The sequence below is a fragment of the Microcoleus sp. Pol12B5 genome (assembly GCF_036701335.1).
GTDB lineage: Bacteria > Cyanobacteriota > Cyanobacteriia > Cyanobacteriales > Microcoleaceae > Microcoleus.
In genome coordinates this window covers 9,046-52,654 of record NZ_JAUBQQ010000036.1, presented here as the reverse complement: position 1 = coordinate 52,654, position 43,609 = coordinate 9,046, and the positions used below count along the sequence as shown (strand labels likewise).

The window sequence follows — 43,609 nt, the reverse complement described above, 5'->3', positions numbered from 1 at the left end:
ATGTGTGTTCTCTGTTTGACCCTCATGAATGAGTGTCAGTAACATCATACCTCATCTTTCTGAGAAAGGCTATAAATTCTAATGCTTCGAGCAATTCTACCAAACTATAGATTTCAGAACCCGCACTTTCAGCAAGCATCTTGTCGAGTTTTTCGTGATGCTGTTTTGCTGACTCCGAAAGAGCATTCATCCTCATCCGAGCCTCTATCACCTGTCGGATGGCATTTCTCAAAAGTGCTGGTTCAGGGTCTTTTTCTTCCCAGATAGCCCCGATAAAACCAGCAGCGTGTTCGGCATCTTTGAGAGATTCAATTAGGGACTCGTGGTAGCTATCGCTGGTAGGCATTTTCATTGAATTTCCGTGGTTGTACTTCCATAATTTTATCGCAGTCGATCGGCAATTTCTCTCGTAAGTGCGATCGACAGTCCATTCAACAAGCAAATCATACTTAAGATAGAGGTATTCCAGCGACAAAATAGTAAACCTTGTTTGAGGAAACAAAGTTTAAATCAAACAGGGCATTGTGAATGAATTTTAAATCGATCGCAAAAACCAATCTACTATTCGGCAGCCTGATAATTAGCCTCGGATTGCAATCACTTCCAGCCACAGCGCAAGCAGTCACCGACGCGCAAGTTTCCGCCCTCGTAGAAGCGCTGCGACAAGCCGCCCCGCCTCAAACTGCAAATGACGGAATGTACAGTCAGTGGCAAGTTTTACCCAATAATATTTCCCGCTGGGCAAAATTCTGTACCAAACAAGATTTAACACCGCAACAATTTGAGGCAGACGCGACAAAAGCCAAATCAATTGTTACCTGTATCGTGGGCGATTTGCTGCGCGACGAATACAAAGCTAGCAGCAACAATGAATTAACCGCTGTACGCCGCGCCGCTTGCTGGTGGATGACTGGGGAATCGGCAGCTTGCAAAAGTGGGGCAACTGCTACTTTTGCCGAGAAAGTTGTCAGCGTTTACCAGCAGCAGCGGCCTAAAAAGTAAAGTTTGTGCTGGCGGAATTTAGATTTTGTTGACCGCAGCCCCTAGGTTTTAGGGAATACCGGAACTCGGAGCAGTAAGTTAAATACGGGCGCAAATAACGGCTGACAAATTGCAGCATCGGTGCATTCTCAATCGTTATTTTGATGCACGGCTGATTGATTGAATAGAGTTGTCCTTTGATGCACTTTGGTTGTATTAGTGGACGTGTTTTGAGATTCTCTGCCCTCTTCTCAATGGCGCGATTGCCACTAGGTATATATCGATGAGAATCGATTGTTAAAAACGCTTGATTCCAGCGGCGATTCCGGTATTAGGTTTAAGGCAGCCTATCCGAGGAAAAGGCAAGCTCTGGGTTCGCCTGAGCTGCCTTGATTTCATCTCACTTTCACCTGGTTTGAGCTTTTCATGAGAGATGTTTTGCCTTGAATTGAGCGACTCTTTAGTCGAGACAAAAAGTAGCGCGGGGACGGGTCAGCCACAAGCACTGCTGACCCGTCGCACTCAGCCAGTGCGCGGTTCTAGATTGCGACGAAAGTCGAGGCAGTCAGAGTATTAGTATTCACCCCAGTCAGGACGGCTAAAACCTCACTACCCATAAGAATCTGATTCCCGGAGAACGACAGATTCCCAAACGTTAAACCCCCAGTCAGACCGATTTTGTCGGTACCCAACTTGAAGTCACTAATCGTATCGATGCCCTCGATGGCGGCAAACACGAAGATATCCTTGCCGTTGCCACCGGTCAAGGTGTCGGTACCCAGTCCACCCCTCAAGGTGTCATCGCCATGGTCACCATTGAGTAAGTCGTTGCCCGCACTCCCGACTAGGAAGTCAGTGCCATTGCCACCAATCAAGGTGTCGTTTCCGGCGTTACCGATGAGGCTGTCGTTACCGTTGCCGCCGTTGAGCGAGTCGTTCCCTGCTGTACCCGTGAGAGTGTCCTTGCCGCTGCCACCCATTTGAGTACCGCCGACGGCGACACTGACAGTAGCGCTGCTGGTGCCGCCCTTGCCATCGCTGATGCTGTAATTAAAACTGGCGTTACCCGTGAAGTTATTGCTGGGGGTGAAGATGACATTACCACCAGAGAAGGTAACGCTGCCATTGAAAGCATTACTGACCCCCGTCAGGCTGAGGATATCGCCATTGGCATCGGTGTCGTTGGCTAACAGAGTTGAAGCCGCAAGGGTGACGGCAGTATTTTGAGCCGTGGTAGCGCTGTCGGTGTTAGCCACGGGGGGTTGATTGGTGGGAGTCGTTCCCTGACCAAACACCACATAACTTTGCCCTGCAGCATCGATGCCGTTGGGGTCGGCACCGTTTGCCCCGATAATCAGGTCATCAAAGCCATCGCCGTTGACGTCCCCGGCGCTGCTGACCGACGAGCCTGATCCGTCATACGCTGCGATGCCGTTAATAGCAAAGCCGTTGCTGCCGTTGAGCGTTGACAGGTCCAGGCCCGCAGCAAAGCCACTGTTGCTGCCAAACACCACATAACTCTGCCCCGAATTGATGCCGTTGCCGTCGGCATATCTTGCCCCGATAATCAGGTCATCAAAGCCATCGCCGTTGACGTCCCCGGCGCTGCTGACCGACCAGCCTGAGAAGTCAACGGCCGCGATGCCGTTAATCGCAAAGCCTTTGCTGCCGTTGAGCGTTGACAGGTCCAGGTTCGCAGCAAAGCCACTGTTGCTGCCAAACACCACATAACTTTGCCCTGCAAAATTGATGCCGTTGCCGTCGGCATCTCTTGCCCCGATAATCAGGTCATCAAAGCCATCGCCGTTGATGTCCCCGGCGCTGCTGACCGACCAGCCTGATTGGTCAAACAGCCGGATGCCGTTAATAGCAAAGCCGTTGCTGCCGTTGAGATCGGACAGGTTGAGGCCCGCACCAAAGCCACTGTTGCTGCCAAACACTACATAACTTTGCCCTGCATTGGGGATGCCGTTGGGGGAGGCAAAGGCTGCCCCGATAATCAGGTCATCAAAGCCATCGCCGTTGACGTCCCCGGCGCTGCTGACCGACCAGCCTGATCCGTCATACGTCGCGATGCCGTTCATAGCAAAGCCGTTGCTGCCGTTGAGCTCGGACAGGTTGAGGCTGGCACTAAAGCTACTGTTGCTGCCAAACACTACATGACTTTGCCCTGCCTTGGTGATGCCGTTGGGGGTGGCATTTACTGCCCCGATAATCAGGTCATCAAAGCCATCGCCGTTGACGTCCCCGGCGCTGCTGACCGACCAGCCCGATCTGTCATACGTCGCGATTCCGTTAATAGCAAAGCCGTTGCTGCCGTTGAGATCGGACAGGTTGAGACCCGCACCAAAGCCACTGTTACTGCCAAACACCACATAACTTTGCCCTGCACCAGCGATGCCGTTGGGGTCGGCACCGTTTGCCCCGATAATCAGGTCATCAAAGCCATCGCCGTTGACGTCCCCGGCGCTGCTGACCAACCGACCTGAGTAGTCAGAGACCGCGATGCCGTTAATCGCAAAGCCGTTGCTGCCGTTGAGCGTGGACAGGTTGAGACCCGCACCAAAGCCACTGTTGCTGCCAAACACTACATAACTTTGCCCTGCAAGATTGATGCCGTTGCCGTCGGCACGGTATGCCCCGATAATTAGGTCATCAAAGCCATCGCCGTTGACGTCCCCGGCGCTGCTGACCGAGTAGCCTGATTGGTCAGAGACCGCGATGCCGTTAAGGGCAAAGCCGTTGCTGCCGTTGAGGTCTGAGAGGTTGAAGGTTGGTTCAAACATAGTGTTAGTTCTTCCTTGTTAGGTTAGTTGAAAGTTTTCAGATCCCGACTTCTGTTGAGAAGTCGGTTTTCTTGCTTTAGCCGATCGAGATCACGCGGCGAATTTCGTCAGTTTTCAACCCGATCGCCATCGGTTGCCGCACTCCGGGCAAGACTTGCACGTCGTATAATTCCTCTACAACTCCTTCAATGCGTAACGAGTGGACGATATCCCCACTTCTGAGGTCAATCACCAGCAGTCCACATCGGGCTTGGGCCTGTTTTGTCTGCAACTGCTCGTCCAAGGCCAAACCGGAAAACGTCTTGTTGTGCCTGGGTTTGGATATCCCCACCACGGCAAAATCACCGCAGAAACTCAAACCCCGCAGATATCCCGGACAAAAGGCTACCGCTTCAAATACTCCCCGTTCCAGGTCTAGATAACCAAATTCCCCACGACCTGAATTGAGCAACCACAGTTTATCCTTGTACCAACGGGGTGAGTGAGGCATCGATAAGCCTGTGGCGATCGCCTGATTGGTGCTAATATCCATCACGCAGCCGCCATCTTTACGTTTATCCCGCCAGCCATCCGCCACATCCGACTGACTCACTGTCGTGACGTAACGGGGTTGACCATCTCGCATCGCCAAACCATTGAGATGGCATCGGTCTTCTGCGGCTAATTTGGAAATAAACGGCGGTTTCCACAAGGGGACAAAGCTTTTCGTTTCGCTAATTGTGGCAAGGCAGCTAAATAGGGTATTGACGAAGACTACGCCCCCTAACTCCCCGTTATTAAGGGAGGGAACTTGTGGTTCAACTTGTTGGTCCCCCCGAAGCTTGGGGGGCTGGGGGGGTTCAACCAGCACTAGATCATGAATATCTAAATCTCCCGTGATATACCCCACTTGCGGTACATAAACGGCATCGTAGCCATCCGCTATTTGTCTGGGTTCTAGGGCATTTTCAAGCCGCCACAGTTGATACAGCGAACTCATATACAGGCTGCTGTTGTGGGCATACAATCCCATACACCGTTCAAATGTCCGTTCAAATACCGACAGTTGCCCGTTTTGTCGTAATCCAATTAAAAAGACCTTCCCCGCCTGATAGGTGGTGAAAACTAAACTGAGATTTTGTGAACCTAACCAGGAAGTGAACTGCCGAGAGGCGTTGATTTCAAAAGCGGGTGTGGCGGTTGTACCTACTGCTTGTGGGAAATTACTAGACGAAGGTGCGGTAGATGGTGGAGTGCGATCGCTATCTGGCATTAATGACATAGTTCAATCTCTATGTGTACGTGGTTCATGGAGTCACGTAATGAGGCGCCTAAATTAGCGCTCCTGTCTTCAGGAATGCTTTGGACTGACTCATTGAGTCCCCCGACCGTGACTTTGATTGCCTCTTGAATTCGGTCTTAAGCTCGATCGGTGCTTTCTTTCACAAGCCGAGGTGAGCTTGGGGCAGCCAGGGCGATACCCTCAAAACAAGTCGCCTATCAATTGATTAATTCCATCTTGTGATCTGCCAAAAATATTATTTATTGCCTCAGTATAAAAAATATACCTGATCGCACTCCAAGCTGTAAATGTATAAAACTTCATCTGTTTTTCACGAGTTCACCTGAACAAATTCACTGACTTCATAAAAGACTTGCTGCCCAATATCAGCTTTTTGCGATCGATAAAACCGTGTGGCGATGCTTTCCCACGAACCATAACGTTCACCGCAGGTATCGCCACGGGGCAACAGTTCTGAGTATCCTGAGAATGCTGTTCACCACTTGTCGGTGGTCGCGATCGGGTTTACCTGTTCGGGGTTTCAGTGGTGGAAGTAGCGGTTTTAACGAATCGCACTGTTCGTTGCTGAAGTCTCCAAGGGTTAATGAGCGTTAACAGCTTGCTCGCCTATTTTCTAGGATACAACGAGGCAAGAAAACACGCCCTAGCCTATGCAGGCTGGTTCATTCGTCCCGCCGCAGGTTTCAATCTGTGACTGAATTATCCATTTTCTGCCTGACTTCTTATCAACTTTTGCACGCTGGCTAAAGCTCGATTTAATTCGTAACTCTTTATTTCTGAATTCTGCAAAAAAGCCTGCTGTTCTTCTTCAATCATTAACACATCCTGCCGCACCAAACCATCTAATAACTTTTGAGCAGCACCGAAACAACGATTTTTGATAAACCTGCGAAACCAAATCGGCAATTTGTGCAGCCGCCAAAACCCATTTAATGAGGTAAAATGAATTAAATAAGCGCGAGTTTCTGTCTCGCTCACCGGACAAACCAAGCAGTAAATCTTAAAATCGCTCCCCAAAGTTGAAACCCAGTGCGGGTAAACATAACTCACCTCCAGCGGTTCCGGGTGCAGTCGGCGCAGAGATTTAAAAAATAACTGAGAAATAGACCAAATTTTATCTATTTTGTAATAACTTTGTGCCTGATAGCGAGCAGTTACTTGATGCTCGTTTTCTTCTAAAGTATCTAACACTGGATTTGCCCAAGCTTGCCAATCATCGTGCAAGTGTCCGTGGTACATATCCATCAAGTTTTCAATTAAAAATGAATAGTGTGCCTGACAGTCGATGGCTGAAACTGTGGCAATATAATTGAGATGTTCCCACTCGGGCAAATCCAGTAAATCTATTTTTTCGGCTTGCATTTCTTCGCCGGGAAACAGCCAGATAAAACCGTTTTTTTCCTGCACTGGATAGGAGCGAATTTTGCAGTTAGGTAGCTTTTGATTTTCTGCTAAATAATCGACTTCGGCACATTCTCCCCTTGCATTTAACCGCCATCCGTGGTAAGCACACTCGATTAAATTGCCTTTAATTTTGCCATGGCTGAGTTTAACTTGTCGGTGCGGACATCTATCTTCTAAAGCGTTGATTTTGCCAGAACTGTCGCGGAAAAGTACGATCGCCCGATTCCAAATTTTCGCAGCTAGCGGCCCAGTTTGCACCTCGCTGCTGCGGGCGATCGCATACCAGCGATCGAGATTAATGCCCAACTCGCGGATATGAGTTTTTTGTCCCCTTACAGAACCCGATTTTATCACGTTGTTTTGCATTACAGATGTTCCCAGATTACGCCCATAAAACAACCCAATTTTACAAAATAACAGCCCGGAAAGCAACGACCGTAAATTTTTCTAAATCTCCGTTCTGACAAATATCTATCGCTAGCTAAATGCTTCAACCATCCAGGCGACAATCGAAATTTTAATAATCTTAAAGCATTGCGAAATCCGTAGTTGGAACAGTCGGGTCTAAAATCTCTGGCAGCACCTAATATGTAGCCTATTGTACCAGGTGTTTCCACTTCCGAAATTTTATCTAAAAAGACGATTTTTCCGTGCGGATTTAACATTTTTTTAATTGCATCGAGGGCGACTGGGAGGTTGGGCAGGTGGTGAAAAGTTGCAGAACTAACTATTAAATCAAATTGGCGATCTAGCGCTAATTGACTGGCATCCATTTGGATGTATTCGATATTGGGAGCGGAACGTTTTTGACTGGCGATTGCCAGCATCTTTGCTGACAAATCGACGGCGACAACATTATCGTAATACTGGGCTAATTCAAAAGCAAGAATTCCAGAACCGCAGCCAATATCTAATGCTGCACCTTTGCTGGTCGATAGGTTGTTAGTAAAGAAATCGTTCTGGTTTTGCAAGGTGGCGGCGAAATCGTATTCTGTTGCAAAAGCATCAAACATTACAGATTTTTTACCAATTTTGCAGTTACTATTCAGCATCTATTATTGCTTTATACTCATTCAATAATATTTTAACCGCATATCCACCCCGCTCAACGCAGATATTTTTTTTGTTCGCAAGCTCTGCCTTTTCCCCTCAGCTAAACCACACCCACAAACCGTAACTCATCTTAGAAAAAGAATGCAACTTTAGGAAACCTCTAAACCCTTAGATAATCAGTCATTCCCATTTTTTCAAATCTAAAATCTAAAATCTAAAATCGTATGACAGGGGGCGGATTTCACCGAGAATACCAGCCGATAATTGACGATTGACAAAACCCGCCCCCACTGCCAAGCTTAGATTTTTAACACGCCTTCGGGATTCACCGTCAAGAGCGATCGCCTCTGCAAACCCTCTTGATATAAAATAGCATTAGCGGCCAACAAACCGCTACTCACTGCTCTTTCCATTAAACCGCAAGGAAACGGCATTTTCACCCAATCTCCCGCAAACAAAAGATTAGGTACAGCGCAGCAAGTCTCCGGGCGTTCCGCATAACTACCGGGCGGATATCCAGAGAAATTCTTTTGATTTACCAATTCCCGGTGCAGCATATTTGCCTCTTTTAATTCCGGTACAATTTCGTACAATTCTTGCTCAAAAGTCGCCAGCAAAACTTCCTGATTCGGAAATTCCTTCTCCTTGTAACAATAAGCGTGTAATTCCACTACACTACCACCAGTTTTCTGATTCCACTCGATGAACTGATCCTGAATTCGGTGGTAAAGCGTAATGCTGTCAGTCAGTTTGTAGCCGGAAAGCGAACTGAAATTGCTGTGTTCCCACGGAAATTCGCGATCGAACCAAAAACGGCCCACCGCAAACGGATCTGCTATTTTTAAGCTCTCTATCCGGCTCTGCACCTGCGGATTTACCTCACCGCTGGCCAAACTAAACAAATGCTGCATCCCCGGAACATCGGCCGCAAAAACATAGTAATCAGCCTTCAATGTTTCCGCCAAATTTTGCGGCTGCGATTGCTTAACTACTGCTACTAACTGTATTTCATCTGCTTTTTCATCGACTACCTTAAATCGAGGCAAATCCCGCTGAGCAGGCCCACTGACAACTCGTCCTTCGGCATCAAAAACGGCCCCGTGACAAGGACAGTGAAATTGACCGTCGTTTTGTTTCTGAACTGTGCAGCCTTGGTGAGTGCAGCTCAGAGAAATTGCCTCTTTCCCCGACGGTGCGGCGGCAAATACGCTGTCCCCAGCGCCGAAATATTTGGTAGAGTTGCTGTCAGTTAATAGCGCGTTTCGCTTCACCCAAAAAGGTATTTTACTTTGCACGTCTCCAGACTGGTAACTCAGAGAATCAATCTTGCCGTTTTCCCAGCGAATCTCACTGACTGCGACATCTGTCAATACTTTGCCACCTTTGCTTTCAATGGCTTTGGCAATAGGCTGCACCAAACTCGTGCCCATATCTTGCCGCGTGCCGTTGAAGGCTAAACCCTCTGGATTCCCGAAAAAGTAAAAGTGGAAAAATTGCATTAATTCTCCCGCGCTCAATTCGTCGGGATCGTTGAGGCTGGATTTGGCAAAAGGCAGAAAATATAAGTCATAAAGTCCGCGCGGGAATTCACCTTTTACCCAGTCGGCAACGGATATATTGTCGAGGCGAGCGAAAGTTTTTTGAGTTTGAAAACCGCCTATTTCTCGAAAGACTTCCCAGTGAGCAGGTTTTGTCAGATTGATTCCCCACTTGAGCCGGTTGGGAGAAGATATCCCCAAATCAACTATATTCCAGGGAAAAGCTGAATGGTTGGGACGGAAAACTTCGGGTTTGTATTTGCCGTCTCGAAACACAACGGCGTAGGATTCTAAAGATACAAAATTATCGGTAATTTCTAGTTCTTCTACCACACTTTTGAGGTTGTAGTATTGCGGAAAAAAACCGTGGAAACCGTGTTCCATCATAAAAGTTTCGTTCCCGACTTGTATCTGCCAACTAGCAATTTTGCCGCCGAGTTGGGGCGATTTGTCGAGCAATGTTACGGCGAAACCCCGCTGGGAGAGCTCGTAAGCACAGGCGAGCCCGGCCAAGCCTGCCCCTACAACTGCAACGGTTTTGCGCTGATTCAGCATTCGCGGCAAGTCAAGAGAATCTTGCACAAAAACGGTGGGCTCTGGCTTGGAAAATCGAGAATAGCCCAGCAGCCCGCCGGCGGCACCGACTCCGAGGAATTTGAGGGCGGTTCTTCGAGAAAATGGTTGGGATAGCGGTGAATTGGTTGATTGACTCATCAGCGGTACGCGGTAACGGGCTTTAAACACAAATACGCCATAAGGCATATATCATAGACCGAAATCAGGATATGTGAAGAAATACTAAGACACATCCCCCAATTGGATCGCGATCGCACTTGGCGCGGTGCGATCGCACACAATGTATAGTGGAAGCAAAAAGGCTTCAGTTATCTAGGAGAGAAGCAAGAATCAACAAGGAAAAAGCGATCGACCGCATAGCGTAAAATCCTCTAAATAATTAAGTGTTTTTATTGATGTTGCTCAACTATTAGCATCCGCCGCCCATGATGTTAAAAAACTAGGAGATTTTCAGGCTAAATCTTAGGCCAAAAGCAGTTTCGGCGAAGTGTACGAAATAACGGGGCCGATATCCAAGGCAAAACAATTAACCAGTCGAACTTTAAGTAAGTTTGCCCGAAAAGACTTAACTCTTTTAAAGTAAGTAAATACAGAGAATATATCTACTGAGGTAACTAAATAGATCGGCGCTCGATTCAGGGGATTTTTCACTTAATACCAAGACCAAGCCCGATTCAACTTGTGAAGTGCAGAGGTGCCGCAAAAAGTCAAAGACGGCCCTAGAGGTAATGCCGGTTAAACTCAGATTTTGCATCATTTTTAAGAACGGCCAAGATGCCCGTTCCACAAGAGATAAATTTTTTGTGGAACAGGCCGGACAGCCTGTTCATAAAAAGATTATTGAGAATGGTGCAACATCTCGGTTAAATGCACCTGGCTGTTATGTAGAAAATAGGACTTACGTGAAGAAATCCGGTTTTTAAGTAAGTCCTGTTTATGCAAAACTTCTGCATAATTTACAAAATTTTACATAAATCGCGAATTTCTTGGTGCGGGGACTTTGTTGGTGCTGGTGTCCACACCCTAGGGCAGAGATTCGCGGTTGGCTTTGAATGCTATAATCGTGCCGCGATCGCCAGCACAGTCAAAATTCCCACCTACATCCAAACTTTTGCCAACTGCTGCCGCCAACGGCGCCCTTAACCGCCCCAAAATCATGCACTACCAATCCCAGCAGCAACGCCAAAAACACACTACTCAGAAAAAAATTAAAATAGCTATTTTTTACTGTTTGACAGCAATATTTTTCTGCTGGAGTACCGCGAACCTCGCTACAATTGCCCAAAACACAGGCCAGGGCGGGCTTAACGGGCAAGAAATGAGAAATTTGCTCGATCGGGGAAACCTCACCGAAGCCGTAACCAGAATCGAAGAAAACTGGGCAGAAGACTATCAAAAATACTTTGAACAAGACTTTGCAGCCCGTGCTAAAACCGCCGAAGCAATATCAAAAACTCTCTCCCGCCTAGCAGTTCAAACAAAGAAAAAACCAGCTTTAATTTACGCTATCCCGCGCACAGACCAACTAGAATTAATCTTAATATTGCCCGATCGCCCCCCCATTCTTCGCAGCGTCCCGTCAGCCAAACAACAGACACTGCTGTCAGTCGTCAAAGAATTCAGCAGCGAAATCACCAACCCCGTAAAACTCAACACCACTAGCTATCTAGAACCAGCCCAACAACTTTACAAATGGATAATTGCACCCTTAGAAACAGATTTGCAAACAACAAAAATTGAAACCTTGCTGTTCTGCGTCGGCCAAGGTTTGCGAACCGTACCGCTAGCAGCAATGCACGACGGAAAGCAATTTTTGATCCAAAAATACAGCCTCGCCCGCATCCCCGCGTTCAAACTCACAGACAGCAATTACACCGACCTCAGAAACGTGCAAGTCCTAGGAATGGGAGCATCAGATTTCCCAGAAACGGCGAAAAAAGAACCGCTGCCAGCAGTTCCATTAGAACTAGGCGCGATCGCCCAACAGTGGCCCGGTCAATCCTTTCTCAACCAAGACTTCACCCTAGTAAACTTGCAATCCCAGCGACTGCAACAAAAATACGGCATCATCCACCTTGCCACCCACGCAGAATTCCGACCCGGAACCCCAAATAACTCCTACATTCAATTTTGGGACACCCAACTGGACCTCGATCAAATGAGAGATTTAAAATGGAACAATCCGCCCCTTGAACTATTAGTATTAAGCGCCTGTAGAACCGCCTTGGGAGACAAAGAAGCAGAACTCGGATTTGCAGGTTTAGCGCTGCAATCAGGAGCCAAATCAGCCCTCGCCAGCCTGTGGTACGTCAGCGATGCGGGGACTCTCGCCCTGATGACAGAGTTTTACCAGCAGTTAAAAATCCGCAGGCCAAACGACCCTCCAATCATTAAAGCTGAAGCTCTCAGGCAAGCACAAATTGCCGCGATCGAAGGCAAAGTGACGATCGAAGGCGGTCAACTGCGAAGTGCCCGAGGCGACATTCCCTTGCCCCCGTCCATCCCCAAACTCGACAGCAAAGATTTATCCCATCCGTATTATTGGGCAGCTTTTAGCATGATCGGCAGTCCTTGGTGAATTCTGATTGAAAATGGCTAAGTTAAAATAACGTTATCCCTCCTCTAATGCAACCATTCTCCGATCGCATATGACCGAAGCCGCCACGATCAACACTCAACTCATCGATACCCTCACCCAAATTATCCTCGCCCTCACCGAGGAAGAGCGCCACATCCTCATCCATAAACTTCTAACTCCAAATCAAACTTCAGACACTACAAAGGCCGATCGAGAAACTCTTAAGCAGGAAATAGCGATCGGTGTAGAACAGCTTCAGACAGGACAATATACAGAGTACGATGACAATTCTCTGCCGAATCTTCTCCTCACTATCAAACAACGCGGACAACAACGCCTACAACAGGAGTAAGTGCCCGTGAATCGCTATCGCCTTTCCCAGCAAGCGGAAAAAGATTTAGAAGATATATAAATTTATCTGGCACAGCAGGACGAACTTGGCGCCGATCTCCAAATGGTGCGATTGCTAGATCGCTTTTCCATGCTTGCCCAATTTCCGAATATGGGGCGAGGGCGAAATGAACTCCTCACAGGATTGAGAAGTTTTCCCGTCAAACCTTATATTATTTTCTACATAATTCTCCCAGAGAGAGTCGAGATTGTGAGAGTCCTGCATCAATCGCGGGATATAGAAGGACAATTTTAGCGATCGAGCCAAATGCCGACTTCTCGATGCCTATCTATCATTCTGAACGTAACTCTTGACCGATCGAGGTGATAAACTGTACAACATATAGTAATTAAATGCCTGTAGCTGCCAAAAAACCACCTACCGCAAACCTTTCAGCAACATAGCGGGGGTCTTCAAGGGGAAAGAAAGATGAAAAAATTAGAATTTTTGCTACAGAAAGAAGGCGATCGCGCCTGGTTGCCCCTAGAAACCTCCGACGTGGAAATTCTAGAAGGTAAATACCGTGTCGTTGCTCGCATTCAGCACCCCAACACCGACATCGAAATTCGCGTTACCCATACCTCCTTCGACCCAGGGGCGCAGCGGAAAGTCCAAAGCCGATCGGCCCGCACCAACCCCGAAGGGTTAGTCGTGATCATTCCCTACACCAGGCTCAAACCCGGACTGTGGGAACTCTCCTGCTTGCCAGATCCCAAATCAACACCATTAAAACCTTGGCAGTACGGCGTTCAGTTGGAAGTATTGCCCGCAGAATCGGAAACCTCCGAACCCCTACCGCCGATCGACCAAACCGAACCGGCAACTTCCCCCGCAGCACCACAAATCGCAGCACCGGTCGATCGCCCCGCCCCACAAATTGCAGCACCGATCGATCGCGCAGCCCCACAAATCCCAGCAGCCGATTCAGCACCGCAGCAGACCAAAATCTACCAATTCCCCATTCCCCAAACCCCCGAACCCAAACCGGGCGTCAAACTCGAACTCGTCCTCGATCGAGAAACCTTCGTCACCCAACTCGGTCGCCCCTTAATCATTTCCGGCAAAATCGACATTCCGCAACCCCCCCAAAAAACCCGAAAAACAGCAACTCTCATCCCCGAATCCGAAGCACTAGAACTCAAACAACTCATCGGTTCAGCACAACTGCAAATTTACCTGCGCGACCCCCAAACCTCAAAAATTCTGGCCCAAATCCAGCAGCCGATGCCAGAACAAGTTCCCCCCTGCATCTTTGCCTGCGTCACCTACATCCCAGCCGAGTGCAAAAGCCGCCTAATATTAGGAGAAGCAATTCTCAGCAGCGGCGGCGTCACCCTAGCCACCAAACTATTCACAATTACAGCCCGTTTAGAGCATCTTCTACAGGAAATTAAAGACAATTTCATCGAAGAAAAGCATCAAGCGGAACTCTCCCCAACAGCCTCAAAACAGCCGGGAAGCGCCAAAAATCTATCCTTCCTCAAGCTAGTAGAAAAATCCTTAGACCCTCCCTCCCCCGCCGAAGCCCCAAGCAAGGAAGCCCTACCGCCTCTACTGGCTTCACGTCACACCCCAAGTGCAGGCGGTCTAGAATTGCCCGCATTCGGTAACAAACTGCCCGACAGCAGCCGATCGCAATTGCTTTCGGAAATCTCCAATTCGCCTCGAACTACCGAAGAGTCGATCGACCCACAAACCAAACCCTCAGACATCCCAAATCCCACTCAAACAGCCGAAATCGGAGCGATAGACAAAAAAACCGAAAACATCCCCCAACCAGAAACAACAGCCCCAGAAACCCCGCCAGCACCCACAAAACAGGCATTTCAAACCTTAAACGTCGAAAGTCGATTTTGGTCGCGACTGAGTTCCCTAGCTAGCAACGGCGAATCCTCCGACTGGCTGAAAGCAACCACCCTGTCACCAACTCCAACAGCCGCCGCAAATAGCAGCGACGAATTTGCCGTTGTGGAAGAAAGTAGCCCAACCCAGCAGCAACCCGAAACCAGCGAAACAATTTCCGATCCCCAATCCACTAGCCCGGAAGCCAGAGAATTTGTGGTTTTTGACGAGCCCCCGCAACCAAAACAAGTTCCTCAAAAAACCGCAACTGTCGTAGCAGAAGTAAATCCCCCAACTCCCTACGTTTTGCCAGAAGATGAGTTAGTACCGATGCCGGTTTTGGAATTGCCGCGCGCCGAAATCATCGCGGGCCAGGCTGTAAAAGTGCAAGTGCAACTGCCGGAATTAATGCCCCGGATTTATGTAAAAGTTTGGGTGTACGATCGACAAACCTACCTGATTCTCGACGGGCCCCGCTGGATTACCGAATTTAAAGCTAACGGGTTGGGGAACGTGCGAGCAAGTATCGAGTTAGAGATTCCCTACGGCTGCATGGAAGTCGAATTTGAGGCGATCGCCGTCGAAATGCAAACTCAGCGGGAAAGCCACAAAATAAGCGTTCACCGCCAAGTTTTACCCCCATCCGGCCCAACTTTACCCCTCGAAGGGTAAGCCGAAATCCGCGTGCATCCCCGTTCATCCGCTGACATCTGCGGTTAAAAAAATCTACTTAGGAATGAAAAATCACTAACTTGCACAATTAAACCTCAGAAGCCTTGATACAAGGTAAACTATTGCTCTATTAGTCACGTTATTAATTTTTCATTCCTTACTTCCCGCCAACTGGCGAAACTTCTTCTTCAACTTATTCTTATACACGTAGATCGATCGCTGCAAATCTTCAACTTGCAGCGACATCTCAGCAGCCAAACCCGTGCGGTTCCAAACGTCCTCCTGGCACTTGCGGCGGCAAAAATTCATCGGTTCCGAGTAAACTTTCCCACTAGATAAACTTGGCTTCGGCCCGCACCAGTGGATCACAGTCGCCTGAGTGCGATCGCCCGCAGGCCCGCTTGCATCCACCGGAAACTGCTTTCTCAGCAAATCCTGGTCAAAATCCGGCACCAACAACTGCATATCCACATTCTGCACCCGCAGTTTGCCTTCTTGAGCGGCGCGGAAGACCATCAGGTTAAAAAAGCCCATGTCTCCATACTTAAATATGTCTGGATGTTCATCATTAAAATCCAGAATCTTTCTATACTCCTCTAAGCTGAAAACACCTCGTTTCCCAAAGAATGTGCCTGGACAGACATAGCGAGAGCGATAGTCTTGCCAACGAAAATCTGGAAAATACTTTTCGACTCCCGGAATGTCAAAGAAAAATTCCGTGATATCCGCATCCGAGTAATCGTAACAAGGCTGGTCAATAATAAAGTCGAAGTCTTCAAAATTAGCCAATTTGAGGACATCTCCCCACACAATTGTATCTGCATCCATCAGGAGAAAATTTTGCCAAGGACTTTCCCAAAAGGGAATCATATGACTTTTTCCCCAACCAAAGCTTCTTTTTCTCAGAAGTGGCTCAGAGACGGTATCGTGATTAATGACGCGCACTCCGTAAACTTTTTCTAGGGGACTCACGGAAAACGTACCGTCAATCAACAGGCAGATGGGAACATCTCCCAGGAAATATCGGATGCTAGCACAGCAACCCTTTGCTAACAAATAATCTTGGTCGCAGCAAGCAATAATAACACCAAAATCTTCCATAAACCCTCACTATTTTACTAACTTGCCTAGCCACAGCGTTTCGTTTTTTTGTTCTGAAAGCAGCTCGATTTTCAAGTTTTGCATTTTAGCCAGCTTAGCACTAAACTTCTGCGATCGCCCGTAGACAAAAACATCACTAAAACCGCTAGGAATATTGGGTATAGTTGGTCTGTCAAACAACTGAGCTCGACGGCGCGCTTTCGGGTCAAGCAACACCAATTGCAGCCGCACTTTCGGTTCTAACAAATGACTCATTGACAGTATATTTCCGAGACTGACTTCCGAAATATCACTGACAACCAGGGGCTTTGGGGCACGATCGATCCTGCGAGCAATTTCGGGATTTTCCCGGCCCCATTCCTTAGTCCACCAAGTCTCGGCTTGAGAACTAACGGCATTCGACAGCACCCCGCCCGTTAACAGTACAACTGTCAAAACTTTCCACATTTGCCGTTTCCAGCTTGGCACGCCCAGCGCGGTAATTTTAGTCGCTAACAGGTAAGCCACAGCGATTTGCATCCCCAAATAAGTCGGAAAGAGGTAGCGAGCTTTAGTCGATCGGATTCCTCCCAATATAACATCCGGCAGCACGAGTGCCAGTGCTGTCACCGCCATCACCGTCACCACAAACAGCCAAACCTGTTTCTTCGTCTCTGAACACAGAAAATAAACTGCATACCCTACGATTGTCAATAAAATTAAAGTCGCTGCCACTAAACCAATAAGATCTACGGATATCGCATTAGAAGTTAGCCCGACATCAAAAAAAATGCGACCGATATTTCCGGCCCAATTCTTAACTACTGATAGCCTCTGAATTTTTAGATGAGCCCAACTTGTTGCCCCGGATGCTGCACTTTTATTTGCCAGTAAAATTACCATCCAAGGCAGCAATGCTAGCAACGACACAGCCATTGCGATCAAGTAACTCACTAGCTTTTTGTTCGACCTAAAACCGTAAGTTCCTACGATATAAATTCCGTGTCCTAACGCAACTAACAGACCAAATAAATGAGTGTAAACTCCCATAATATTGGCTAGCGCGTAAATGCTCCAACTCAGCTTGTTTTGCAGCCGCAGTGCTCGCAGCAGAGACGCACAAGAAAGCAAAATCAGCGCCGACCACAAACTGTAGGGACGTGCTTCTTGAGCGTAAAGCACGTGCAAGGGAGAGACTGCTAGCAATCCCACAGCTATCCACGCCACTTCCGGCGGTGCAAACAATTCTCGGCACAGCCAGTACAGGCCAGGAAACGCTAACAAACTCATCCAAACTGAGAAACTTCTCGTCGCTGCGGGAGAATCACCTAATAGTTGTGCCCAACACTTGACTACCAGAAAATATAGTGGAGGCAGTTGAGGTTCTTCTATTGCCAAACTTTTAACAGTATCGCCAAAATTTTTTGTCGCATTGGGGCGCTGATATTTTATCAAATCTTTTGCCCCTACTAACTGACCGCTGCTTATTTCATGAAGCACTTCTGTTTGCGTGTATCCAGAAATCCGCAGGGAAGTAAATGCTTCATCGTACCAATAATATTTTTTGTCGATGTTGACGAAGCGAAAGAACACTCCTAATAGCAATAATACTACTACTAAAAACCGTACTTTACTTTTCATTACCGTCATACATGGTGTAAAAAAAGATATATGGTACGCCTCAATGTAACATAGCATATAAAGAGCAAGTGCATTGCCCAATCTACAGGTTGTTCGATCGCCCTCCCATAATTTGCAGCATTTACTTGTATTCTTAGCACATTAAAACCGTCTTGGATGCACTCCTTACTCTCATAAACTCGGTTTTTTAACTTTGATCGCCTAAAAGCAAGTATTTGCGTTCCTAAAACCCGGTTGATGCGTCCAGTAGGGCCGGAGAATCAATGGATACTTTGGCAGTCGCATAAATCACAGAGAAAATGTGCTTTGAGATCCCGAGGCTGTGCCAAAAAAATAACTGGTTGTCAAACGCAAGACAGCAAGGCCACAAAACTATAATTTCAGCTAACAGAGATTCAGTCGGCTGCTGCTGCCAGACCGCAAAAAAATTGTGTTAAAGTAGCGGGAAATTGAATCCGCCGACGACCCGTCTCAAAAATGGCGATCGCCCTGGCAAGTCCCGACGGCAGCGGGCATCAAAAAACCAAAATTAGTCAAGCCTGAACTTTGGTTTGGATCGGGTAAATCTACCAGCCTTTAGCTCTCAGTTCCCCACTCATGGCGGGAAAATAGCCCCTGCCGGGTCGCGAGGTTTAAAGTTAGGTTAAAAACCTTGACATCATAGGATATAAAGCTGTATAAGGGATGCGACAAGCAGCCACAATCCTACCTATAACTGTCTGTTAAGTCTGGCGTAACGCAGGACTCTGGGCAGTTGTCAGTTAGAGGCAGATTGTGGTCGAACCCGTAGAACCAGTTGTCGATCGCCCGCAAAGCAACTCAAGCAAGTCTGGCGATCGAGAGATGAAATTAGCACGTGATGGTATAATCAACTGTAATGTAATGTGGGCTTGACCTGAATTGATGCCGGGGCGGTATAAGGGGTGGGCCCCCTACGTTCAAGCAGAAGTAGACACGCCTACTGTGAATCAACAGTTATGGATAGGTTCTATTTTGGCAATTATTGTCAACAGGCAAGCAACCACAAAAAATAGCAGTTGGGAATTGCTGCTCGTCGAGTTGAATAGAGTGTGAAGGTGTGAGGAAAATGAACAGAACTTTTTGGAATTTACTGCTAGTATCCCCGGCAATTCTGGGGCTATCATCAGTCATGAGTGCCACTGCGATCGCCGCAGAAGCGACCGCAACCCCTGAAGCCAACCAACTAGCTACAGCTCAGTCATCTGAGTCAAAAATTGCAGAAATAGTTGCAGAAATAGTTGCAGAACCAGTTGCAGCAGCCCCTGCTGCCCCAGAAAACCTGGCTTTAAACAGCAGCGTCGAAGCGGCCAAAACCCCGGTCGTTAACGAAGCAGACGCTGAAAAAATCGCCTCAATCGAACCAGAAACCAGCGCAGCAGCACTGCAAACACCAGGGAGCGACATCGGATTAGCAGCCCCAATCGCTCCGGCCAGCGCAGCAGCGACTGAACCCCTAGCAGCGGCTGGCGCAGCCGAATCCTCGCCCCAAGCATCAGACTTGGCAGAGCAAATCAGCCAGACAGAAACCCCTGGGAAAATTGAAGTGCCAGCAGTCGCCAGCACCCCAGCTACTAAGGTAGAAATTGCTCAGACACCAGCCGCCGGAATGGGGGGCCCCATCGTCCCTGTTGCTCCCCAAGCGCTGCCGGCTCAACCGTCGGGAACCATGTCCCAGGTGACATCAGTCACTCAGCTCTCCGACGTGCGCCCGACAGATTGGGCATTCCAAGCCCTGCAATCCCTAGTCGAACGCTACAGTTGTATCGTAGGTTATCCCGACGGCACCTACCGCGGCAACCGCGCCCTGACTCGCTACGAATTTGCAGCCGGCGTCAACGCTTGCTTAGACAGCATAACCCAACTAATTGGGTCAACAGGTAACTTGGTGACCCGAGACGACTTAGCCATCTTGCAACGCCTGCAAGAAGAATTTGCAGCCGAACTCGCTACCCTGCGCGGACGAGTAGACGGCTTAGAAGCTCGCACCGCAGAACTCGAAGCCAACCAGTTCTCCACCACCACCAAATTGGCTGGAGAAGCCATTTTTGCCGTCAGCGACACCTTCGTCGGAGATGGTACTAACCTTGAGGACGACGAAACTGTCACCAACTTCGGCTACCGGGTGCGGTTGAACTTTAACACCAGCTTCACCGGTCGAGACTTGCTCAGAACCCGCTTGCAAGCAGTCAACACCGCCCGCTACGATAGAGCCACGGCTACCGGTACCAACATGGCTCGCTTGGCCTTTGACGGCGATGATGGCAGCCAATTCACACTAGACGAACTGTACTATCGGTTCCCAGTCGGTCGCGCTACAGTCTTTGTCGGTCCTAAAGGACTTGACCTAGATGAAATTGCAGACCAGGCTTCTACCTTTGGTAACTCTACGAGTAATGGTTCACTTTCTAGATTTGGAGTACGCAACCCGGCAGTATTCCGCGGCCCGCAGGGAGCAGGCGCAAGTGTGAGTTTCAACTTGGGCAGCCTCCGAGCTACCGCAGGCTATCTGGCGGGCGACGGCGATGCTCCCAACCCAGCAGACGGCAGGGGTGTTTTCGATGGTTCTTTCAGCGCTCTGGGTCAGATCGGCTTTTTTAGCAGACCGTTCGACTTGGGCTTGACTTACACCCGGAAATACAATCGGGCAGGCGATGTTAGCCTCATGGGCGGCGTCGGCAGTTCTTTGGCTAACCGGCCCTTCGATCAATCACCCACCGCATCAGATAACTATGGGGTGCAAGTTAATTTCAAACCCAGCAGTCGCTTTCAGATTGGCGGTTGGTACGGTTATACGAAGGCTGAACAACTGCGGGGTGGCAACAATGACGCTACCATCCAGAATGGTGCTATCACTGTGGCCCTGGGAGATTTTGCCCGACAAGGCAACGTCCTCGGTTTTGTTTTCGGTGTACCGCCAAAAGTTACTGAGAGTGATGTCGCCAGAAATCGCAACACCTCTTATCACTTAGAGGGTTTCTATCGCTTCCAAGTCAATGACTTTATCTCAGTGACACCGGGGGTTTACGTGATTCTGAATCCCGAACACAACAACAACAACGACGATATCTGGGTCGGACTCCTCCGTACTACCTTTAGTTTCTAAGGTTCCCAGACATCTAGTTACAGCTAAAAGCGGCAGGCGACTGCCGCTTTTATTTATTGGTCATCAGGCGATTTTAGATTTTAGATTTTAGATTTTAGATTTTCAACTGTCAACAGTCAACAGTCATCAGTTCACCAATTATGAATTTTGGCGGCAAATCCCGAATACGGATGTGTAGCCGTGCAGAAATGTGCTGCCGCCGACGGGGCCGATTTCGCCGTTGCAGAAAAAGCCGCTCAAGGGGATGTTTTTGAGGTATCGGCCAAACAGTCTGGAGTCAAAGTTCGATTCGCCGTAAAGCCCTTCACCGCGCCCCAGACAAGAGAACATCAAGGCGCCGGCGCTGGATGTACCACTGTACTCGGCGGCCCGCTGATAGCGATTGAGCAGCATTTCTAGGTCTTCTGCGGAGGTGCGCGCGTCTCGCAGGTGAAATTGGATGCGCTGTCCGGGACGGACTCGATCGCCGATCGCAATTGCTCCCACTTTCGGATCTACCCCCAACAGATTGCGGATTAAAAAATCTCCCGGCTCTAATTTGAGTTTGAATTCATCGCTGACTAAGCCTACAAATAACGAGTGCTGGGCTAATTCTCGGTCTTCTTCGCTCAAAGTTTGAACTAACTCTCGCAAAGCCTCTAAGGGTGACCGCTCGATGCCCCCGCTGCCGGTATCGTCGGTTTGTTCTTCGAGTTTCAGCAAAATATTGCGTTCTCCTTCCGTCACCCGATAAGGGTGCCCGATCGGCCTGCAGCCTTGAGCGACGATTGTTTCCAAAACTATATTGCCACTCAAAGCTACCCCAACCGTCCCTTCTCGGTAAAGCTGATAGTCGCAAAACAGCGCCGCGCCTCTGCCCGCACCGTCCCCCCCGGCGAGTCCCCCTACCTTAGCCGCGCCCGGATAGGCATAATCGAGCCCTTGGAGCAAATCGTTAATTTTTGCGGAAAAGGGGTCAGCCAATATGATGAACTGCGGTTCTTCCTGGGCCGGCACGCCCAGGAGCTCCACCCAAGTATCCGGGGGACTATCTAAGTCCGGCAGTTCTTCTGCACCGACGTGAAAAGTTCTGACGTTCACTCCCGGCAAGCGCGCCAGACTCAGGCTGACTGCGGGTGCTCCCTCGACTTCTTCGGTAAGGCCGCCCCGGTTCGTGCCGATGACTCCTCCCCCGCCACAACCTAGGATCGCGGGTACTGGCAGCAGTTCTCGGAGTAAAGGCATCAGCCGAGAATACTCGCTGGCAAAGGCAGACGAGATAAATATCAGCGCTAAATCGGCCGGACCTTCTAGGCCGCGATCGGCTTGTTCTATAACTTCTTTAAGGGCGGATTCCAAAGAGGGACGGGTTGATAAAGCGCTGACCCATTGCATTTGGTTTTGGGTGTACATAAGGCAAATTTCTCTATAAAACTATCTCTATACATTAGGCTAACCGGAACTGGCCACTGGGGGGAGGCTATTCTTGGGCGATCGATTCCCCCTCGATTGCCGTTCTTGTGTTAACATAAGTTAACATGAGTGTCCCGCTAATCTGTTTCGTGTTAAATGCCGTATTCAGCTAAATCTTAAAAGATAAAGCTCAATACAGTTTGACACACCAACATCGTGTAATGTTTTCATCAAAAGTAAGGTCAGCTCGACCTACATTGATGCCTGTGAACCCTTCCCCCGCCGACGGGGTAGAGTAAAGCAGGAAGTAGAGACGGCTGCTGGGATCGCAGTTATGGATGGTTTCTCTCTGGGCTGCTGCAACAGCAGCGCATCTCAAGCTATTATTAGCTGGGGTCGCCAGACCGAAACAGCAAATCCCACCCAAACTAACATCCAAAAAGAAAACCTTTCTTACTTAATAAGGTCAACGATCCAGGTCTAAAGACACGCTCGCTTCGAGCCTAAGACTTAAACCACAGTTGACCCGCCGTATACTTTAGAAGTCTACGTTTTTTGAGTTATGACACCAAGCGGCTGCTTAGCTACTCCCTTGCTCTGTCGTTAACGGTTAAACATCTTTATTTGGGTTAAGGACGTGCCGTTAGCCGAACAAGCTCACTAAACAAAGGCGCGTGCTAACATTACCTAGAAATAGGTCGGGGACCACCATATTCTCCTACACATTCATACCAACAAGCTTTATGACAACAACACCCGCAGGCAACATCCAAGAGAAAATTGAAGAAGAACTAGAAAGCGCTCGTACCGTCTGTGACCTAAAGGGCGCAACTTCCGGGGAATGCGCGGCGGCGTGGGACGCAGTTGAAGAACTGCAAGCAGAAGCTTCCCACCAAAAGCAAGTCAAACCTAAGAATTCCTTTGAAAAATTTTGCGACGACAATCCTGACGCTGCTGAGTGCCGCATCTACGAGGAATAAACGAGCCATTTAGCTCTATGCCTTCCCTCCCGCGCCGAAATCTAACTTTTGGCGCGGGAGAATTTTATTTTAGGGGTTGAGCCTTGAAATAATGGCGAGATTGGCCTTCTATCCCAATACGGTTCAAATCCGCCAGCTTCCCCCTCGCCCCCAAGGGGGACAATAATTTGCTCTTGCATCCCCCAAGGGAGGCGAGGATGGGAAGGAGATATCTGAGGAATAAACAGTTTCAACTCAAGGGTATTGCCGTCTATCGTGTATCAAGTACCCTTCAAAGCGCGCCAAGTACCTTAGAAAAGGTAGCAGTAACTATAAACATTAAGACCGTGTTCTGGTTGCTGATTTTTTAGCATTTTTGTAGTAAAATTTGTGACAAATAAGTGAGTATATTTTCCCAAAGATGTTGAGTCTTTTATTGGCAGCCACCGGGCCTTGGTTTCAACCGCTAGTCTGGATGGATTACCGGTTGTCTGTGTTATTAACAATTTCGATCCCGCTGGTAGTGCTGATTTGGGCTGTTGTGGCAAAAGCTGAGGCGATCGTCCGTTTGTCGATTATTTATTGGCGGGTGGCGAGTTTGCTGGCCATTACACTTTACCTGATGATGGCTGCGCTGCCTGTGAGCTTTGTATCGTCGGTGATTGGGAGGGCTTTAATTCCTGCTAGTCTCTGGTTTTGGGAGGATTTAAACGAAGAAATTGCCGATCGACCGCAGTCGCCCCTGAAACTGGCTTTTACAGCTTGGCGGTGGGCGATTACTGTTTACAGCGGTTTGGGCGCTCTAGCTCAACTTCCCTTCTTAAGCTGTGCTTTTAAATCTCAAATTCAAGTCATTGATGAACCTTTTTGCCGCGTTTGGTTAGACCCACCTTGGCTCTACAAACAAATGTTTCACCCTGCGGCAAACCCTCAATTTTTGGGATTGTTGGGTCTGATAGGTTTAGCAATTTATGTAATTTACTTGTCATATTTTGTGCTAATTAGACTAGGAAAACAGGGGAGATCAGCAACCGGAAATTAAGTTGATTTTAAGTAAGTATTTGCCTCCTAAATTGCCGCTAAAGTCTTCACCAAAAAACTCAAAAATCCTAACTCACAAAAGCCGGGCGCATCTATGAAAGAATCAAAATAACAGCATTGTGGCTGACGTAAACCGCCCACAAACGGGTACTTGCGAACGACTCCTGTCGTGGAGATATAAAAATTTTAGACTCAGGTACAAACTCCCAGATTCATCTGTGGATAAAATCTAAAATCTAAAATCTAAAATCTAAAATCGACTGACAGCAATGTTATTGGTAAAGACTGTGATGGATAGCAAACAAGCCTACTTACAGTGCTTAGAAAGGCTAATTTGGGCGCTCGATCGCCTGGAGGCAAAAGTCGAACCAAGTGAAGTCGCTCGGATTGCCGAACTGATTGTTCAGCCGATGATGGGGCCCTGGCGGTTTTTTCACACTCCCGAACATATTTTTGATGTGGGGGGAAAGGAAGACGCGATCGAGGTTTTGGCAGCTTTATTTCACGATACCGTCTACGTGCAAGTCGATCGCAGCATTAATTTTAACGTCAGCTACTACATCACTCCTGTTGCAAAAGAGGTTAACAAACAACTACAAATTCGGGATAAATCTGAACTGTCTGCCGATGCTACCTTCGATATGGTGATGCTAGTATTCAATTTTGAACCGGGCGAAGTCCTCAATCCTTTCGCTGGACAAAACGAATTTCTCAGCGCTGTCGTAGCAGCAAAAGCTCTAGAACCATTTCTCACACGCGAGCAATTGCTTCAAATTACAGGCTGCATTGAAGCAACAATTCCGTTTCGCGCCGCCGATGCAGGAGTAACGGTAAGCCAGCGCCTTTATGACCGCTTGCAAGCAATAAATAGCCTGTTTAACCTCAGTTTGACTGACGGGGAAATGCGGGAAACGGTGAAAAAAGCTGTGCGAATCTCTAACCGGGATGTGATGAGTTTTGCTCACCATAGTTCAGCCCATTTTTTGGCAAATACCTGGAATTTACTGCCGGAAACCAATCACAATCTCATCTGCTGCGGTTTTTACACGGTTCGCGACTACCGAGTTGCTTTGCTCAAGATGGAAGGTTTTCTGAATTATCTTAAGCCAGAAATAATTTTCCGACAGTTTGAGGGATATCCAGACGATCGCACCTATCAGCGCTGGGAAGCTACTGCTAAGTACAATATCGAAATTGCGAAGCTTTATTTGGGGTGCAAACTGTCTGCCCTAGCCCTACTAGAAGCTCTTTCTTCGGATTTGGGGATTGAGGTTTCTCTGGCGATGATGATGGGAGGAATCCCGGCTCAAGCTCCTAACTGCGTGCGTTTGGAAAGCTTTTTTCCCGAAATAGAGAAACCTTATAAACCTAAAATTAGTTTAGAAGCGGAAGTATTGAATTTATTAGAAAATGGGCGGGCTAAAAGCACTTCTAATAACGATTTGGAGAGTTCGCCCCTGACAACGTTTGTGGTAAAAATTGTTGGCTTTGACGAAATGCGCTATCAGTGCGATCGAGCTAAGGAATTTTTTCGAGAAAATCTCAACGCCGACGACTTTATTTCCCACTTTAACCCGATAGTTACAGAAATTGTCATTGATTCAATTCTCAAGTTGTTTGACAGCCGGAAATCTACTATCTACCGATTCTACGATATCACTTCTAAGTTAAAGTCCCAACCCCAGAGCTATTTTCCCGATCGGCCTTTTCGCTCAAATGGTTAACTAGCTTTAAATACAGTATTTTTGCCTCCTCTATAGAAAAGACCCTTACTTAGCTTATACAACAGTGGAGCGATTACACCGTGACAGGATTGATTGCCTAGCCAACCTAGGTCAATCTGCCTATCCATCCCGACACCAAAAGCCCTACAGGTATGGTGTGGGGCTGGTGGCAAAGATGTTACAAGTTGATAAAAAATGGAAATTCGCTGCTGTTTGCCTTTGACAATTATTTTATACAAAACGGATTTGATAGCTGCCTGTCACTCATCTGAGCTACCCCAGATAAGCGTCACTATAAAAAGCGACTGTTAAAGCACTTCCCCCCACAGCTACAACTGGGGAATAGCAAGTTCCAACGACTTGCAAACCACTAATCCCCAATCAAACCATGCAAACCACAAATTCAATTTACGCTCAATTGCCTCTTTGCTCTTCACTGCCCACACTGAAACGAAATAATAGCACCACTGCCAATCAAAACGTGCGCTATCTCCAACAATCCTTAGTTAAAAACGGACATCCCGTGGCAACTGATGGATTCTTCGGCCCAAAAACCGAACAAGCAGTCATCAAATTTCAAAAGGACAATAAGATTGCTGTTGATGGCATTGTCGGCCCTCAAACTTGGAGTCTCTTAGGTGCTTGTTATACAGGTGAACCCGGATGTTAAATCCAAGTTAACTAATCCTATGCCCACGGGTAGCAAGAAACGGGGTTTTTTCACAGCAATACTTTTTTTACGCCCTCATAAACGCTAAAAAACCTAGTGGTTGAGCGAAGCCGAAACCTCGTTTATGCCCGTCAAAAGTGCATCCAGGACTATTAATTAACATCTTTTCCGCACTTCTCTGCTTTTAAACAACTTGCAAACAACCAATGGAGAATCAAACCATGCAAACCACAAACGCAATTCGCACTGAATTACCTTCCTGCCGTTATTTTCCCCTACTCAAACGCAACGATGGCGTCACCCAAAATGAGGACGTTCGCTACCTTCAGCGACTCTTGAACGCCAGCGGATTTTCTGTAAATACTGATGGAGGATTCGGCCCAAAAACCCAACAAGCCGTTATCAATTTTCAAAACAAACAACAAATCGTTGCTGATGGCATTGTCGGCCCTAAAACATGGAATAAATTGGGTGTTTGTACAAATATATTTTAAAGTTTGTGCAACCATCTGTTAAAGAGAGTAGGGCGTGCAGTGTGCGCCCTATTTTTCCGTCGAAGTTTCCACCCCAGACCACCCCTCTGGGGCTCCGTACATTCGATACTTGCGAGAGCGTTTGAAATACAGCATTGCTACCCGATCGTCCGGATTGATTTGTAAAATGTTTTGAAATACTTTTTGGGCGGCAACAAATTTTTGCTCGTAGTAAAAATTGAGGGCTTCTTGAAAAACCTCCGCCGTTTGCTGCTTGAGTACAATGCTTTCCTCTGTTTCTGTATCGTAAATTTCAAACACCGACACAGCATTTGTCTTTCCTTTCACCGTTACTCGATCGACAAATCTGTACTTATATTTTTCTGGATCGTCTAGGCGATCGATAATTGCACCGCTAACTAGAATGCCCGATCCGTAAACCTTAGTCAATCCTTCCAAACGAGACGCGAGATTCACCGCATCAGCAATCACCGTACTTTCCATCCGTTCTCGTTCGCCAATTGTACCCAACATCAAATTGCCCGCGTGCAAACCGACGCCGATCGCGATCGGAAACAAGCCATTTTTTTCTCGCTGCTGGTTGTAAATATTCACTTCTTTCTGCATATCAATTGCTGCTCGTACACCATCATCAGGAGATGTAGGAAACAGTGCCATGACTGCATCACCAATGTATTTGTCAATAAACCCGTTGTTTTTCCTGATTGCAGGGCTAACCTTTCCCAAATAAGTATTAATAAATGCAAAATTTTCAGGTGGTGTCATCTGTTCTGAAAGCGCCGTAAACGAGCGAATATCAGCAAACAGCACTGTCATATCTCTTTCCTGATTTTCGCCTAGTTTTACTTCAATAATACTCGGCTTTTCCAGCAAGTTTAGAAAATCGTGTGGCACAAACCTGCCGTAGGCTGCATTCAGTTTTGCTAGGCGAATTTGCGTATTAATCCTCGCCAACAATTCCTTTTTGATAAAAGGTTTAGTTACATAATCATTTGCTTCTAAGTTAAAAGCTTCTACCAAGTCGGTAGTTAGATTTTTGGCCGTCAGCATCAGAATTGGCATTTCTAACGGCGAGTATTTTTTGCGGACTTCTCGACACACTTCATAACCAGTCATCTGCGGCATCATTACATCGAGTAAAATTAAGTCCGGCTTAAATCCTGATTCAATCAGATTTACAGCTTCTAAGCCGTTGCTCGCTTGACTTATTTCGTAGTTTTCTATAGAAAGACTGTTAATGATCACCTGAATATTAATGGGTTCATCATCGACTACCAAAACTTTTATTTTTTCAGTTTCTAGCAAGTCGCTATTGTCTGAGATCGGAGAATTTATTAGAGATGATTTGCGGCCCAATTCAGGAGTGATAAAAATGGGAGAATTCTCGCTTAAAAGCGGCTGCAGGCTGCTAACATCCGGTTGACTCTCAGATAGGGGCAAAGTAAATATGAATTGGGAACCGACGCCTACAGTTGAAGATACCCAAATTTTACCTCCGTGCAATTCCACTAATTGTTGGGCAACCGTTAACCCTAAACCAGTGCCGCCATATTCTCTAGCAGTGGAACCGTCAGCTTGTTCAAAGGATTCAAAAATTCGCTCTAATTTATCTTCGGGGATGCCAATACCGGTGTCGGATACAGTAATTGCTAATTGGGAATTAAGGGGTGATTGTGCCTTGCCAGTTACCAATTCTGCTGAAATTTCTACTCTGCCACTTTCGGTAAATTTAATCGCATTGCCGATTAAGTTGTAAAGTATTTGCTGCAACCGATTCTCGTCTGCTGCTATTGGCGGCAATTCAGGAGCAACTGAGTTAATCAACTGCAAGTTTTTTTTGCCTACTAATGGCTGAGACAAAGTGAGAATTACAGAGACGATTTCTCGAAGACCGATGGACTTAATTTGCAGTTCAAGCTTTTTGTGTTTGAGCTGAGAAAAATCCAGAAGATCGTTAATTAAAGAAGACAATCTTTTCCCCGAAGATGTAATCAAAGCTAAGTTAAAATTTGTTGACTCTGGCAGTTGTCCGGTAGCACCGTCTATTAAAGATTCTGCAATCCCAATAATGCCGTTGAGGGGAGTGCGGAGTTCGTGAGAAGTATTGGCTAAAAATTCGTCTTTCAGTTTGTCGAGTCGCTGCAATTCGCTATTTTTAGTTTCTAAGGCAGTAAAGAATGCTTGCAGTTGTGCTGCCATGCTGTTAAAAGCAGCGGCAAGTACGCCCAACTCGTCGGAGCGATCAAGCTTTACAGTTTGGTCAAATTGTCCTTCAGATAAAGCTATTGCTGCATTTTTTAATTTTATAAGAGGTTTGATAATCCAGCGAGAAGTGAGAAGTCCTAACACAGTTGCCATGCCCAAAGCTGCCAAGCATAGCAAAACAGTAGTTCGGTTGCCGGCATGAATTTGTTCCATAAAGTCGGCTTCGGGAACGACGACGACAATCAGCAAATCTAAACCCTTGTCGTCTTGGAACGGCAGGACTTTTAAAAATTTTTTCTGGTCGTTTATCTCAACATTTATTTGCTGCGCTTTTGTAATTTGGTGGAAGTTTTGAAAGTGAGTTTCTAAGTATTTAGCTGTAGTTTGCGTTACTGCATCGCTGCTTTCTGTAACTTTAAACAGTTCTTTTTGACCGTTTTGGCTGCGGAAAGGTTTTTCGGGTGTGGAAGTTGCCAGCAGCGTGCCGTTTCTTTCGATAATAAATGTTTGACCAGATTTACCTATTTTGAGGCTGTTTAAAAATTGACCGATACTGTCGAGACGCAAAGCAGCAATTAATACTCCTTCTAGCTGTTTCTGGCTGTTGTAAACTGGTTGCAGGGCGCTGAGAATCAAGGTGGGTTCTAGGAATGATATATACACTGAACTCCAAGTTGGTTTGGCTTCTAGAGCCGCATAGGCGTAGGAAGGGTGCTGCCGGATGTCGAAGTTTTTAACGGAGGTGGCTACTGTAGTGCGATCGCCCGTATCATTAGTATTGTAAGAATAAAAATCAAAATTTGTCGATGGGCCCGATGCGTTAATCAATAAAGTACCGTTAGACATCTTTTCGCCAGTGCGATATTCTCCATCTTGATTAGCGATCGACGTAAAATTGATATAAGGATATAATTGCACTTGTCGCCACAGATACTTTTCCCAAGCTGACAAGTCTTTCATGTTCACAAAACCCAGTTTCACCGCATCCAGCTTGCTTTGATTGATTTGGTGCGGAGTTTGCAGATAAGTTCTCAAATTTTGCTCGATGCGATTGCTCACCTCCCCCATCAATTGATCCGCCAGGTCATTCACTGCTCTTTGAGAGTTCCTAAATGATAAATATCCTACAATACCCACCGCTGCAAATACTTGCAAGACAAACGGAACTATGAGTACGGTTTGCAGCGTTGCTTTTCTTGAAAGTTTTGCCACTAAGTGCTTGAGAGAAGGAGTGGACATAACATTAGTTTAGGTTGAAAAACCCAGTTAATACTTGGAGCGAGTTCTTACCGCTGGTAAGCATTATAAACCATTTTGTACTTAAACACAACTTACACAAGGAAGAGCCGATCTCGTTTCTACAATCTTTCATCTTATAGCAAATTATTAACAGTCAAAGCGAACCGTAGAGACACGGGATTTCCGTGTGCTACTTTCCGCGCCAGACAAGGCATTTCCCTGTCCCAACCGATGTTCACATACAATATATCTGTATCACTACTTTTCATCCGAAGCTTCTATCCCCCACTATCCTTCAGGCACTCCAGACATTCCATTCTTTAGAGAGCGCTGAGAGTAAATTGCTGCTAACTTATCTTGAGGCTTTCTTTCGCAAATCTTATTGAATAATTTTTGCGTCTCAGTAAAATTTTTCTGGAAATAAAGCTCCAGACATTTTTGAAATTCAGCAGCATTTGCCTGTTTTAGTTGAATGCTTTGTTCTGTTCCTGCATCATACAGAATATTCCAGGTTGATGAATTATACCGCGCTCTCACGGGGTTTCTTTACAGTTATCACATCGGGTACTGATTCTGTTGATCGAAACCCGGTTTATCCGTACTAAATCTACATGGAATATGCTGTAAAATATTGAACAAGTAGGTTTTGCCGACGGGAAATATTGCAGATGTTTTTTACAAAATTTATATTATGTGTGCTTACTTCCTGCGGTTAAAAAAGGTCGAATTAAAAATAAAAATTTAGCGGGCTATCCCTGAAATTAGCCACAAAATTAAGCTATATTATAGCAGATTTCAGGAAAGTGAGATTTGCTATGGCTGACTCTATTGCTCGTCGCTTGGAACAATACACGGTAAAACGATCGCACGAAGTTTTAATCGTTAAGGCCGAAATTGACGGCGAATTCGATGAAATTGCTATTTTTAAAGGCTTTTCTAGCTCCCTGACGCGATCGACCGCTTTCGATCCAGATGTTCCTGTTTTGCCGGAGGAAGCAAAAATTGTCAGTGTCGATCGCGTGGAGAGTCCCTACAATCCAAATAACCCCCGCTATCTTCAGCAGGGGTTATCTTGGGAAACAATGCAATCTCTATTGTCCGAGGCGGGAGTTTAGCGAAACATTAGGGACACAACGCGAGAAAAACAGTAGGGACACAACATTGTTGTGTCCCTACTACAAAAGCACTATGTCCTTAACCTTAGAGCTAGAGCGTGCCGCCAGCAGCTTGGAAACGAGCTCTCGCGCGTTTGATTGCTTGCTTAGCTTGAATTTGCTCTTGCAAAGTGCCGCTAGTAGCCTTTTCCAAACGAGCTTCTGCCTCGGTGTAAGCAGTACGAGCAGCTTCTTTATCAATGGTTTCGCCTTTTTCAGCGCCGTTGACAAGAATAGTAACTTTGTTTTCTTGGATTTCTGCAAAGCCACCCATCAGAGCAATAGACACCCATTCCTTGCCGGGACGGACGCGCATCACTCCGGTATCCAAAGCTGTCAACATTGGAGCGTGACCGCTTAAAATACCCAGTTGGCCTGTGGTGCTCGGCAGAATTACTTCTTCAGCATTAGAATCCCAAACAGTTTTGTCTGGGGCCACTACGCGCACAGTTAATGTCATAAATTGTCCTTAGTCATTAGTCATTAGTCAGCAGTCAGCAGTCAGCAGTCATTAGTAATTAGTCATTAGTCAGCCGTCGGCTATCATCAGTCACTTAGTTGTTAACTGTTAACTTTTAACTGTTAACAACTAATGACCAATGACCAATGACTAATGACTAATGACTAAAATTACTTGGCGTCAGCTTTCATTTTTTCAGCTTTGGCGATCGCCTCGTTGATATCGCCCACCAAATAGAAAGCTTGTTCCGGTAATTCGTCAAGTTCGCCAGCCAAAATCATCTGGAAGCCCTTAATGGTGTCTGCCAGCTTGACGTACTTGCCGGGGGAACCGGTGAACACTTCAGCCACAAAGAACGGTTGAGACAAGAACCGTTCAATTTTGCGAGCGCGAGAAACCGTCAAGCGGTCATCTTCCGACAGCTCATCCAAGCCCAAAATCGCAATAATGTCTTGCAATTCCTTATAGCGTTGCAGAGTAGACTGCACCTGACGAGCAACACCATAGTGCTCTTCGCCGACAACGCTAACTTGCAACATCGTAGACGTAGAATCCAGCGGGTCAACCGCAGGATAAATCCCCTTCGCAGCCAAACCGCGAGATAACACAGTTGTAGCGTCCAAGTGAGCAAAAGTCGTAGCCGGTGCGGGGTCAGTCAAGTCATCCGCAGGTACGTACACAGCTTGAACTGAAGTAATCGAACCTTCGGTAGTCGAAGTAATCCGTTCTTGCAAGTCGCCCATGTCTGTACCGAGAGTCGGCTGATATCCCACAGCCGAAGGCATCCGACCCAACAGAGCCGATACCTCAGAACCCGCTTGCACAAACCGGAAGATATTGTCAATGAACAGCAGCACGTCTTGCTTGCTGACATCACGGAAGTATTCGGCCATCGCCAGAGCCGACAGGCCCACGCGCATCCGAGCACCAGGCGGCTCGTTCATTTGACCGTAAACCAGAGCAATTTTTGACTTGCTGCGGTCTTCTTCGTCAATAACCCCCGACTCGATCATTTCTTTGTAGAGGTCATTGCCTTCGCGGGTGCGCTCGCCCACACCACCGAACACGGACACGCCGCCGTGAGCCTTGGCGATGTTGTTCACGAGTTCCATCATAATCACGGTTTTGCCGACGCCTGCGCCGCCGAACAAACCGATTTTGCCGCCGCGACGGTAGGGGGCCAGCAGGTCAATCACCTTGATCCCGGTTTCAAACACCGAAGGCTTGGTTTCCAGTTCGGTGAAAGCCGGCGGGTTGCGGTGGATGGGCATACTTTCGGAAGTATTGACCGGGCCGAGGTTGTCTACGGGTTGACCGATGACGTTAAAAATGCGGCCGAGAGTTGGGATTCCGACGGGAACTTGGATTGCTTCCCCGGTATCTACTACTTCCATGCCACGCACCAAGCCGTCGGTGGTACTCATGGAAACTGCACGCACTTGGCTGTCTCCGAGCAGTTGTTGAACTTCGCAGGTAACGGCAACGTCTTGACCTGCTTCGTTTTTGCCGGAAATCGTGAGAGCGTTATAGATTTGGGGCAGTTTGCCGCCTGGGAATTTTACGTCTACAACCGGCCCAATGATTTGGGTGATGTAGCCTACGTTCGTTTTTGTTGCGGTGGATACCATGAATAGTGCCTTTGTTAGGATGCTATTTTTCCCGTTATGGAAAAAGTCTTAACATTTAGAAATGCTATTCCTCAGATTACCACTGAACAGACGCACTATTTAGATTTGTATGGGTCTGTTTAAGAGTCATTTTTATGGTTACTGCCCTCGCTTTTTTTTCCTGCGAGCCGCAGCCAAAGCCCCGATACCCAGCATAGTCCCGAATACTGTGACTGGTTCGGGGACTGGTTCGGGGACTGGTTCGGGGACTGGTCCGGGGACTGGTCCGGGGACTGGTTCCGGGACTGACTGAGCAGACACGGTGAAGTCTTTGAAGTCAAGCCCGGTTCCTGGTTTGGCATCGTGCAAATCGTCGAAGGAGATTTGTGTGCCATTAGCCAGTTGGGCCATTGTGAGGGATGAAAATTGCTCTGGGCCTTTACCGCCGTTGATGTTTGTAAATGAGTCGCTGGAGTTGGGGTTGAGCATAAAGTTACCAAACACAGCAAGCTGACATCCGACCACCCCACATTCATCTCTTCGGAACTGGGTGTCGGGGGTCCACCATAGGGTGCTGTTCATGAAGGTGCTTGACGAGACGTATTGCTCGCGAGAGTTGCCACTACCCGTGTCGCTCCACAGCAGCAGGGCATAAGTTTGATTCTTCAAAAATCTGAAGGTTTGGGTGATGGAGCCGTTTTCGGAGGTGACTGCGTTGCCGAAGGTTCCTTCCCAGTTGTTGGCAGAGCCGTTATCTGAAGCTTTAGTCTCATAAAACAGTCTAGCGATGTTGGTGTAGCCATTGTTTTCTGGCTCAGCTTGGGCAACCCACAAGTTTGACTGGTAAGGGCTGCGAGATTGGTCGAATGTAAAGTTTATATTGGTATCTTGATCGAACTGGATGCCGGCAGTGCCAAACGTGAAAGCTCGGACGGGCGTGCAGATGCTGAGCAACATTGTGGTTGCCAAGCTGGCGACTGTAAAAGATGTTTTTTTGACTAGCGTTAAGGTAGTCATAACCCTGATTCCTCCAGTATTGTTAGGTAGTAAGGCGGAAAATGCCCTAAATGCCATGTTGCCGTGACGCGAATAGACGATCGCGAGCCTGCTATATTTAGGGCGATCGTCAAACCTAAAGAAGAGGCTCCACACCAGTGAATATACATACAGATGTCACTTAAGGGTGTTTTGGAGTAAATGAGTGCTTCTTCTAAGAGTTTTCACTGACACCAGACTGGCATAGTTTAATCTGTCAGAGCAAGATTTTCATCCTGCGTAGACTTCCAACCTACTACATTTACTTGGTTTCGGTAACGCTCTCAAATTGAGTGTAAGACTTGCAAATATTGGCTTTCATCAGAAATACATAAAATTTTTGCTCGCGGTTTATAAAGTTTTAGTAAAGTTCATCCATAAAATATAAAGTTTTTGAGAAAAACTCGGCTGTTCGGTTAGTTGCTCCTCAAAGCGCGCTGCAAGCTGCTCGCCGGATGCAAAAAGAAGTGGCAGCGGCCGCGAGTAGGAATTTGAGCGAATTTTTTGCCAATCTAAGCAAGCTGTATAATAGGCGAGTGCTACTTACGTAGTCTTGACTAAAATTCAGACTTTTTTAAACCCCTAAACCTCGCGTTTTGTGCCATATTTTCACCAAAAGTCCCGGACGCTTTAACCCGGTTTTTTAAGGTAATTGGGTCAGGGAAGCAGTGAAAGTCGAAACAATAAACCAAGTTTTATTTCCCGCGCCTGATTCCTAATAAAAAAAACAGTTTTTACGTAAATAATAGTAATTAAAAATATACATTTCCTTGTCCCCTCCTAATTATTCGGCAACTAAAAATAGGCTGCTCCTATTGACATCAGGAATTTTTAGGAGTAAAAAGAGGAGAAATAAATACGATCGCACTTCAAGCACAATCTTTAAACATAATGACAGCCAACAGACTACATTTCCTCGGATGGTTATTCATTGTTAGCTGGCTGAGTGCAGCGGCGGGTTCGGCAAACGCGCAACCCATAGCCCCGGCAGCCGACGGCACTAACACAGTTGTTACTCCCAACGGCAACCGCTACGACATTTCCGGGGGGTCTTTCAGCGGAGATGGGGCTAATCTTTTTCACAGTTTTACTCAGTTTGGCCTCAGCGAGGCTCAAACGGCTAACTTTCTCACCAATCCCAATATTCAAAATATTTTGGGAAGGATTACTGGGGGTAATCCTTCTTTAATAAATGGCTTAATTCAAGTTACGGGCGGGAATTCCAATTTATTTTTGATGAATCCTGCTGGCATAATTTTCGGGCCGAATGCTAGTCTCAACGTGCCTGGTTCTTTTAATGCTACTACGGCAACAGGCATTGGTTTTGGTAACAATCAGTGGTTTAGTGCAATCGGCAATAACAATTGGGCAACTTTCATCGGGACACCGAATAGTTTTGCGTTTACAAATTTGCCAGGGGGAAGCATTGTTAATGCAGGCAATTTGACGGTGACACCAGGTCAAAGTTTAAGTTTGATCGGCGGTATGGTTATCAATACGGGTCAGGTAACTGCGCCTAGCGGCAATATTCTCATCAGCGCCGTACCGGGTAACAATTTGGTGCGAATTAGTCAAGCTGGAAATTTATTGAGCTTGGATATTCAGCCGACAGCCAATCAAAGTTCGCTGCCAAACAATTGGACGCAGCCAGTGTTATCTTTGCCGGAGTTGCTGACTGGACAAGGTGTGGCACAGGCGACGGGTTTGACGGTAAATCCCAATGGCGAAGTTGTGTTGACGGGCAATGTTGCAGTGCCTGTAACTGCGGGAACTGCGATCGCATCCGGCAGTGTCAACGTCTCTGGCAACACTGGCGGCAACGTTAACATATTAGGCGACAAAGTAGGAGTTATTGCAGGCAATATCGATGCTTCGGGGATTAACGGCGGCGGTAATGTACTGATTGGGGGAGATTATCAGGGTTTGGGGACGGTGCCCAATGCTTTGCGGACTTTTGTTAGCAGCGACTCGACGATTAATGCTGATGCTATTAGTAATGGGAATGGCGGGCGAGTTATAGTTTGGGCGGAAGAAACTACTCGCTTTAATGGCAATATTACGGCCAAAGGCGGCTTATTTTCTGGGAATGGTGGCTTTGTGGAAGTGTCTGGAAAGCAATCGCTGGATTTTCAAGGATTAGTTGATTTGCGATCGACCTTTGGGATTGCAGGGACGCTATTGCTAGATCCAACAGACATCACTATCGATGCCGCCACTGATGCCGGTGGCACTTTCACACTCGGAGTATTCGCTCCCGCCGCTACCACTTCTACGATTAATAATGGAACCCTGCAAACGCAACTGGGAGCAAGCAATGTCACCATTTCCACTGCATCGGGTTTTGCCGCTGTAGGAGACATTACAGTTAATGCTCCCGTTGCCTGGAGTAATAGCAACTCGCTGACGCTGCAAGCGAATAACAATATTACTGTTAATCAGCCTATTACTAATTCTGGGAATGGGGCGATCGCATTGAATGCTAGTAATGCAATATCAGTAAATGCCAACCTTTCCACTAACGGCGGCAATATTACCCTTACCAGTGGGGGTGATATCAACACATCTGCCAGCACTCTCAAGTCCAGTTTAGCATCACCAGAGGGAGGAGAGATTACCCTTTCAACTTCTGGTGGCAACATTATTACTGGCAATCTGGATTCCACTATCACCACTCTTTTCGGTGCTCCGGCAGGTAATATTACCCTCTCTGTTACTGGAGGTACAGGTTACATTGACACTACTGCTGGAAGTCTAACTTCCAATTCCGGTTCAACTAATGGTGGAGCGATCGCCCTCTCAACTGTTGGTGGTAATATTACTACTGGCTTTCTGTATTCCTTTGGCATCCCAGGAACAGGAAATATTACCCTCTCTGTTACCGGAGGAACAGGTGGGATCAACACTACTGCCGGACTGGTGGATGCCAGTTCCACTTTAGGAAATGGGGGAGCGATCGCACTTTCTACTACTGGCGGTAATATTGCTGTCGGCAATCTGAACTCTTCTTCCCAAGGTGCAGGTACGGGAGGTAACATCACCCTCACTGCCGGGGGAACAGGTTCTATTGATACCACTGCTGGTGTTTTTCTGCAATCTTTTTCGACTTCAGGAAATGGAGGAGCGATCGCACTTTCAACTGCTGGCGGTAACATTACTACTGATAGTTTGGATTCCTCTTCAGGAGGTGCAGGTACGGGAGGGAATATCACCCTTTCTGTTACTGGAGGAACAGGCGCGATCGACACCAATATTTTTGCAACACTGGATGCCTCTTCCGGTTCAGAAAATGGAGGAGCGATCGCACTTTCAACTGCTGGCGGTAACATTTCTACTGGCGCTCTGACCTCTTCTTCCCAAGGTGGAGGTACGGGAGGTAATATTACACTCTCTGTCACTGGAGGAACAGGCGCGATCAACACTACTACTATTCTGGATTCCAGTTCCACTTCAGGAAATGGAGGAGCGATCGCCCTCTCAACTGCTGGTGGTAACATTACTACTAGCGTTATAGATTCCATTTCTGGTTCCGTTTCTGGTGCAGGTACCGGAGGGAATATTACTCTTTCTGTTACTGCGGGAACAGGCGCGATCGCCATTTCCACTACTGCAAATTTAATATCCTATTCAAATTCAGGAAATGGAGGGGCGATCGCGCTTTCCACTACTGGCGGTAACATTACCACTAATGGTCTGTTTTCCAGTTCCCAGGCTACAGGTACTAGGGCCGGGAATATTACCCTTGCTGTTACTGGAGGCACAGGTTCCATTAACACCAGTGCTGGATATTCAGATTCATCTAATGGAAATGGGGGAGCGATCGCGCTTTCCACTGCTGGGGGTAACATTAATACTGGGCCTCTGACTTCAACTTCAGGAGGTGCAGGTACGGGAGGAAACATCACTCTCAACTCTGGTACAGGAAATACTATTCTTAACAGTGATATCAATGCTTCAGCGACCACTGGTAGCGGTGGCAATATTACCTTCCAATCACCTGTTATCCTCACTCAACCAACCATTACCCTGACAACATCAGGAACCGCCAGCAGCGGCAATCTCGCCTTTAATAGCACTCTTGATGGCACTACAGCAAACACTGAAAGTTTATTAGTCAATGCAGGTGCAGGCAACGTCACATTTACAGGCGCGATCGGTAGTATTATCCCCCTTGGAAACCTCACCATCAATACTACAGGAAATAACACTTTTTCTAATACTACTAACCTGCTTAGCTTAAGCACTACAGGCAATACTAATCTTTCCGGTAACGTAACAGCAACCAGCAGCATCAACCTGAACGGCCCAGCGACAATTACCAATAACGTTCTGCTTACAAGTAACGCAATTAACTGGACAGGAGATGTATCTGGAACAGGCAATCTAACCCTACAACCATTAACAACTAGTGCGCCAATAGTCATCGGCAACATTCCCGGTAGCGGCTTAAACTTAACACCAACACAAATAGGATTATTACAACCGAGCTTAGGTTCATTTACCATTCAAACTAATAGCGGTGGTGACATATCAGGTGACATATCAGTTAATAGCCCCATCACCTTAAATCCTCTTACTACCCTGCAAACCTCACTAGGTACAATTACAATTAACAGTCCCATCACGGGAAGCAATAACGCTCCAATTACCATATCTGCTAATACAACAAATCTAAATGCTGACATCAGCACCTCAAACGCAAACATTGCCATCAACGGAAATACTTTAGTTGGAAATAATGTTAATCTCAATACAGGCAGTAGCGGTAATATTATTTTAAATGGGGCAGTAGATGGCAACAATAACCTCAGTGCTAGTGCAGGCACAGGAAACATCACCTTTAGCGGTGCAGTAGGCAGTACCACCCCAGTAGGAAACATCACCGCCAATAGTACAGGCACAACAATCTTTAATGCCGTCAACTCTGCCAATGTCACCACCGATGCTGGCGGTACAACTCAACTAAATGCCAACGTCACAACTACGGGTACTCAAACTTATGGAGATGCTGTCACAATTGCCACTAATCCGATTATTTCAGGCAGCGGCGTTACTTTCAATAATACTGTTGATGCCAGTAACATTGGCAGCGACTTGACTGTAAATGGGGGTGCAGGTAATATTACATTCAATGGTGCAATTGGCAATACCAAGGCATTAGGAAATATTACCGCTAACTCTACAGGAATAACCGCATTTAATCAAACAGTCGAGGGCGTGAGTTTAACCACAGATCCAGGTGGCACAACTGAACTAAAAGGCAATGTCACAACTACGGGCAGTCAAACTTATGGAGATGCTGTCACAATTGCCACTAATCCGATTATTTCAGGCAGCGGCGTTACTTTCAATAATACTGTTGATGCCAGTAACATTGGCAGCGACTTGACTGTAAATGGGGGTGCAGGTAATATTACATTCAATGGTGCAGTTGGCAATACCAAGGCATTAGGAAATATTACCGCTAACTCTACAGGAATAACCGCATTTAATCAAACAGTCGAGGGCGTGAGTTTAACCACAGATCCAGGTGGCACAACTGAACTAAAAGGCAATGTCACAACTACGGGCAGTCAAACTTATGGAGATGCTGTCACAATTGCCACTAATCCGATTATTTCAGGCAGCGGCGTTACTTTCAATAATACTGTTGATGCCAGTAACATTGGCAGCGACTTGACTGTAAATGGGGGTGCAGGTAATATTACATTCAATGGTGCAGTTGGCAATACCAAGGGATTAGGAAATATTACCGCTAACTCTACAGGAATAACCGCATTTAATCAAACAGTCGAGGGCGTGAGTTTAACCACAGATCCAGGTGGCACAACTGAACTAAAAGGCAATGTCACAACTACGGGCAGTCAAACTTATGGAGATGCTGTCACAATTGCCACTAATCCGATTATTTCAGGCAGCGGCGTTACTTTCAATAATATTGTTGATGCCAATAACATTGGCAGCGACTTGACTGTCAATGGGGGTGCAGGTAATGTTACATTCAATGGTGCAGTTGGCAATACCAAGGCATTAGGAAATATTACCGCTAATTCTACAGGAACAACCGCATTTAATCAAACAGTCACTACCGCGAGTTTGACTACAGATGCCGGCGGCACAACTCAAGTCAAGGGAAATATCACTACAATCGGCCCTCAAACCTACGGAGATGCAGTTACAATTGCCAATAATCCCATTCTCTCCGGCAGCGGCATTACTTTCAATAATACTTTAGACGGCACCAGCGATTTGACGGCGAAGGCGGCTAGCAGTAATGTTACCTTCAATGGTGCAGTTGGGAGTTTAAGTGCGATCGGCAATTTAACAGCTAATTCTACAGGAACAACCGCATTTAATCAAACAGTCACTACCGCGAGTTTGACTACAGATGCTGGCGGGACAACTCAAGTGAAGGGAAATGTCACTACAATCGGCCCTCAAACCTATGGAGATGCAGTTACAATTGCCAATAATCCGATTCTTTTAGGTGACAGCATTACTTTCAATAATACTGTTGATGGTACCAGCGATTTGACTGTGAAGGCCGCTAGCGGTAATCTTACCTTCAAAAGTGCGATCGGCGAAACAATTCCTCTCACAAGTTTAACTGCCAACAGCAAGATATCTTTAGGCGGGAATGTCACTACAACCGGAACTCAAACTTATGCAGATGCTGTGACTGTTGCTAATAATCCCATTCTCGCAGGCAGCGACATTACTTTCAATAATACAGTTGACGTAGCTGGCAATCTGGGTATTGCGGCTGATAATGTTAATCTCAAAGGAACTGTAACAACCACCAATGACGGCACGCTCACAATCACCAATAAGGTGAATCTCAATATTGAGAAAAACCTGAACTTAGACGGTGCATTTATTCAAAATGGCGGGGGAACTGTTGCGGTTGGCGGAAATATCACCACAACTAATGATAACATTAGTTTTAGCAATCCAGTGACATTAAAAGCTCCTGTAAATTTTACACTCGTAAATGCAACTATTGCTTTCGGTTCTACTTTATCTGCAGGTAGTAACCCGCTGAATTTAACAGCAGGTGAAATTAATTTTTCCGGGAAGGTTTCTGGTACTGGGGCGTTAACGCTACAACCCGCCACAGCCGGACAAAATATTGTTGTTGGCGGAATTGATAACAATACTAGCGCTTTAGATTTGACTGCATCGGAACTTAATTTGATTCAAAATGGATTTAGCTCGATCGCGATCGGGCGCTCGGATAGCAGTGCCAATATTAGTATTCCCTTTAATCTCACATTTTTAGATCCAGTAAATATTCAAACGGGAACTGGTACGATCGCACTTGATGGCACTATTACCGGGCTTGACAACAGCAGTGTTGCTCTCCAAGGTTCAACAATTAATTTAAATTCTGGCATCAATACAACTAACAATATAGATTTGACGGGCAACGTTCAACTAGGAAACCCGGTTAAGCTCAAAAGCAGCGTTGGTAGTATTAATATAAAAGGTGCGATCGACGGCAATCATTTGTTGGGCTTAGATGCCGCGAATGGCAATGTACTGCTGCAAGGAAATATCGGCGAAACAACGCCATTATCGGTTTTGAATATTACTGCATCAAATGCGGAATTTATCGGGAATGTTAAAAGCAATTCGGGTTTTAACATTACGGCTTTAAATACTAAAGTAGGCGGGAATATTACGACTAATAACGGCAACATTAATATTAGCAATGCTTTGGTCTTGACAAAGGATGCGATATTTAGTACCGCAGGGGGAAATATTGCTTTGGGCGCGATCGACAGTGACAGCATTAATGCCCGCAACTTAAATCTAGCCTCCGGTAGCGGCAGCATCACTTTCAACGGTTCGGTGGGGGCCACCAGCAAGTTAGGAAATCTTGCGATCGAAAATGCTGGCAATGTGACAGGAAACTCGACAATTAACGCGCAACAATTGACAGCACTAAACACAGAAAAAGTCAACTTATCAGGAGATGTCACCGCCGGCAAAGTCGATATTACTGCCAAGGGCGATATAAGTGTTAAAAATATTACTGCTAATGGCGGAGAAATTCTATTTACAAGCGGTAACAATTTCACCGCAGGCAATTTGAATACATCGGGAAACAGTGGCGGCAACATAACTGTTAAGGCGATAACTTCAATTACGACCGGACAAATTAACTCTAGCGCTATAGTCGGAAATGCCGGCAATGTGTTCTTAGATCCGATCGGCGATATTCAAGTAGAATTTATCAATGCCCAAGGCGGTACTGGCGGCACTGGTGGCAATGTCACAGCAATAACAGGCAGTTTTTTCCGCGCTACGGGTACTTTTTCCACCCCACTGTCGCCGACGGGATTTGCTAGCATTTCTACTGCTGGCGGCGCAGGTGGCGGAAATATCGCAATTACACACGCTGGGGGAGATGGAGGGACGCCGATTCAACCGTTTGTGGTGGGGGATGCTGCTAGCAACGGTACGGCGGGTGCAATTACAACGGGACAATCTAGCATTACATCGCAGTCGTTTCCTCGTTCTAGTAGTGTTGGTAATATTGTGTTTTCGACTGATGATGCGATCGACCCGCCGCCAACGCCAACTCCAACTCCGGTAGTAACTCCGACTCCAACTCCAGTTGTCACTCCAACTCCGGTAGTAACTCCAACTCCAACTCCAGTTGTCACTCCAACTCCGGTAGT

28 protein-coding genes and 1 pseudogene are annotated in these 43,609 nt (G+C 46.9%); 13 read left to right on the top strand and 16 right to left on the bottom strand.

Features of this window, described 5'->3' with window-relative positions; translation table 11 throughout:
- Positions 1-22: 22 nt before the first annotated feature.
- On the bottom strand, positions 23-502 hold the full coding sequence (locus QUA24_RS16485) for a hypothetical protein (protein WP_333230783.1): 480 nt from the start codon (positions 500-502) through the stop codon (positions 23-25).
- A 26-nt stretch (positions 503-528) separates the two neighbouring features.
- On the opposite strand from QUA24_RS16485, the gene QUA24_RS16480 reads away from it, so the two are divergent.
- Positions 529-1,002, top strand: a complete 474-nt coding sequence (locus QUA24_RS16480) for a hypothetical protein (protein WP_333209665.1) — start codon at positions 529-531, stop codon at positions 1,000-1,002.
- Between the two features lie 518 nt (positions 1,003-1,520).
- Here the strand turns inward: QUA24_RS16480 and QUA24_RS16475 are convergent.
- The 6 genes and pseudogenes from QUA24_RS16475 to QUA24_RS16455 all read right to left on the bottom strand — a co-directional run bounded on the left by QUA24_RS16475 (position 1,521) and on the right by QUA24_RS16455 (position 9,758).
- Positions 1,521-3,767 carry an Ig-like domain-containing protein gene (locus QUA24_RS16475; RefSeq protein ID WP_333230782.1) on the bottom strand — a complete coding sequence of 749 codons (2,247 nt, stop codon included), beginning with the start codon at positions 3,765-3,767 and terminating at the stop codon, positions 1,521-1,523.
- A gap of 76 nt (positions 3,768-3,843) precedes the next feature.
- Positions 3,844-5,028 carry a TIGR03032 family protein gene (locus QUA24_RS16470; RefSeq protein ID WP_333230781.1) on the bottom strand — a complete coding sequence of 395 codons (1,185 nt, stop codon included), beginning with the start codon at positions 5,026-5,028 and terminating at the stop codon, positions 3,844-3,846.
- 443 nt (positions 5,029-5,471) lie between these two features.
- Positions 5,472-5,603 (bottom strand): annotated as a pseudogene (locus QUA24_RS27350) (transposase); the annotation flags it as partial.
- Between the two features lie 145 nt (positions 5,604-5,748).
- Positions 5,749-6,819, bottom strand: coding sequence for an aromatic ring-hydroxylating dioxygenase subunit alpha (locus tag QUA24_RS16465; RefSeq protein WP_333230780.1), 1,071 nt, complete (start codon positions 6,817-6,819; stop codon positions 5,749-5,751).
- The gene (locus tag QUA24_RS16460) at positions 6,819-7,505 is read right to left on the bottom strand and encodes a methyltransferase domain-containing protein (RefSeq protein WP_333230779.1); all 687 of its coding nucleotides are present in this window, start codon (positions 7,503-7,505) and stop codon (positions 6,819-6,821) included. Before QUA24_RS16460 ends, QUA24_RS16465 begins: the two co-directional genes overlap by 1 nt.
- A 300-nt stretch (positions 7,506-7,805) precedes the next feature.
- Positions 7,806-9,758 (bottom strand): FAD-dependent oxidoreductase, encoded by a 1,953-nt coding sequence (locus QUA24_RS16455; protein WP_333230786.1) that lies wholly within the window; start codon positions 9,756-9,758, stop codon positions 7,806-7,808.
- Between the two features lie 910 nt (positions 9,759-10,668).
- Here QUA24_RS16455 and QUA24_RS16450 point away from each other — a divergent pair.
- From QUA24_RS16450 to QUA24_RS16435, 4 genes are all read left to right on the top strand, one after another.
- Positions 10,669-12,198, top strand: a complete 1,530-nt coding sequence (locus tag QUA24_RS16450; RefSeq protein WP_333230778.1) for a CHAT domain-containing protein — start codon at positions 10,669-10,671, stop codon at positions 12,196-12,198.
- 70 nt (positions 12,199-12,268) lie between these two features.
- Positions 12,269-12,550 (top strand): hypothetical protein, encoded by a 282-nt coding sequence (locus QUA24_RS16445; RefSeq protein ID WP_333153484.1) that lies wholly within the window; start codon positions 12,269-12,271, stop codon positions 12,548-12,550.
- Positions 12,551-12,610: 60 nt separating this feature from the next.
- Complete coding sequence (locus QUA24_RS16440) at positions 12,611-12,844, top strand: type II toxin-antitoxin system RelE/ParE family toxin (RefSeq protein ID WP_333230785.1); 234 nt, start codon at positions 12,611-12,613, stop codon at positions 12,842-12,844.
- A 174-nt stretch (positions 12,845-13,018) separates the two neighbouring features.
- Positions 13,019-15,103, top strand: a complete 2,085-nt coding sequence (locus tag QUA24_RS16435; RefSeq protein ID WP_333230777.1) for a hypothetical protein — start codon at positions 13,019-13,021, stop codon at positions 15,101-15,103.
- Positions 15,104-15,253: 150 nt separating this feature from the next.
- Here QUA24_RS16435 and QUA24_RS16430 read toward each other — a convergent pair whose 3' ends face one another.
- Complete coding sequence (locus QUA24_RS16430; protein ID WP_333230776.1) at positions 15,254-16,204, bottom strand: hypothetical protein; 951 nt, start codon at positions 16,202-16,204, stop codon at positions 15,254-15,256.
- 9 nt (positions 16,205-16,213) lie between these two features.
- The gene (locus QUA24_RS16425) at positions 16,214-17,824 is read right to left on the bottom strand and encodes a glycosyltransferase family 39 protein (RefSeq protein WP_333230775.1); all 1,611 of its coding nucleotides are present in this window, start codon (positions 17,822-17,824) and stop codon (positions 16,214-16,216) included.
- 1,087 nt (positions 17,825-18,911) lie between these two features.
- Between QUA24_RS16425 and QUA24_RS16420 the strand changes: the two genes are divergently transcribed.
- Positions 18,912-20,948, top strand: coding sequence for an iron uptake porin (locus tag QUA24_RS16420; RefSeq protein ID WP_333230774.1), 2,037 nt, complete (start codon positions 18,912-18,914; stop codon positions 20,946-20,948).
- A gap of 138 nt (positions 20,949-21,086) precedes the next feature.
- Here the strand turns inward: QUA24_RS16420 and QUA24_RS16415 are convergent, their stop codons facing one another.
- The gene (locus tag QUA24_RS16415) at positions 21,087-22,340 is read right to left on the bottom strand and encodes an FIST N-terminal domain-containing protein (RefSeq protein ID WP_333230773.1); all 1,254 of its coding nucleotides are present in this window, start codon (positions 22,338-22,340) and stop codon (positions 21,087-21,089) included.
- A gap of 743 nt (positions 22,341-23,083) precedes the next feature.
- Between QUA24_RS16415 and QUA24_RS16410 the strand changes: the two genes are divergently transcribed.
- The 5 genes from QUA24_RS16410 (at position 23,084) to QUA24_RS16390 (ending at position 27,228) form a co-directional block, all read left to right on the top strand.
- Entirely contained in the window at positions 23,084-23,320 is a 237-nt protein-coding gene (locus tag QUA24_RS16410; protein WP_190662788.1) for a Calvin cycle protein CP12, read from the top strand.
- A 400-nt stretch (positions 23,321-23,720) separates the two neighbouring features.
- A complete protein-coding gene (locus QUA24_RS16405; protein WP_333045632.1) occupies positions 23,721-24,341 on the top strand; it encodes a DUF3177 family protein in 621 nt (206 codons plus the stop codon).
- Between the two features lie 268 nt (positions 24,342-24,609).
- The gene (locus tag QUA24_RS16400; protein WP_333230772.1) at positions 24,610-26,064 is read left to right on the top strand and encodes a hypothetical protein; all 1,455 of its coding nucleotides are present in this window, start codon (positions 24,610-24,612) and stop codon (positions 26,062-26,064) included.
- Between the two features lie 388 nt (positions 26,065-26,452).
- Positions 26,453-26,734 carry a peptidoglycan-binding domain-containing protein gene (locus QUA24_RS16395; RefSeq protein WP_333230771.1) on the top strand — a complete coding sequence of 94 codons (282 nt, stop codon included), beginning with the start codon at positions 26,453-26,455 and terminating at the stop codon, positions 26,732-26,734.
- A gap of 221 nt (positions 26,735-26,955) precedes the next feature.
- Positions 26,956-27,228 (top strand): peptidoglycan-binding domain-containing protein, encoded by a 273-nt coding sequence (locus QUA24_RS16390; protein ID WP_333082922.1) that lies wholly within the window; start codon positions 26,956-26,958, stop codon positions 27,226-27,228.
- A 48-nt stretch (positions 27,229-27,276) separates the two neighbouring features.
- On the opposite strand, the gene QUA24_RS16385 is transcribed toward QUA24_RS16390, so the two are convergent.
- Positions 27,277-30,672: an ATP-binding protein gene (locus QUA24_RS16385; RefSeq protein WP_333230770.1), complete on the bottom strand. Its 3,396-nt coding sequence runs from the start codon at positions 30,670-30,672 to the stop codon at positions 27,277-27,279.
- A 288-nt stretch (positions 30,673-30,960) separates the two neighbouring features.
- Positions 30,961-31,209, bottom strand: coding sequence for a hypothetical protein (locus tag QUA24_RS16380; protein WP_333230769.1), 249 nt, complete (start codon positions 31,207-31,209; stop codon positions 30,961-30,963).
- Between the two features lie 278 nt (positions 31,210-31,487).
- Between QUA24_RS16380 and QUA24_RS16375 the strand changes: the two genes are divergently transcribed.
- Positions 31,488-31,787 (top strand): DUF7734 family protein, encoded by a 300-nt coding sequence (locus QUA24_RS16375; protein WP_333075195.1) that lies wholly within the window; start codon positions 31,488-31,490, stop codon positions 31,785-31,787.
- Positions 31,788-31,878: 91 nt separating this feature from the next.
- Here QUA24_RS16375 and atpC read toward each other — a convergent pair whose 3' ends face one another.
- The 4 genes from atpC to QUA24_RS16355 form a co-directional block, all read right to left on the bottom strand.
- Entirely contained in the window at positions 31,879-32,286 is a 408-nt protein-coding gene (gene atpC, locus QUA24_RS16370; RefSeq protein ID WP_006635885.1) for an ATP synthase F1 subunit epsilon, read from the bottom strand.
- A gap of 170 nt (positions 32,287-32,456) precedes the next feature.
- Entirely contained in the window at positions 32,457-33,914 is a 1,458-nt protein-coding gene (gene atpD, locus QUA24_RS16365) for a F0F1 ATP synthase subunit beta (RefSeq protein WP_333230768.1), read from the bottom strand.
- 138 nt (positions 33,915-34,052) lie between these two features.
- Positions 34,053-34,910: a PEP-CTERM sorting domain-containing protein gene (locus tag QUA24_RS16360; protein WP_333230767.1), complete on the bottom strand. Its 858-nt coding sequence runs from the start codon at positions 34,908-34,910 to the stop codon at positions 34,053-34,055.
- Positions 34,907-35,059, bottom strand: coding sequence for a hypothetical protein (locus QUA24_RS16355; protein ID WP_333209626.1), 153 nt, complete (start codon positions 35,057-35,059; stop codon positions 34,907-34,909). Before QUA24_RS16355 ends, QUA24_RS16360 begins: the two co-directional genes overlap by 4 nt.
- Before the next feature lie 760 nt (positions 35,060-35,819).
- On the opposite strand from QUA24_RS16355, the gene QUA24_RS16350 reads away from it, so the two are divergent.
- Positions 35,820-43,609: two-partner secretion domain-containing protein (locus QUA24_RS16350; protein WP_333230766.1), on the top strand; the 7,790-nt coding region annotated here is incomplete at its 3' end.

What these genes read in the sequence shown, in the direction of transcription:
- QUA24_RS16460 (WP_333230779.1), bottom strand. Translation starts at nt 7,505, where the DNA reads ATGCTGAATAGTAACTGCAAAATTGGTAAAAAATCTGTAATGTTTGAT.
- QUA24_RS16400 (WP_333230772.1), top strand. Translation starts at nt 24,610, where the DNA reads ATGTTATTGGTAAAGACTGTGATGGATAGCAAACAAGCCTACTTACAG.
- QUA24_RS16475 (WP_333230782.1), bottom strand. Translation starts at nt 3,767, where the DNA reads ATGTTTGAACCAACCTTCAACCTCTCAGACCTCAACGGCAGCAACGGC.
- QUA24_RS16355 (WP_333209626.1), bottom strand. Translation starts at nt 35,059, where the DNA reads ATGTATATTCACTGGTGTGGAGCCTCTTCTTTAGGTTTGACGATCGCC.
- QUA24_RS16480 (WP_333209665.1), top strand. Translation starts at nt 529, where the DNA reads ATGAATTTTAAATCGATCGCAAAAACCAATCTACTATTCGGCAGCCTG.
- QUA24_RS16435 (WP_333230777.1), top strand. Translation starts at nt 13,019, where the DNA reads ATGAAAAAATTAGAATTTTTGCTACAGAAAGAAGGCGATCGCGCCTGG.
- QUA24_RS16470 (WP_333230781.1), bottom strand. Translation starts at nt 5,028, where the DNA reads ATGTCATTAATGCCAGATAGCGATCGCACTCCACCATCTACCGCACCT.
- QUA24_RS16395 (WP_333230771.1), top strand. Translation starts at nt 26,453, where the DNA reads ATGCAAACCACAAATTCAATTTACGCTCAATTGCCTCTTTGCTCTTCA.
- QUA24_RS16430 (WP_333230776.1), bottom strand. Translation starts at nt 16,204, where the DNA reads ATGGAAGATTTTGGTGTTATTATTGCTTGCTGCGACCAAGATTATTTG.
- QUA24_RS16445 (WP_333153484.1), top strand. Translation starts at nt 12,269, where the DNA reads ATGACCGAAGCCGCCACGATCAACACTCAACTCATCGATACCCTCACC.
- QUA24_RS16375 (WP_333075195.1), top strand. Translation starts at nt 31,488, where the DNA reads ATGGCTGACTCTATTGCTCGTCGCTTGGAACAATACACGGTAAAACGA.
- QUA24_RS16415 (WP_333230773.1), bottom strand. Translation starts at nt 22,340, where the DNA reads ATGTACACCCAAAACCAAATGCAATGGGTCAGCGCTTTATCAACCCGT.
- QUA24_RS16405 (WP_333045632.1), top strand. Translation starts at nt 23,721, where the DNA reads ATGTTGAGTCTTTTATTGGCAGCCACCGGGCCTTGGTTTCAACCGCTA.
- QUA24_RS16455 (WP_333230786.1), bottom strand. Translation starts at nt 9,758, where the DNA reads ATGAGTCAATCAACCAATTCACCGCTATCCCAACCATTTTCTCGAAGA.
- QUA24_RS16465 (WP_333230780.1), bottom strand. Translation starts at nt 6,819, where the DNA reads ATGCAAAACAACGTGATAAAATCGGGTTCTGTAAGGGGACAAAAAACT.
- atpD (WP_333230768.1), bottom strand. Translation starts at nt 33,914, where the DNA reads ATGGTATCCACCGCAACAAAAACGAACGTAGGCTACATCACCCAAATC.
- QUA24_RS16360 (WP_333230767.1), bottom strand. Translation starts at nt 34,910, where the DNA reads ATGACTACCTTAACGCTAGTCAAAAAAACATCTTTTACAGTCGCCAGC.
- QUA24_RS16390 (WP_333082922.1), top strand. Translation starts at nt 26,956, where the DNA reads ATGCAAACCACAAACGCAATTCGCACTGAATTACCTTCCTGCCGTTAT.
- QUA24_RS16385 (WP_333230770.1), bottom strand. Translation starts at nt 30,672, where the DNA reads ATGTCCACTCCTTCTCTCAAGCACTTAGTGGCAAAACTTTCAAGAAAA.
- QUA24_RS16420 (WP_333230774.1), top strand. Translation starts at nt 18,912, where the DNA reads ATGAACAGAACTTTTTGGAATTTACTGCTAGTATCCCCGGCAATTCTG.
- QUA24_RS16410 (WP_190662788.1), top strand. Translation starts at nt 23,084, where the DNA reads ATGACAACAACACCCGCAGGCAACATCCAAGAGAAAATTGAAGAAGAA.
- atpC (WP_006635885.1), bottom strand. Translation starts at nt 32,286, where the DNA reads ATGACATTAACTGTGCGCGTAGTGGCCCCAGACAAAACTGTTTGGGAT.
- QUA24_RS16425 (WP_333230775.1), bottom strand. Translation starts at nt 17,824, where the DNA reads ATGAAAAGTAAAGTACGGTTTTTAGTAGTAGTATTATTGCTATTAGGA.